Below are 40485 nucleotides of genomic sequence, written 5' to 3' on the forward strand. Positions count from 1 at the left end.
GGGCTGGCGGTCGCCGCCGGCTGCGATGCTGGCGCGGGTTTCGGCGCGGCCGCCGCCCCCTCCGCCTCCAGCACAAGGATCATCGAGCCTTCACTTACCTTGTCGCCGGTCTTGACCTTCACTTGCTTGACGACGCCGGCGTGAGAGGACGGGATCTCCATCGACGCCTTGTCGGACTCGACCATGATCAGGCTGGTGTCGACCGCGACGGTCTCGCCTGGTTTCACCATCACCTCGATGACAGCGACGTCCTTGAAGTCACCGATATCAGGAACCTTCACTTCGATCTGAGCCATGCTGCGCCCCCCAATCTCAGAACAGCACGCGCCGCAGATCGGCGAGCACGTTGGCGAAATAGACGTTGAAGCGGGCCGCCGCCGCGCCATCGATGACGCGGTGGTCCCATGACAGCGAAAGCGGCAGCGTCAGCCGCCAGTTCGATGTCTTGCCGTCGGCGGAGTGCTGCTTCCAGTAACCCTTGCAGACGCCCATGATCGCGACTTCGGGCGCGTTGATGATCGGCGTGAAATAGATGCCGCCGATGCCGCCGAGCGATGAGATCGAGAACGTACCACCCTGCATCTGGTCGGGCTTGATCTTGCCTTCGCGCGCGAGCTTGGCGAGCGCATTCATCTCCTTGGCGATCTCAGGCACCGATTTCTTGTCGGCATCGCGGATGACAGGCACCATCAAGCCGTTCGGTGTGTCGGCGGCAAAGCCGATGTGCCAGTAGTTCTTGTAGACCAGCGCGTCGCCATCGAGGCTGGCATTGAACTCCGGGAATTTCTGCAGCGTCGCGACCGCGGCTTTGACCATGAACGGCAGCAGCGAGAGTTTTACGCCGCTCTTCTCCAGCTCCTTGTTCATCTGGACGCGGAACTGTTCGAGGTCGGTGATGTCAGCTTCGTCGTGGGTCGTGACGTGCGGGATGACGACCCAGTTGCGGTGAAGATTGGCAGCGGAAATCTTCTTGATACGGCCGAGTTCCTTGCGCTCGACCGGTCCGAATTTTGCGAAGTCGACCTTCGGCCAGGGCAGAAGGTCGATGCCGCCTACGCCGCCTCCACTTGCAGACGCGACTTGCGGCTTGGCAGGCACCGCCCCGCCCTTGATGAAGGCCTCGACGTCTTCGCGAAGGATGCGGCCGTGATTGCCCGATCCCTTGATCTTGCCGAGATCGGCGCCCAGTTCGCGCGCCAGCTTGCGCACCGCCGGGCCGGCATAGGCGAGCTCGAAGCTTTTCTCGTCAAAGGCGCCGACCACCGCCGTTCCAGCGGCGGTGGCCGACGAGGACGCAGGCGGCGACACGGGAGGGATGTCGGCCTGCACAGGTGATGCTCCGGTGGCGAGCGAAAGGATGATCGAGCCCTCGCTGACCTTATCGCCGGTCTTGACCTTGATCTCGCGCACTGTGCCCGCAAGAGGAGCCGGTACCTCCATCGTCGCCTTGTCCGACTCCAAAGCAATGAGCGGATCCTCTGCTTTCACGCTGTCGCCGGGCTTCACGAATATCTCGATGACGGGAACGTCCTTGAAGTCGCCGATATCGGGAACCCGGACTTCCGCGACACCCGCCGGTGCGCTGACAGGCGACGGCGGAGCGCTCACGACCGGGCGCGCTTCGCCCTGCTCGGCGCCAGCGCCCACGAACTGCACGATCACAGCGCCTTCGCTCACCTTGTCGCCGACCTTGACGACCACCGATTTCACGACGCCTTCGCGGGGCGCGGGCACCTCCATGGTCGCCTTGTCGGACTCCAGCGCGACCAAGGGGTCCTCGGCCTTCACCTTGTCGCCCGGCTTGACGAAAACCTCGATGACCGGGACGTCCTTGAAGTCGCCGATGTCGGGAACCTTGATGTCGATCAGACCACTCATCGCTCTGTCCTCGGCTCCGCTGCCTCACACGGTCCAGGGCGCAGCGCGCCCGGCGTCGATTTTGTATTTGGCGATGGCTTCGGCCACGATCGCCGGCTTGATCGCGCCGTCATCGGCGAGTGCCTTGAGCGCCGCAACGGCGACGTAATGCCGGTCGACCTCGAAGAACTTCCGCAGCTTCACGCGATAGTCGCTGCGGCCAAAGCCGTCCGTGCCGAGCACGACGTAGCGACGGCCAGCCGCCTGCACATACTCGCGGATCTGGTCGGGGTAGTTGCGCATGTAGTCGGTCGACGCCACGACCGGCCCCGGGTGACCGTCGAGCTGCGTCTCCACCCAGCTCTTGCGACGCGGCTCGGTCGGGTGCAGCAGGTTCCAACGCTCCGCCGCCATGCCGTCGCGGCGCAGCTCGTTGAAGCTGGTCGCGCTCCACACGTCGGCGGTCACGCCGAAGTCCGCCTTGAGCAGGTCGGCGGCTGCGATCACTTCACGCAGGATCGTGCCCGAGCCGACGAGTTGGACGCGCAATCCCTTCTTCGTCGTCTCGCTGCCACGCTTCAGGAGATAGAGCCCCTTGAGGATCCCCTCCTCCGCCCCCTTACCCGCCTCGGCGAGAGAGGGATGCGGATAGTTCTCATTCATCAGTGTGATGTAGTAGTAGACGTCTTCCTGCGCCTCATACATGCGGCGCATGCCTTCGCGAACGATGGTCACGACCTCATAGGCAAAGGTCGGATCGTAGGACACGCAGTTCGGGATAGTGCCGGCCAGCACGTGGCTGTGGCCGTCCTCATGCTGCAATCCTTCGCCGTTGAGCGTGGTGCGCCCGGCGGTGCCGCCGAGCAGGAAGCCGCGCGCGCGCATGTCGCCCGCGAGCCAGGCGAGGTCGCCGACGCGCTGAAGGCCGAACATCGAGTAGTAGATGTAGAACGGGATCATCGGCACGTTGTTCGTAGAGTAGGACGTCGCCGCGACGATCCAGCTCGACATCGCGCCGCCTTCGTTGATGCCTTCCTGCAGCACCTGCCCGCTCTTGTCCTCGCGGTAGTACATCAGCTGATCGGCGTCCTGCGGCCGGTAGAGCTGGCCGACCGATGAATAGATCCCGAGCTGCCGGAACATGCCCTCCATGCCGAAGGTGCGGGATTCGTCCGGCACGATCGGCACGATGTGCTTGCCGATCGCCTTGTCGCGCACGAGGGTGCCGAGCATCTGCACGAACGCCATCGTGGTCGAGATTTCGCGATCGCCCGTAGCGTCGAGCAGCCGCTGGAACGTCGACAGCGGCGGAATCTGCAGGGACGCCGACTTGCGCCGGCGCTGCGGCAGGCTGCCGCCGAGCTTTTCGCGCTGCGCCCGGAAATACTTCATCTCCGGGCTGTCGTCCGGCAAGCGAATGAACGGGACTTTCGCTAGGTCTTCGTCAGCGACCGGGACCTGAAAACGGTCGCGGAAACCGCGCAGTGCATCCTGCGTCATCTTCTTGGCCTGGTGCGCGATCATCTGGCCTTCGCCGGACTCGCCCATGCCGTAGCCCTTGACGGTCTTCGGCAGGATGACCGTCGGCTGCCCCTTGTGGTTCACGGCCGCTGTATAGGCCGCAAAGACCTTCTCGGGATCGTGGCCGCCGCGCGCCAGCTGCCAGATTTCATCGTCGCTCATGTCGGCGACGAGCTGCTTCAGCTCGTCATACCTGCCGAAGAAGTGCTCGCGGATATAGGCGCCGCTCTTGCTCTTGAAATCCTGGTACTCGCCATCGACGCATTCCTCCATGCGCTTCAGCAACAGCCCGCTCTGGTCTTTCTCGAGCAACCGGTCCCAGCCGGAGCCCCACAGCACCTTGATGACGTTCCAGCCGGCGCCGCGGAAAACGCTTTCGAGCTCCTGAACGATCTTGCCGTTGCCGCGGACCGGCCCGTCGAGCCGCTGGAGGTTGCAGTTGATGACGAAGATCAGGTTGTCGAGATTTTCGCGGCCGGCGAGCGAGATTGCGCCGAGCGATTCCGGCTCGTCGGTTTCGCCGTCGCCCATGAAGGCCCAAACCTTGCGATTGGATGTTTCGGCCAGCTTGTGGTTCTGCAGATACTTCAGGAATCGCGCCTGATAGATCGCCATCAGGGGTCCCAGCCCCATCGACACCGTCGGGAACTGCCAGAAGTCCGGCATCAGCCAGGGATGCGGATAGCTCGATAGCCCTGCGCCGCCGGTCTCCTGCCTAAAGCCGAGGAGCTGCTCCTCGCTCAGCCGTCCCTCGAGGAAGGCGCGCGCATAGATGCCGGGCGAGCAGTGCCCCTGGACAAAGATCAGATCGCCACCATGCGCTTCCGTCGGCGCGTGCCAGAAGTGACCGAACCCGATGTCGTAGAGCGTGGCGGCGGATTGAAAGCTCGCGATGTGACCGCCAAGCTCAGAACTCTCCTTGTTGGCACGCAAGACGATCGCGAGAGCGTTCCACCGGATGATGGAGCGCAGCTTGTGCTCGATGGCGCGGTCGCCCGGCAGCGCCGGCTGCTGGTCCAGCGGAATCGTGTTGCAGTAGGGCGTCGTCAACGTCTGCTGAATGCTGAGGCCGCCGCTGCGCGCAGCGTCAATCATTGTGTTGACGACGAATTCGGCCCGCTCATTGCCGCGGTGGCCTCGGATCGCCGACAGGGCATCCAGCCACTCCCGGGTTTCCTGCGGATCCAGATCGTGCGCGTCCACGACTGTCATTACTCTCTCCCTTGCATGCCAAGCAGGCGTCATCGTTCATTGCGCCTCGCCTTCAAGCGGAAGCGCGCAATGCCACGCAGGCGGTATCGCCTGTCGTGTCAGGTCAAAGACTGAATGCTGGCTGGCATCTGAACGTCCCCTCACGCTGTTTACTTGGAGCCGCCCTTTTTTCGAGCTGCTTCTTCTTTTGCAGACATCTAAGCAGCATTCGTGCCAGATCGCGGAAATGCCTGCCAATCGCTCGCATGCCATTCATTTTGCTGAGGATTGCTCGAAACCTCGTCGGCGGCGCCGGGATGTCCGGCCGGAATCTGTCTGACGCGCCGGAAACAGGCCGCAGGTTCCGCCCGAAAGATCGGATCGTCCGGCGGGCGCGCCCCGCACCGCTACAAACGTTGCCGTCGTTCGGCCTCGAAAGCCGAGCGCAATGGTCGACAAATGTGGAGGTGACAATCGAGTTGACGAATTTCGTTCGGATAGCGAATGTCTGCGACCGAATACGTTCCTGCACTTTCGTCGCGTGCGGCAGCGCGAGCGAATTCTCGGCGCCGCTACCTTCTCGCAGACCATGAGGTCGACCAAATGACCGTTGTACTTGATCTCCTCAACAACGATCCGCGCGCGAAGATCCGGGCCACGCCGCGTCACCCCGAGAAAGTCAACCGCCCCGACACGCCCATCCTAAGCAAGCCTGCATGGATCCGTGTGAAGGCGCCCGGCTCTGCTGCATGGGCGGAGACGAAGCGCATCGTGCGCGAGAACAAGCTCGTGACCGTTTGCGAGGAAGCAAGCTGCCCCAACATCGGTGAGTGCTGGAGCAAGAAGCACGCGACCTTCATGATCATGGGCGATACCTGCACACGCGCCTGCGCTTTCTGCAACGTGCGCACCGGCCTCCCCGGCCCGCTCGACGCCGACGAGCCGGCCAAGGTCGCCGACGCGGTCGCCAAGCTGGGGCTCGAACACGTGGTCGTCACCTCGGTCGATCGCGATGACCTTGCCGACGGAGGCGCCGCGCATTTCGCCGCGACCATCGCCGCGATCCGGCTCGCGAGCCCGGGTACGACGATCGAAATCCTGACGCCGGATTTCCTGCGCAAACCGGGCGCGCTTGAAAAAGTCGTTGCGGCGAAACCCGACGTGTTCAACCACAATCTGGAGACAGTGCCGTCGAAGTACCTGACGGTGCGGCCCGGCGCGCGCTATTTCCATTCGGTCCGGCTGCTGCAGCGCGTGAAGGAGCTTGACGGGGAGATATTCACCAAGTCCGGGATCATGGTTGGCCTCGGCGAACAGCGGCACGAGGTGCTGCAGTTGATGGATGATCTGCGTTCCGCCGACGTCGATTTCCTGACCATGGGCCAGTATCTGCAACCGACGCGCAAGCACCACGCTGTCGTAAGCTTCGTGCCGCCTGACGAGTTCGATGCCTATGAGAAGGTCGCTTATACCAAGGGCTTCCTGATGGTGTCGGCCACGCCGCTGACGCGCTCATCACATCACGCGGGCGATGACTTCCGCAGGCTGCGCGAGCGCCGGCGTGGTTAGGGAGCCATTCCGTCGGTCAGCGCTTTTGGGTTGAACCCACGATCTTGGCAGCTTGGCGAAGGCGGGCTTCCGGCCTGCGAGCTACGGCCAGGCCAGCCAGCCCCAACCAAAATATCGAAAACAACCCCATGCAAAGTAGCCGACCGTCGCCGCCAAAGTAGCTTCTGGCTCTACGGCAGGTGGTGGCCAGCGGCCTGTCCTCCGTCGACGTGAAGTATCTCTCCCGTGACAAATCCAGCGCCATCGAGGTAGAGCACCGCGTCCACGATGTCGGAAACATCTCCCATGCGCCCCATTGGATGAAGTGCCGCCAAAGCCTGATGCGCTTCGGGCGGATGCATTGGGGTCCTGATTATTCCCGGCGACACGGCGTTTATGCGGATTCCGGTCTTCGCATACTCGATGGCGAGCGCCCTGGTCGTCGCGCTCAACGCCCCTTTGGTGAGAGAGGTCAGCGCGGCGGGAACGCTAGTCATCGGCTGGTCAACGAGACTTGTCGTTATCGTGACTATGTGACCATGCCCTTGTTTGCTCATCAACTCCAGCGCACGCTGGGTCATATGAAAGAAGCCCGTTACGTTGGTCGACAAATAGATGTCGTAGTCGTCCTGCGAGTAAGCCGCAAAGGGCTTTGCCATGAACATGCCAGCGTTGTTGACTAGTGTATCGACACGACCGAAGCGCTCCAACGCCGTCTTGAAGACCTTCTCAGCCGTGTCGCGAGCGCCAACATCACCTTGCACCGTCACGACGCCCGAATCAGCGACGGGCGTTATCGACCGCGACGTTGCAACAACCCGGCAGTTCCGGTCCCTGAAAGCTTGAACGATACCGGCACCGATGCCCTGCGAAGCTCCCGTCACAACGACCACTCTTTGCTCAGCACTCATGATCCCGACCTCTCAATCGAAAACTCCAATCTTGGTGTGTCCCGATGCTGAACCTCGGTTACGCCGTTCCGCTGGCAGCAAACGGATCATAGTCGCTTCGCTTCAATATCGTGTGCAGCTGTCGCCGACGGATACCCATATTGCCGCCGTCGAAGATCGGCAGCGCGAGCGCATCCTGCAGCAGACGAGCGAAAGGAGCTTCATGATCGTAGCTTTCGATGCCGACCACGCGCATGAGATCGGTGATCACGCGCACCGCGGCCTCGGAACCGAAAATCTTCGCCTCTGCTGCAAGCTCCTCGGCCGCCGGCGACTGGGTATCAAGCGCGTGACAGGCGCGCCAACTCAGATAACGCGCTGCTTCAATCGTGGTTTTTGCATCGGCCAAAGCGTATCCGACCGCCTGATGCTCAATGATCGCGTGAACGCCGCCACGCTTCTCGGTACGGGCGAAATGCAGCGCAAAATCGAACGCCGCACGCATCAACGCGACGCCGAAGATGCCGACGAGTGCCGCGGTGCCCGTGAAGGCCGCAGCCGTCAACGCGAGGCCTGAGCCCTCCTGTCCGAGCAAATTGTGGCCAGGCGTCACGACGTTCTGAAACGCGAATTGCGGAACGAGATGCGCCCGATGACCGATCGTGTCGATTGCACGTTCGAATACAAGGCCCGCCATCGGTCCTTCTACCGCAATGATGGAGATCGCTGCGTCAGGCGCCGCCGCCGCGTCGGACCGGCACACCACGCACAGAACATTGGCGCCTTCGCGGTTCCAACCCGTGGCGGAGGACACCCATTTCTTGTGACCGTTGATGACCCAGTTGTCACCCTCTCGCCGTGCTGTCGTGCGGACGCCCTCGCCGGGCGGAGGCGAGGCGGCGTTGGCGCTACCGCCCGGTTCGCTGGAGCAGAATCCGGCAAGCGGCGCACCGCTTGCCTTCAGAAAGGGTGCGAGCAGGCGCTTGCATTGGTCGGGTGTGCCGCCGAGCAGAATCGGCAGCAGACCAAGCACGGTGCCAAGCATCGTGAGCGTCACGCTGGGATTCACGCTGTAAAATTCTTCAGCCAGGATCGCCATATCCACCAACCCGGCATTGTCGCCGCCCGCAGGCACCGGGATGCACTTTCGCAAATAGCCGGCAGCCACCATCGCCTCGTAGGTCGGCTTGGTCGCAAGGAAGCGCTCTTCCGGCGTTGCCAGCAACTCAGCCTTCCTGGCCTCGCCAAGCACCTCCTTCGCGAACTTGCGGGAAGCGCGCCGCAGCTCGCGCTGTTGCGCAGTGAGCGTAAAGTCGATCGCCATCGCAATGCCCTCTGGTCCGGGTGTTGGCCGTCAGGCAATGGCTATCCCAACCACGAGATAAAATCTTGGACGGTGGCGCCCGATTTCCTGGCGTGGAGTGAACCAGATTGATTAGCGTGCGGCGGCGCGGCGGAACTCCCGCGGGGCCAATCCATTGCAACGCTTGAACAGGCGGTTGAAATGCGAGATGTCGCGGAAGCCCGCGGCAAAGGCGATCTCGGCAATGGTCTCCTGAGCGGAATTTCGATCAAGGAGCTTGCGCGTGCAGGCGGCAATCCGCTTCTCGTTGAGGTGCTCTCCCACTGAGCGACCGGTTGCCGCAAACAAACGGTGTACGTAGCGCTCAGAGCAACGGAATCGTGCGGCGAGTGCTGCAGCGCCCAGCTTGGGGTCGTTGCTATAGCGATCGATATGGTCAAGCATCATCGACAGCAGCACGGGAGTATGGACGCGCTCGACGGAGATATCCGACAAAATTTCCGGCGCGCACGAAATGAGATCGGTTACGTGCATGCCGATCAGTGTCAGGGTTCTCGGGAGTTGAGAACCACTCAAGCTGAGTTCGGCGTAGCTGGCGAGCGTCCGGGAGAGAGCGCGGCCAGTTTCCGTCGCGGACAGGTTCAGTCGCGGGCGATCCAGCAGCGCTATCGGCAATAGTCGTCGTGGTACAGCAAAGCAGAACAGTTTGAAATCGCGGTAGTTGGCGATCTCGAACGGCTCTGTCGTATCCACAAGCGCCAGGTCACCGGGCGTGCTGATCTGCTCGTGGCCCCGCTGCGTGGTACGCCCCAACCCTCCGAGCTGCAGGTTGACAAAGCAAAGATCGTCCGTGCTCGAGGCAATGTGCGAAGCGAGGCGAAGCACCGTATGCCCGGTGGCTGTGACCAGCGATACCTGAATCGGAGCAGCATCAACCCTCGAAATTGCGCCTCCGAAGGGCAGGTCAGCAATCCTGCGTGGCTCAAGTCGAACGAAAGCAGCCGCAAGGTCGTCAGCCCAGCTTCCAAAGGGCTGATCCGGGCGACTCGGCGTGGTCGACCATTCCATGAGCACCTCGAAACAAAGTGAAATCGTAAAGGGCCCGGCAAGTAAACGATATCGCCAATAGGAAAGGCGATCAAACTTCCGCGAATTACGATCAATTTCTGGCTGGCACCGCGGATGGCTCTTTGCGTCCAGCTCGCGAACGCGAGCCGGCGACGCCTGCTCGAACCTTTGCCTCGCGAGAAACAGCTCAGCCGCCCTCTTCCCAATATTCTCGATTGGGAAAATCACGAAGCATCAATTTAACCAGAAAAGCATCTTCGGGGCGTTTGGCTCCTGCGTCCGCACATCGCATCGCGTCTCGTGACGGCCATGTCAGCCCGCGCAGTACTCGCGTAAGGATTGCTGTCGCTTCACGCTTTGATAGTATTATCTCTCCATACAATTTTAGAATGATCATCATGGACGGACCGGGAGGCTTCAATGAGCGCTGGCGGAGAAATGGACCGGCGGAAGTTTCTCGCCGGGAGCGCAGGCGCCGGTGGTACGCTGGTGGGCGCGGCACCCGCGGCGCTGGCGCAAGGTCGTGAGCCTCCGTCACTGGAAGAAGGAAGGTGGCGACGAGTTCGACAAGATGGTGCTTCAATACAAGAAGCATCCCTTTCCGGAGCAGGGTCCGCCCCGAACCGAGCCGCTGCAACGCTTGCTTACCAACGAGGAATGCCTCGACGAGGCTCGCAAATTCTTCGAGTACGCCGACATCGAGCGCTATCGGGGGTCGCCGCACAAGCTTTGACGGCCAGCCTTTCGTCCGATCCGAGCCTCTCGAAGCTATGTTTGCTGGACAAGCGAGTGCAACGCCTTGACCGCAGCCTCCCGGTTCTCCACGGGGACAAACAGGCTGACCGAATTCGGCGACATCACATATTTGTCGGGGACGATTCCGTGATGTGCGAGAACCTGCAATGCCGTGAGCGGCAATTCCGGCGAAACGGCGCCGAAGCAGGTGAGACTGACCGAACTTGAAGCCTCGCGCGGCTTGCGCAGATCCTGGCTCTGCTCCAGCGTGCGCGACAGGGCATCCAGCCACTCCGAATCGCAAGCCACCGTCATGCTGGTTTTTCCCGCGGCGAAGCCGGAGTCGAGGAGCTGCGGCCAGGACAGGCTGTTCTGCTTGAGATGCTGCGCGAATTTCTCGAAGCCGTGACTGAGATCCCTGGAATCGATTTCCACATGCTCGATGCGCGCGATCGAATTGACGGCCAGAGCCTTTCCGTTTTCCATGCCTGCACCCTCTTTCACCACTTGCGTGCTGTGTTCGACGCCGCCCCACTGCTTGATCACCAGCGGCACGTCCTGGCTTTGCGCCAGCTCTATGCTGCGAAAATGCAGGACCTTTGCTCCCCAGAAGCACATCTCCGACAACGATGCGAAGTCCACTTGCCGCAGGGATTTCGCGTCCGGCACGATGCGCGGATCGGCCGAACAAATTCCGTCGACCTCCTTGATGATTTCACAGCGCTCGGCCTTCAATGCCGCGGCCATCGCGACGGCCGTGGTGTCGCTGCCGCCCCGGCCGAGCGTGGTGATTTCCCGGGTCGCCGGGTTCACCCCCTGAAATCCCGCCAGCACCACGACGCGCCCACGATCAAGTTCCTCACGCACGCGAATCGGCCGTACATCCAGAATCCGCGCCGAGGAATGAGAGTCGTCGGTCATCACGCCGGCCTGGCTGCCAGTGAAGCTGATCGCGGGCACGCCGAGATCGGCGAGCGCCATGCTCATCAGCGACATGCTGATGCGCTCGCCGGTCGTCAGCAGCATGTCGAGTTCGCGGCGATTGGGCGCAGGGCTGACCTGATAGGCCATCTGGATCAATTGGTCGGTGGTCTTGCCCATGGCGGAGACGATCGCCACGACACGATGACCACGGCCATGCAGGTCGGCGAGACTGCGCGCGACGCTGCGAATTTTCGCCGGTGTCTCAAGACAGACACCGCCATATTTCTGCACGATGATGGAATGGTTGCGCATCTAACCTCGCTGAGAAGCCTCGCTCGCGTCGTCCATCGCACCGGCACCGCCTATCCACGTGCCGACGACTTCAAAGTTCGGATTGAAGGCGACAAGGTCGGCGCGATATCCGGGCGCGATCCGTCCAAGCTCGGACTCAAGGCCGAGAAATGCCGCCGGCGTCCTGGAGGCCATGATGAGCGCATCGACAAGGGCGATTCCGAGCAGCGCAACAGCGTTGCGCACCGCCTCGATCATGGTGAGGTGGGCGCCCGCGAGCGTGCCATCGGGACCGGTCAGGCGATTTTCGCGCAACGTGATCGGCCTTCCCTGCAGCATGAATTGCCGATCGTTCGTGCCCACCAACGGCATGGCATCGGTGACCAGCATCAATCGGTCGCGTCCCTTGCAGCGGAAGGCGACACGCAACGCGGCGCGGTCAACGTGGATGCCGTCGCAGATGATCCCGGCAAACAGCCGGTCATCATCAAGCGCGGCGCCCACCAGGCCTGGTGCCCTTGCGCTCAACTGCGACATGGCGTTGAACAGATGGGTCACCCCCGAAACACCGCGATCGACCGCCTGCCCGATTTCGGCGGCGGTGGCGTCGCTGTGGCCGGCCGCGATACGCAATCCGGCGCCGATCAGTTCATCGATCATGGATGCGGGCACGCATTCCGGGGCCAGGGTCACCATGGAGCGGCCGCGGCCCCCAAAGCTTTTGATCGCGGCGAGATCGCGCCGAGCGGGCACGCGTATCTCGGCTTCCGGATGAATGCCCTTGCGCGACCGGTTGAGGGCCGGCCCTTCCAGATGAAAGCCGAGAACGCCGGGAATCTTCAGGCTAGCCTCGGCGGCCGCGGCCAAGCGTTCGATGACCTCGCCGCGATCGGTGATGAGGGTCGGCAAGCAGCCCGTGGTTCCCGCCTTGCGGTGTGCCTCGACGATACGCCGAACGCCGGCCTCCGTCGGCTGGTCATTGAGAAGAACGCCCCCGCCTCCGTTCACCTGGATGTCGATGAATCCCGGTGCAAGGATCGCGTCGGCGGGAAGCTGGATTGAGGCCCGCGCCGTGGCCTCGCCGAAAGTGATGCTCTCAATCCGCCCCTGCGAGATCCTGACCGACCCCGGCCCGCGCATGTCGGCACCATCAAAGATGTGCCGCGCGGCAATCGTGAGGGAGGAAGAACCGGCGTGGCCCATCAGCATTGATCCGAGAATTGGCAGTCACGGACTCGTGAGGTGAGTCCCGTACAGGACTTCATATGTACACTGAAGCGCCTCGAAGAGGACCCGGAGCGAAACCTTCGCGTTAGCGTTCCATGGTAACAAAAGCTACCACGTATCTCGGCATCGATGGCGGTGGAACCCGCTGCCGCGCCCGGATCGAAGACGAAAACGGCAGGGTACTCGGAACAGCGAGCTCCGGACCTGCGACGACGCGGATTGGCTTCGAGAAGGCCTGGCGCTCCATCATGGAGGCCACTGAAGCGGCGGCCGCGCAGGCCGGACTGACGCGCGAGGATTTCGCGCAGATGCACGCCGGAATTGGCCTTGCCGGTCTCGGTCGCCGGGGCGCGGAAGCGGCACTCAACCAGATCGCGCATCCCTTTGCTTCCGTCGTCTTCATCAGCGACGGCCTGGCGGCCTGTCTCGGCGCGCATGGCGGCGCGGACGGGGCCATCGTGGTCGCCGGCACAGGCTCGGTGGGCGTCGGCCTGATCGACGGCCGCGAAATCCGCATCGCCGGTTACGGTTTTCCCGTATCGGACGAAGGCAGCGGCGCCGATATCGGCCTCCAGGTCGTTCGACTGGCGCTCCGTGCCGCGGATCGCCGCGGCGAGCTGACCCCATTGCTTTCAGAGGTGCTGGGCGCCTTCGATTCAGATCCCTATCAGGCGGTGGCCTGGTCTGAAGAAGCCAGGGCCACAGACTATGCGGCATTTGCGCCGATCGTGATGCGACACGCCAATCAGGGCGATCCGGTCGGCCGTCGCATCGTCGAACGCGCGGCTGATGCCATTGGCGATCTGCTCGATCTGTTCCTGGCGAAAGGAATTGATCGGCTCTCGCTGGTGGGCGGGCTAGCCGAAGCCATGACGCCCTGGCTCACGCCTGACCTGCGCGCCCGCCTGAAGCGTCCTGACGCCGACGCGGCGGCCGGCGCGCTGCTGGTGGCGCGAGGGCGGCTTGACCTACCCAAGAGAGAATTGGACGGAGAAATGGACAGAGACACTGACCATGAACAGGCTTCGAAGTTCCGCGTTTGATGGCGCTTGGATCAACAACATGGCCACCGAAGAAGTCGATCCCCGCTTTGCCGATCTTGATGCATGGTCGCTGACCTCAGCGATGGAAGCGATGTGGGAGGGCCAGCTTGCGGCCGTCGCGGCGATTGGTCACGCCCTTCCCGCGATTACGGCTGCGACCGAAGCGGCGAAGGCGGCGCTGGGCGATCGCGGGCGCATCGTATATGTCGGCGCCGGCACCTCCGGCCGGGTCGCGGTCCAGGACGGCGCCGAACTGACGCCGACCTTCGCCTGGCCGAGGGAGCGCGTCCGCTTCATCGTCGCCGGCGGCGACAGCGCGTTCGTCACCAGCATCGAGGGTGCGGAGGACGACGTCGATGATGCGGTCATGCAAATCAATGCCGCGCGCCTCACACCGCACGACGTGGTGATCGCCGTTGCCGCCAGCGGCACAACGCCCTTCACGGTCGCGGCGCTGCAGCAGGGAGGCGCCGGCGGTGCCGTGACGATCGGCGTCGCCAACAATCCCGGCACCGCATTGCTGGAATCGGCAAAGTTTCCGATCCTGATCGAGACCGGCCGCGAGCTGATCGCCGGCTCCACGCGGATGAAGGCGGGCACCGCGCAGAAGGTCGTGCTCAACCTGATTTCCTCGGGGATCATGCTGCGCCTTGGCCGGGTGTATCGCGGCATGATGGTGAACATGCCGCCGACCAATGCCAAGCTGAAGCGGCGCGCCGAGGCCATGGTGGCGCAGATCGCGCACTGCGATCCGTCGCAGGCGGCGCGCTCGCTCGAAGAGGCCGAGGGTGACATCAAGACGGCAAGCCTTCTGGCGTTGGGTGTCGACAGGGCTGATGCCGAGATCATTCTGAAAAACTGTGACGGCAACCTTCGGCGCGTGTTCGCCGAGTTGACCAAGGATCAAGACCGACATCCCAAGCCAGCGCCGGCCCGCAAGCAAGGCGGAGCGGTTGAGCCGTGACGTCATCCGCAATGGCGAGCGAAATCGGCGAAAGCCCGGATGTTGTCGCCAAAATCGTTCGCAACCGTCCCGCAATGCGCGACATCGCGCAGCGGATCGGGATTGGCTCAGCCCCCCTGTGCGTCGTGTGCGGCCGCGGAAGCTCCGGGCATGCCGGGGTTTTCCTGAGATACCTCATCGAGACGCGGCTTCGCCTTCCCGTCTCAGCCAGCGCGCCTTCGGTGATCACGGCATTCCGCACGCCCTTGATGCTGCGCGACGCACTGTTCATCGTAATCTCGCAGTCCGGGCGCAGCCCGGATCTTGTCGCGGCAACCAGGTCGGCGCGCGCCGCGGGCGCCCGCACCATCGCCATCGTCAATGCGACATCATCGCCGGTGGCCGACCAAGCAGAGTTCGTCGTTCCGATCGAAGCAGGCACCGAGCACTCCGTCGCGGCGACCAAGACCGTGATCGGCTCGATGGCGGCCAGCGCCGAACTTGTTGCCGAGCTGGCGGAAGATCGTGCGCTGCGGTCGGCCCTCGACAGGCTGCCCGAGCGCCTGCACCGCGCGCTGGCGCTCGACTGGTCCGCGGTTGCCGATGATCTCGCCAAGGCATCAGCGGTGTTTGTGGCGGCGCGGGGCCTGGGCCTCGGCTCGGCGCGGGAGATCGCGCTCAAGCTTTCGGAAATCCTGCGCCTGCCTTCCATTGGTCTGAGCGCCGCCGAACTGCAGCATGGGCCGCGCGCCGCGTTATCGTCGCGCACGCCGGTCGTCATGATGCGCCTCATGGATGAAACGGCCATCACGGTGGACGCGCTGGCAGACGAATTGCGCGAGCAGAAGATCGCGCTGCATCTATGCGGCGGACCGCATGGCTCGCTGCCCTGGCTGGCCGAGGATGACCCCGCCACCGACCCGATCACCATGCTCGTTCCGGCCTATCGGATGATCGAGCAGACCGCGCGCGCCTGCGGATTCGACCCGGATCGTCCCCCTCGCCTGAGCAAGATCACCGAGACGTTTTGACGGCTGGCTGATCGAAAGCCGGGGCGCCAGACATGGCGCCATGCACGCACGCGCACTTCGACCGTCAAGCGGCGGCGACCGGTTTTCGTCCACGTTCAAAGACGAAGTCGCGGTAGCCGTTTTGTATGGCGGCCGCGCAATACTCCCGGTACCTGGGAAATCCGCCCGTGAACAGCGTCAGTCCCTGAGCCTTGTCCTTGACGTTGGTGCCGACATACCAGGTTTTCGCCTTGGACAGGAGCGAGCGCTGCGCGAGCTTCAACACGAGCGCCATCCAGTCGTCTTCCGCCTTCCTGGTCGGCTCGATCGTATCGAGGCCATGGTCGGCCATATGCGTGATGGCATTGGCGATCCAGTCGACATCGTTCTCGCTGATCCTGACGATGTTGGCCAGCGCCGCCGGGCCGTTAGGTCCGGTCGTCATGAAGAGATTCGGAAATCCCTCCATCATGAGGCCCAGATATGACCGGGCTCCCTCCTTCCATTTCTCGTTCACGGTGCAGCCGTTGCGACCGACGACATCGAAGGCTGTCAGTGCGCCCGTCAGCCCGTCATAGCCGGTCGCAAAGATGAGCATGTCGAGTTCGGTCTCGCCAGACTGCGTGCGCACGCCATGCTCCGTGATCTCCACGATCGGGTCGGTGACGCAGTCGATCAGGCGCACATTCGGCTGGTTGAACGTTTCATAGTAGCCGGTGTCGAGGCACGGACGACGCGCGAAGATCGGGTAGCCGCGGGGCTTCAGCTTTTCCGCGGTGACGGAATCCGTGACGACGCCGTCGATCTTGCCCCGCACGAATTCGGCGACGTGCTCATTGGCCTCCTCGTTGCTCAGGAGGTCCGTGAAGGTGCCGAGCATGGTCAGTCCGCCGGACTTCCAGGCATCCTCCAGAAGTTCGCGACGACGCGACGGCGTCACGCTGAAGAAAGCGCGGGTCGTCCACGGGCGCACACCGCCGTTCGGACTGTTGCGCGCCGCCTCGCGAATACCGGCGTAGTTGCGTTTGACATCCGCCACGTAATCGGGATCGAGCTTCTGGTTGCGCATGGGCATGGTGAAGCTCGGCGTGCGCTGGAACACGAACAGCTCATCGGCCTGCCGGCCGACCTCCTGCACGATCTGGATGCCGGTCGATCCCGTGCCGATCACGCCAACGCGCTTGCCGGTGAAGTCAACGGGATGGTGCGGCCATTTACCCGCGCGCAACAATTGGCCCTTGTAGGAATCGATACCGGGAATTTCGGGATCCCTCGGAATCGACAAAGGGCCGGTCGCCATCACGCAGTAGGTCGCCTCGATCGTCTCGCCGCGATCGGTCGTCACTTTCCAGAGCTTGCGCACTTCATCCCAGACGGCACGCGTGACCCGCGTATTGAACTGGTAGTGCTTACGCAAGTCGAGCCGGTCGGCGACGAAGTTGAAGTAGGCCAGCAGCTCCGGCTGCGACGCGAACTCTTCTGACCAGGTCCATTCCTGCTCGACCTCGGGCGAAAAAGAATAGCTGTAGTCGATGCTCGGAAGATCGACGCGCGCACCGGGGTAGCGATTCCAGTACCAAACACCGCCGACATCGCCACCGGCCTCGAAGGCCGCGATCCTGAGGCCCATTTCGCGAAATTTGTAGACGGCGTACAGGCCGCCGAATCCGGCGCCGACGACGACCAAATCAACACGCTGCCCTGCATTCCCATTCTTCATGTCGGCGCTTCCTCGATTTGGTGCTTGGCTCTTTGAAAACTGCATCCGCTAGCGCGGACGCAGAAGACGGTAGATGGGATCGTCGGGAAACTGCGCGCCCAATGGCAGCCGCGGTCCAAAGCGGATCGCTTCGGGCTCGGTTGCGGCCACCTGCTCGTCCACCCAGTCGTAGACGACGACGCGTCGGAAGACCCGCCACTCACCGTCCCGCTGCTGAAAGACGTCGCAGTAGCGGCCGGCAATCAGAAACTGGCGAACGACGTCATCCCGGCCCGGCCCGCGCTGCAGCGCGAGGAAGTAGGTTTCGACAACGGCCTCATTGGGTGCAGTGAACTCGATCAGGATGTTGCCGACCATATGAACGTTGCGTGCACCGCTTGCGAAGATTCCATTCGCCCATTGAAAGAACCCTTCGACCGGACCTGAATATGGGCCGTGCTCGTCCGTTGCGTCCGGCCAGTACGCGCTGCGAAGCACCGCTTCATCGGCGCGATCAACCCCGCGGCAGTAGCGGTAGATGCAGTCGCGGATCGCCTCCCGGTCGAGCAGTTCGGCAATCCTCGCTTGAGCTATGGTCATATCGTGCCCCGTCCAAGCTCCGGCTCGATGCGCACGCGCGCATCGGCCCCTCCTTGACGGCGGCAACCATCTCATGTGCAGTGGAAGCAACCAACAAAACTTCATATGTGAAGCTCAATTTCACATTCTTGAATTTTCTCCGGCTAAGGGAGGGGCGTTGTGGCACCGCAGCAGACGACATCCGCCTCCATTTCCGCAGCCGGATCCACGGTCAAATCCGCACTCCGCGCCATTGAGATCCTCGAATTCTTCATGCGGGAGCGGCAGCCGCGGGCCATGTCGGAAATCGGCGTTGCGCTTGGCTATCCGCCGTCCAGCGCCACGGTTTTGCTCAAGACGCTGGTCGGCCTCGGCTACCTGAATTTCGATCGCAAGACGCGGGTGTATTTCCCGACGCCGAAAGTGACCTCACTGGGTGACTGGATCCCGAGCGCCCTGTTCGGCAGCAGCCGCCTGCTCGAGGCGATGCGCGACGTTCATGCGGCAACGGGTGAAGCCGTTGCGATCGGCACCACGAACGACGTGTATCTGCAGTACGTCAAGATCCTCCAATCTATTCACCCGCTTCGCTTTCATGTCGACGAGGGCACGCTCAGACCGCTGACACAGTCCGCGCTCGGATGGCTGCTGATGTCGACGATGCCGGACGAGAAAGTGGACAACATCGTTCGCCGCGCGAACATCGCCACGCCGAACGCGGCCCATAGGGTCAAGCTGCCGGAGATGATGAAGCGCATCCGCCAGATCCGCGGCAAAGGCTATTGCTCCGCGGAGAACGTTCCAATTCTGGGCGGCGCCACCATCTGCGTGCTGCTGCCAACCACCATTCAGAATCAACCCGTGGCGCTGGGACTTGGCGGTGCTGCCGAGCGGATCAGGCAAAACGCCAGCCGCTATTTGAGCGTCCTGCAGCAGGCCGCCCGATCGGTCAAAGCAAACGACGCGTCAGCCGATACCGGCTTGTGATATCGCACCGGTCTGGCAGACGCTGAACCGCCGTCACTCCTGCAGCGCCTCCTCGCGCCGCGCGCGGATCGCGGGCAGCGTGATCAAAATGATGGCGACGGCGGCTGCGGCCAGAAGACTGGCCGACAATGGCGAGGTCAGAAACACGGTCGCGTCGCCGCGCGAGAGCACCATCGCACGGCGGAAATTCTCCTCGATCGCCGGCCCCAGCACCAGTCCCAGCAACAGCGGCGCGGCCGGCAGTTGCAGCTTGATCAGGACGTAGCCGAACACGCAAAACGCGGCCGCTTCATGGATCTCGAAGGTCCCGCCGTTGATCGAATAGACGCCGATCGAGCAGAACACCATGATCGCCGGAAACAGGTAGCGATAGGGAATGGTGAGAAGCTTGACCCACAATCCGACCAGCGGAAGGTTGAGGACCAGCAGCATCAGGTTGCCGACCCACATCGAGGCAATCAGCCCCCAGAACAGGGCCGGATTCTTGGTCATGACTTCCGGGCCGGGCTGGATGTTGTGAATGTTCATGGCGCCCGCCATCAGCGCCATCACGACGTTGGCCGGCACGCCGAGCGTCAGAAGCGGAATGAAGGAGGTCTGGGCTCCCGCATTGTTGGCGGATTCCGGACCCGCGATGCCTTCGATCGCGCCCTTGCCGAACTCTTCCGGATGTTTCGACAGCTTCTTTTCCAGCGTGTAGGAGGCGAACGACGAGAGCACCGCGCCGCCGCCCGGCAGCACACCGAGCAGCGTGCCGAGCGTGGTGCCACGCAGCACCGCCGGGATCATGCGCCGGAAATCCTCACGCGTCGGAAACAGGTTGGCGATCTTCTGCGTCACCAGCGAGAGCTTGTCGTCCTGCTCGAGGTTCTTCACGATCTCGGCAAAGCCGAAGATGCCCATCGCCAGCGGCACGAAATCAAGGCCATCGAAGAGTTGCGGGACGCCGAAGGCGAAGCGCTGCGTTCCGCTATTGAGGTCGGTGCCGACGAGGCTGAGCAGCATGCCGAGCACGACCATGCCGATGCCTTCGATGAAGGGGCCGCTCGACAGCACCGAAGCGAGGATCAGGCCCAGGATCATCAGGGCGAAGAATTCCTTGGGGCCGAACAGCAAGGCTGTCGCCGTCAGCGGCCCGGCCAGCGCCGCCAGCGCCAGCGTGGCGACGCAGCCCGCGAAGAACGAACCGATCGCCGCCGTCGAGAGCGCAACACCGGCCCGGCCCTGCTTCGCCATCTGGTAGCCGTCGATCGTGGTGACGACGGAGGACGACTCACCGGGCAGGTTGACCACGATGGCCGTGGTCGAGCCGCCATACTGCGCGCCGTAATAGATGCCCGCCAGCATGATCAGCGCCGCATCCGGCGGCAGCGCGTAGGTGATGGGAAGCAGCATTGCGATGGTGGCGAGCGGGCCGAGACCCGGGAGCACGCCGATCAAGGTGCCGAGCAGGCATCCCGAAAAGGCGTAGAGCAGATTGGCCGGTTGGGCCGCGGTGGAGAAGCCGATTGCCAGATTGTGAAAGAGATCCATCGCAGTTCGCCTTCAGTTGAAGAGCGCCGGCCATACCGGGAGCCGCAGCCCGAGGCCGTAGACGAACACGAGCAGGCACAGCACGATCAGCACCGCCGCATTTGTCAGCGCTCCCTTCCAGGTGAATTCGGGACTGGCCTTGCTCGACATCACGATCAGAACGAAAAGCGAGCCGATCAGACCGGCCGGAAAGAGCAGAAGCGCAAACAGGATCACTGAACCCGTGACCCATGCGAGGCCCTTCCAGTCCCACTGCCGCAACGGCTGCCGTTCTGCCGTCGATCGCATCGCCCGCACCATCACCGCAAGCCCGATAGCGGCAAGCACGATCGCGAGCATGCGGGGGAAATAGCCCGGCCCCATCCGCGCCGCGGTGCCAGCGGGATAGTTCAGCGCCGTCACAAAGAAGAAGATCGCAAAGGCAAGGAACAACGCGCCCGCAGCAAAGGCGCGCTGATCGCGGATGGCCGGCCCTGTCATCCCTGACCTCCTGCTGTTACGTCTGCGCGTGTCGTCTGATCGATCGCGTCCATCAGGATCGGCACGCCAATAGCGCAGGCATGCACGCCCAGATGGGCCGTCATCTGCAGCACCTGAAGGATCTCACGCCTGTCGATCCCGAGTCGCAAGGCTCGCCTGATCTGCAAGCGCAGGCCATGCGGATTGAGCGCGGTGAAGCAGGCGTTCAACGCCAGCGAGATCATGCAGCGCGACGGCTCGTCGAGTCCGCCCGCCTGGCGCCCCAACGTCAACAAGTCCAGCATCGCGGCGAAATAACCGGGATCGGCCCGCAGCCACAGTTCGCAGAAATCCGGCCAGTCGCCGAATTGCGCGACATAGGCGTCGCGAAGCGCCGTCTGCTCGTTCGAAAGCGCCGCTTGGCGTGAATCGAGTCCGGCAAGAGCAAGCTCCTCGGCGAGAATGCCGACTCCAAGATTGCTGCCATCGAGTCCTTGCGCCGTGGCCAGCCGCAACACATCGACGATCTCCTGAGCGGTGGCGCCTTGTTCAAGTGCCAGCTGCACGTGCAACGCGAGCCCGGAGCGGAACAGATGCGTCGCCGATCCATCCAGCGCCACATAGATCAATTCGCACATCTTGCGCGACAGCGGACCGGTTTCGGCAGGATAGCCGCCATAGCGGGCATAGGTTGCGAGAAAAGCCGGATCGAGCCGCAGCAGGCCCTCCGTCCATGGCCGCCAGTAACCGCGGGCGCGAATGAAAGCTTCCTTTAGGGCCTGTTCGTCAGAGGTGAGACTCATGCGGCGTGTCCTGCAACGGTACGATCGGGACCCGCATGGACGCCAAGCCCACCATCGACAGCGATGACGCTGCCGGTGACATAGCCGGCCTCGGGGCTGAGCAGAAACGCTGCGGTTTCGGCAATTTCCTCGGCCGATGCCGCACGCCCCAGCGGTATCCGGCCAATGATACTCGACGGCGCCCCCTCGAGCGGCCCTGCGGCGACCGCGTTGATGCGAATGCCGTGCCCGCTCCATTCGCACGCCAGCGTACGCGTGAACATCGCGACCGCCGCGGCGCTGGCGGCAGCCGCGACATCGCCGCCAAGCGCGATCTCGCCGCCGATCGATGTCAGGTTGAGCAGCGCGCCGAAGCCTTGTTGCTGCAGGATTGGCCCGCACGCTTTCGCCACGCGCAGCGCCCCCGTCAGATGGCCCGCCACGATGTCGCCACCGGCCTCACCGGAATTGCCAGCTATTACGGCATCCGCGCCAACGGCATTCACGATTCCGTCGATGCGACCGAAGCGGCGCGCGATATCGGCGATCGCCTTCGCCATGGCATGCTCGTCCGAAAGCTCAACGAGAATTGCGCATTCGACCGCTGCAAGCCCGGCCAATTTCCTGGCATCGGCACCGATCGCCACCACCGTCGCATCTTCATCAGCTAGCCTGCCGACCAGCGCCTGCCCAAGCAAACCGCAGGCGCCGACGACGGCATAGGTTGGCCGCCCGGGTGGCGTCGCACGATTGCCGGCTTCGGGCGCGGGCGCCTGCCCGCCGCCAAGTTGCGATCCCCCATCGACAAGAAAGGTAGAGCCCGTGACAAACGAGGCGCGAGGCGAGGCCAGAAAGGCGATGGCCGCGGCTATTTCCTCAGGCATTGCCATGCGGCCGAGTGGAATTCGACGCGCTACGGCGACCGGATCGATACGGCCGCGCGCAATCAGCGCTTCGACCAGCTCGGTACGTGTATAGCCCGGCGCGACCGCGTTGACCCTGATTCCATCGCGCGCCCATGCACAGGCGTGATGTCGCGTCATCGCCAGCACGCCCGCCTTGGAAGCGCTGTAACCGTTTCGAAACGGCAGCGGCCGCAACGCCGCGCCGGACGCGACGTTGACGATGGCGCCTCCGCCGGAACGCCGCATCACCGCGGCAGCTTGCTCCGCGGCGACCAGGCTGCCGCGCAAATTGACCGCCACGAGATTTTCGAAGACGGAAACCGGCTGATCAACCACACCGAGCCCGTCCGTATCGGTACGCCCTGCATTGTTGACCAGGATATCGAGGCCACCGAGCCGGCTGACGCAGTAGCGCACCATCTCGGCCACCTGCTCCGGCTGCGCCATGTCGACACCGAAAAAGCCATGCGCTGCACCAAGCTCGCCGACGCGATTAGCGGCTCTGTCTGCGTCGATATCGGCGATCAGCACCCGAGCGCCCTCGGCTGCAAAGCGCTGCGCGGCCGCCCAACCGATTCCGGCAGCCGCCCCCGTGATCAGGACGACGCGTCCGCTCAGTTCGGCTTTCCGTTCCGCTCGCCTCACAGCCGGTCCTCGCAATGCATTGTGCCGTGTGCGCTAGGCGATATTCGTGACCGTGATCCCGCCGTCGACCGTCAGCACCTGCGCCGACATGAAGCTGCTGTCGTCCCCGGCCAGGAAGGCGATGGTGTTGGCGATATCGTCGACCGTGCCGAGCCGTCCCAGCGGCGTTCGCGCGATCCGCCGCGCGTCGAGCTCCGCATTGCGGTTTCGCATCGTCCCTTCGGTCGGAATGGCCGATGGCGCTACCGCATTCACCCTGATCCTGCGCGCGCCGAGCTCCGCCGCCGCGGCGCGCGTGATGCCCATCACGCCGGCCTTGATACCGCTATAGACGATGCTGTTTTTCGCGGAGATCAATCCGGCAACCGAGGCCACATTGATGATCGCGCCGCCGCGCTCGCCGTCCATCGCCTCGGCCGCCGCCTGAATTCCCCAGATGATCGCCTTGAAGCCGATATTGAGCATGCGATCCACGGTCTCCGGCGCGATGTCGGGCACCGACTGGTAGCGGACCCAGGCCGCATTGTTGACGAGGATGTCGAGACGCCCCTGCTTCTCGGCGAGGCCAAGGACAGCGGCGCGCATTCCGTCGCGGGTCGAGACGTCCTGCGTGACGGCAACCGCACTGCCGCCGGCCGCCTTGATCGCGTCCAACGTCGAATTGACGAACTCCGGCTTCAGGTCGTTGACGCCGACGATGGCGCCGCGTGACGCCAGAAGTAACGCCGTCGCGCGGCCGATCCCGTTCCCGGCGCCGGTCACGAGCGCGACACGATTTGCAAGGGGCTTGTCTTTGACTTCCGTCATTGCGGTTTTCCTTCCCTATCGTGACGCGGTGACATCGGAAGCCGGCGCGATCGCACCGACATAGCGGCGACCGAGCGCGGCCAGGACCCCGCTGGCATCGCCCTGTGCCTGCAAGGCACGGACACGGCGCAAGTGCCGGTGCACCGGGACGTCCCAGGTGAATCCCATGCCGCCATGAATCTGGAGCGCGCCCTCGCTGATCGCGCTGCCATAGACGCCCGCGGCGAGAAACGCAGCATCACGCTGCAGCGCGCCGGCTTCGTCGCCTACGCTGCGTGTGATGGCGTGTCGTATGCCCTCAAGCCCGAGTTTCTGGCGGGCCAAGGCGTGTCGTATGGCCTGGTTATAGGATAGCGCACGGCCGAACTGGCGACGCGTCGATGCGTGTTCCTGCGCCAACGTCAGGCACGTCTCGGCAGAACCCAGGATGGCGGCGGCGCGCAGGACGTTGGCGTCAGAGCACAAAACGCTCCAGGTATTTTCAGGCAGAATGTTTGCCGCCGGTATGGTAACGCCCTCCATGCGGACGGCGTGTTCGGGCACCGCCAGATCCAGGCCCGCCGCGTCCTCGACGACGATCCCGTTGCTGTTGGTCGAAACCAGCGCCGCCCCGCTCGTGCCGATGCGGACCAGGAGGCAGTCAGCCTCGCGCGTGCAAGCCGCCCGGGCAACCCAGCCGTTGAGTACAACCGAATCACCTTCACGCGCGGCGCTGACACTTCCTTGCCAGGCGATCGTCGCCAGCATTTCGCCGGACACCACGGCCTCGGCCGTCCGTGGCAACGATTCTTGCAGCGCGCGGCCGAGGAGCAGCGCCTCCATCAAGGGAAAGCCGAGCAGGCCCGCCCCTGCGGCAGCGACCACCGGGACCGCAAGGGCCAGCGGCAAATCCAGCCCGCCGACGTCGTGGGCCGCAATCACCCCGAGCAGGCCGTCATTGGCCAAATGCCTTGCCTGCTCCCGCAAACTCAAATCCGCACAATCCGCAACCGCGCGCGCCGCGGTGACGGCGAACTCGCTCGGCTGCAACCCTTCGCCGGTCAATGTCATCACTTGCCTTTCGAAAGCTGCAAAATCCGATCGGCGATGATGCCGAGCTGAATTTCGGTGGTGCCGGCATAGATGGTCTCGGCCCGCGCCTGCAGATAGATCGCCTCGAAGCGGCGGCGGGCGACCTGCACGGCAGGCTGCAGCGGCAACGACGCCTGCGCCAGCAGTTCGAGCGTGAGCGCTGCAAAGCGCTGGTGCGCCTCGCTCCAATGCAGCTTCGCAAGACTCCCGCGCGCGCCGATCCTGTCGCCGTTCACCAGCGCGTCCACCGCCGTCTCGACATGCGCCTTCAGCACCTCGATATCGACGACAACCTCGCCAAGCCTGACTTCGTAGTGCCGCTCCGCGACCAGTTGCGCCAGCACGGGATCGCTCTTGCAGGCGGCAATCAAGTGGCGAAGCTCGTTCTCGAAGCGCCAGGCGCGATACATGCGGTTGGTCGCCCGCTCGATCTCGAGCACCCGGATTGCGGCAGCCCAGCCTTCATCCGGCGCGCCGAGCGCATCGGACTGCAAGACCTCGACGTCGTCGAAAAAGACCTCGCAGAAACTCTCGCGTCCGTCGATCGATTTGATCGGCCGCACGCGCACACCCTTGGCGTCGAGCCGCACGGCAAACATCGCTAGCCCACGATGCCGGTCCTCCAGCGGGCCCGTTCGCGCCAGCACCAGACAGCGCTGGGCGCGATACGCGCCGCTGGTCCAGATCTTCTGGCCGTTGATCCGCCAAATGTCGCCGCTGCGGGTGGCGCGCGTCCGCAGGCCCGCAAGATCCGATCCGGCTTCGGGCTCGGAAAAACCCTGGCACCAGATATCCCGCATCTCCAGGATCGCCGGCAGGAAGCGGCGCTTCTGCTCCTCGGTGCCGACAGCGAGAATGATCGGGCCCGCGAGTTCCTTGCCGATCGAATTGACGCTTTCGGGCATCGCGAGCGCGCCGATCTCCTGGTTCGCGATCAGGTGTTCGCGCAAGGTCCGGCCGTGCCCGCCATAGGCCTGCGGCCAGATGATGCCGGCGAGCCCGGCGCGATACATCGCCGCCTCCCACGCAATCGATTGCGGCAAGGTCGGCGGCGAGAAGGCCGCGCTGTCGCTGCGAAAGCTCGCAGGCAGATTGGCCCGAAGCCAACGACGCATCGCGACCCGATAGGCCTCACCGGAAAGATCGCCGGTTGCGGCTACAGGCGGCTCTGTTTCAATCACTGTCATCGTCGACTTCCCGCTTCAACTGAACCGGGAGCGATGCCGGCCGCAATCGACCGGATCGCTCCTCGGATTTTTCCGATCATGGCGATTTGAGCAGATCGCACGCGCTTTCCGAGACCGGGCGCCACGCCTCCTCGGCGGGAATGGTCCCGGTGATCTCGTAATAGTCGTAGGCGTATTTCGACTCGGCCGGCGTCTTGATGCGGGCCACGTAGAGCGGACGCATCACCTGCCCGTCGGCGCGGATGCTGATATTCTTCATCGCGAAATCGTTGACCGGCGTACTCTTCATCTGCCGCGTCACCGCATCGCCCTCGTCGGTACCGGCAGCGGCAACCGCCTTGAGGTAGTGCGTGATGGCACTGTAGGTGGCGGACTTTGCCTCGTTCAGGATCTGGCCGTTAGACGCTTCGGCAAAGCGCTTGGCGAAGGCGCGGGTTTCGGCGGTGAGGTCCCAGTAGAACGGCGTGGTCAAGCGGACGTTCTGCAGGTCGCGCAGACCGATCCCGTGCGCCTGATTGATCATCAAGCCCAGCGGCACGAGCAACTGCTTCTGCGGCAATCCGAACTCCTGCGCCTGCTTGATGGCGTTGCCGAAATCCGCTCCCGAATTGGCCAGCGCAATCGCCTTGGCGCCGCTTGCCTGCGCGGTGAGCAGGAACGAGGAGAAATCCGATGAGTTCAGCGGATGCAGCACCGAGCCCACGACCTTGCCGCCGCCCGCCTTGATGAAGTTGGTGGTGTCGGCCTGCCACCCCTTGCCGAAGGCGTAGTCGACGGTCAAGAAGAACCATGTGTCCACGCCCTGCCCCAGCAGGGCCTTCACCGTGGCCTTCGGCTGCGCATAGGTGTCCACCATCCATTGCGTGGTCATGGGCGAGCACTTGTCGTTGGTGAAGAACGATCCTGCCGTTCCCGCCAGAAGATACGGCTTCTTCCGCGCCTTCATGATGTCCTGCACGGCGAGCGCGATCGAGGAAGCCGAGCAGCCCACGATGGCATCGACGCCTTCATTGTCGAGCCAGCGCAGCGCGACGGCGACCCCGATGTCGGGCTTGTTCTGGTCGTCGGCGACGACGAGCTCGATCTTCTTGCCGTTGACGGCGCCACCGACATCAGAGATCGCGAGCTTCGCCGAGGCGACCGAACCCGGTCCGCAATTGTCGGCATACGGGCCGTTCTGGTCGTTCATGATCCCGATCTTGATCACGTCGCCGGAGATGCCTTGCGCGCGCAGCGGGACCGTCGCGAACAGGACGACGGCCAACGCAACGACGGCGTTGAGAAAACGAGTATTCCCCTTCATCATCAGTACCTCCCTGCAGTGATTGAGCCGACTTCGCGGTTCTTGTTGATTGATGCCTTCAGTGTTGCGGACCGCTTGTGCGCGGGACCAGGAGCGCGTCGAGCGCGACCGCGCCCTCGCCTTCCGCCTTCAACAGCAACGGATTGATGTCGATTTCGGACACCGATTCCGCATGCGCGACTGCAAAGCGCGACAACGCGGCGATGGCCCGGGCCGCCGCCGCGAGATCGGCGCGCCGCCGGCCCCGCGCGCCGTTAAGGACCGCGAACGCCCTAAGCGATGTCAGCATCGCCATGGCCTGCGTCTCGCTCACCGGCGCCATCTGCACGGCGGTATCCTGGACGATTTCGGCAAAGATGCCGCCGAGGCCAACCATGACGACCGGGCCGAACACCGGATCGATCCGGCTGCCGAGGATGAGTTCGGACAGGCCTTGTGCCATCGGGGCAACGATCACGCCATCGATCGCCGCATGCGGTGCTTTCGCAGCGACCCGCGAAAGCATCTCGGCGTGAGCCGCTCGCACCTCGGCTTCAGACCGAAGCCCGACGGCAACACCTCCGACTTCCGTCTTGTGCGGCAGATCGGGCGAGGCGATTTTCAAGACGACCGGAAAGCCCATCTCGCTGGCGGCGCATGCTGCGGCATCGGCATTCGAGACCAGCTGCTCGGCAAGCACCGGAATGCCGGCGTCCGCAAGCGCGCGCTTGGCGCCGAGTTCATGGCGAAACGCCTCGGTGGAAAGCGGCGAGGCTTTCGCAATGGCTGACGGGCTTGCATCCTTTGGAACTTTCGCGGCCGTCTGCAGCCGCGCCAGCGCCGCGACCACCGCGCAGCAGCCGTCAAAGCTCGCGATGGTCGGATAGCCCATGGCATGCAACTCAGCGAGCGCATCGGGCGGGCCATCGACGCAGAGAATGACAGGACGATCGGGAAAGTGCGCACGGATGTGGCGTAGGGCCTCCATGTAGACGGAGCGCAGGCGCGGCATGTGCAGCGAGAACGGAAGCGGCAGCACGATCACGTCGCTGCGATCGTCGGCCACGACTGCCGATAGAATCTTCTGCAGCAGATCGGGCCGGCTGGACATCTGCGCGGTCGCGTCCACCGGATTGCGCGCGGACGCAAACGGGACGAGTTCGAGGATCGTGCGCTGCGTCGCTTCGCTCAGCTCCGGCAACGACAAGCCGACAGCCTGCGCGGCATCCGCCAGCAGGACGCCGAACCCGCCCGACGCGGTCACAACCGCCAGGCGCGGCCCCTTCGGCAACCGGTCCGGCAACAGGATGGATGCGGCGTGGCCAAGCTCGATCAGCTCCTCGATGCTGCGCACCCGCACCGCGCCATAGCGTACAAGCAAGGCATCAAACACCGCATCCGATCCCGCCAGGGCGCCGGTGTGGGAAGCAGCCGCCGCCTGCCCCGCCGCCGAGGTGCCGATCTTCAGCACAAGGACCGGCTTTCCTGCCTCGCGCGCCTCGGTCAGCGCCGCAATCAGTCGACCTGCATCCCGGCAGGCTTCCACACAGCACAGGATGACCTTGGTGGCGGGATCGCGGGCAAGCCAGGCAATTCCGTCGGCAATATCGATGTCGCATTCATTGCCGGTGGTCATGAAGCGGCTGACGCCGACACCGCGGTCGCTCGCCATCCGCATGGTAAAGCTGCCGAGATTGCCGCTTTGCGACACGATGCCGAGCGAGCCGGCGGCCGGCAGGCTGTGCTCGAGCACGATCGAGAAGGTGGCGATCGCCCGATCGGCGACGCTGACCGCGCCGAGACAATTCGGCCCCAGCAGCCGCATGCCGGTCCGGCGCGCGGCCACGCGCAGCCGATCCTGCATGGCGCGCCCCTTCTCGCCCAGCTCGGCAAAGCCCGAGGAGAACACGACCACGCTGCGGACGCCGCGTCCGGCGCATTGCTCCACCGCTTCAGGTGCCTTCTCGGCATCAACCGCGATGATGGCAAGGTCCGGCGCTTCCGGCAGCTCGTCGAGCGACGCATAGGCCTGAAGCCCCTGCACTACCGACGCCTTCGGATTGACCGGATAGATCTGCCCCGCATAGCTGTAGCGGCGCAACAGATCCACCGGCCGACCGCCGATCTTGGTGGCGTCCTGCGATGCACCGATGATGGCGATCGAGCGCGGCGCCATCAACGCGTCGAGACCCTCTCCCGGCCGCATCGTCAGCGTCCCTTGAACACCGGCGCGCGCTTTTCCAGGAACGCCATGCGCGCTTCCTTGGCGTCCTCGGTCTTCGACAGCGCCATGGTGATGTTCTGCTCGAAGCGATAGGCATCGCGCGGCGGCATCAGTTCGACCATGTTGGTGGCCTGCTTGGCATACTCGATCGCGACCGGGCTCTTCTCGGCGATCTCGCGCGCGATCTTCATCGCTTCCGGAATCAGGTTTTCGCGGGTGGTACAGGCTTCGATGATGCCGAGCCGATAAAGCTCGGCTGCAGGAACCCGGTAGCCCGTGAAGAACATGCGGCGCATCAGCGAGCGGCCGAACAGTGTGTTCAGCATCGCCGCGCCGCCGGCGAGGCCGACATTGATCTCGGGCATGCCGAACACGGCCTCTTCGGAAGCGTAGAAGATGTCGCAGGACGCCATCAGGCCGAGGCCGGCGCCGAGCGCGACACCGTTGATCGCGGCAATCACCGGCTTGGAGCACTCGCGGATGCAGTTACCGGTTTCGCGGGTGATGCGGTTGTGGTCGTGAAACGCACCGACCTTCGTCGGATCCGGACGATCCTTCAGATCGGCGCCGCTGCAAAATACCTTCCCGGCACCGGTCAGAATCGCAACGCGGACATCGCTGCGCTCGGATATCTCGTCGAACACGCTGACGATACGATCCCGCATCGCACGATTGAGCGCATTCACCGGCGGGCGGTTCAGCGTCACCAATGCGATGTGATCGGATACTTCGAGCGTGATGATGTCGCCGGACATGGCTTCCTCCTGATTTGCTTGATCTTGACGACGCGATCCTCGACGCCGGCGTCGGCTTCAGACGCCTGACCGATCGGTCAGTTTTTTCGCAAATAGCACCAAGATTGTTTGCTTGCAAGAGCCGTTCGCACAGATCAGTTGACTGACCGATCGGTCAGGTATTAGGTTGCTGCCCAACCGACAACAAAATCCGGGAGAATTCGCCATGGCAAAAATCAGCCGACGTCAGTTCACGACGCTCGTGGCCGGCGCCATCATCGCGCCGTTTGCCGCGCCCGCGATCGTCAGAGCGCGCTCGTCGCAAACCATCTTCATCATCGTGCCCTATGCGAGCGGCGGCTCGATCGACAGCCTGATGCGCACGGTCGCCAAGGGAATGTCGGAAGCGCTCGATCAGCCCGTTCTGGTCGACAACAAGCCCGGCGCCAACGGCATCGTCGGATCGCAATATGTGGCACGCGCCGCCAAGGACGGCACCGTCCTGCTCGCCGGCGGCACCGGCCCGATCTCGTTGAATGTCCTCTTGCGCAAGAACCTGCCCTACAAGCTTTCGCATTTCGCTTCGGTCGCCATGCTCTGCAACGGCCCGCTGTCGCTGACCGTGAACGCCAAGATGCCGGTTACCGATGTGAAGAGTTTCGTTAGCTATGCCAAGGGCCGCGACAAGCCGCTGTTCTACGCCACCCTCGGCCCCGGCAGCGTGACGCATCTGTTCGGGATCATGATGGGGAAATCGATGGGGTTCGCCGTCACCGACGTCGCCTATCGCAACAATCCGCTTTCCGTCATGGAGCTGCTGTCGGGCGCGTGCGACCTCAATTTCGCAACGCCGGCCGCCGTGGCCGAGCACGCCAAGACCGGGCAACTGCGCATTCTCGCGGTTTCGTCGGCCAAGCGCATGGCGAACATTCCCGATGTCCCGACGCTCGCCGAGTCAGGCTATCCGGAGCTCTCCGCATCGTTCTGGACCGCGCTGCACGCACCCGCCGGCACCCCGCGCGACGTGATTGAACGGCTGAACGCGGCGGCCAACGCCGCGATGCAGAAGCCGGAGATCGCAAAGCAACTGGAAACCGACGGATTGCAAGCCGACATCGGCGCACCGCAATTGCTCGATTCCCAACTGGGCAAGGACGCGGCCCTTTGGGGACCGGTGATCACGGCGCAGAATATATCGCTCGAATGAGCCGGGTCTTCGCCCGGCCGTTCGATCGTCAGGATCTCGACGTCTGACGCGCCTTCCGCCGGGAGGATTTGGGCGGCTCCGCCGGCGGCGGTGCCGCAGCATCACCGCTGCGAAGGCCGTTGAACACCATGTCGAAGAAGATGTCGGCGATCTGCTCCGGCGTTGCGCTCTTGTTGGGATTGTACCACCGATGCATCCAGTTGAGCGACGACAGGATCAGCCGCCCGGTCATGGGAACATCGACCTTTCGAATTTCGCCCGCGTCGATCGCTTCCTGGATCAGGCCGCGCAGGAAGTTTTCGAACCGGTCGCGGCGCGTGAGTCTTTCCTTCTGCCGGTGACGATCCGGATCGTTCCAGAAGGCGGTCGTCGATGCGATCCAGGCCCAGCGATATCGCCGGAAATACTCGGCGGTCGCGACCATGAAGGCGCGGATCTTCTGCGACGGCGGCCCGTCCGGAACCCGGTCGCGCACGAACAGGTACAGTTCGAGCGTGGAGCCGACGGCCACGCGGGCGTAGATCTCGTCCTTGTTGGAGAAATGATGATACAGCAGCGACTTCGAGATGCCGCAGGCTACGGCAATGTCGCGCATCGACGTTCCGTCATATCCCTTGGTCGCGAACAGCCGCCCGGCTTCCGAAAGGATCTGCAGGACACGGTCGGACGCCTCCGCCTGATTCGGGATTCCGTCCTTTGTCGTCGATAATTCAACCATCGAACCCGCAATCTGCCTTGGCGCGTCCGAACCTGAACCGCAGTGACCGCCATTCGAAAACGACCGTAGATTTTCACCGACCGACCGGTCAAGCCCGCTCAGCCCTTGCTGCCCAACAAGGTATAACGCGATGAATAAAGCCCCGCGCATCACCCGTATCGGAGGAACCAAGGACCAGCTCGGCGAGAGCCCAGTGTGGGACGAGCGCACGCAGGCGCTGGTCTGGATCGATTCCCTTGCGGGAGCGATCCGCAAACTGTCTCCCGCAACCGGCGCGATCGAGGAATTCGAGGTGCCGGCTCCGATCGGGTCACTCGCCCTGACGCAAGGTGGCGGCGCGGTGCTGGCGCTGCGCCATGGCTTTGCGCAGTACGATTTCAGCACGCACGGATTGACCATGGGTCCCTCGATCGACGTCGAACACCCCATGGTGCGGCTGAACGACGGCAAGGTCGATCCTTTCGGGCGCTTCGTGGCCGGGACCCTGCATGGCGGCCGGGCGGAGAGTGAAAGGCCGCTTGGCGGCCTCTATCGCACCGACGCCTCGGGCGCGATCGAACTGATCGAGGACGATCTCGCCGTGACCAATGGCCCGTGTTTCAGTCCGGACGGCAGGACGTTCTATCTCGCGGATTCGGCGCGGCACGTCACCTGGGCCTATGACTATCGCCGCGAGGGTCCGCTTGTGAACAAGCGCGTCTTCGTCAACACGGACGCACTGGGCTCGGGCGCCGATGGGGCGACGGTCGATGCGGAAGGTTATCTGTGGACCGTGCTGGTGCGCATCGGCTCGATTGCACGATTCGCGCCGAATGGAACGATGGACCGGCTTGTCGAGATGCCGGTCCGTCATCCGACCAGCGTGGCGTTCGGCGGCCCCGGCCTCGATGTCCTCTATGTGACGTCAATCTCGCGCAGCACGAACCTTGCGGACGACGGTCCGGATGCCGGAGGATTGTTCGCCGTCGAGGATCTCGGCGTGAACGGATTGCCGGCCGAGAGGTTCGGCTGACGCTAGGCAGATCGCCTGATCTGCCGCGGTACGCTCTCGGCCATGTAATCGACAAACACCCTGATCTTTTCCGGTAGATAGCTGCTCTGCTGGAACGTGGCGTAGATGCCCTCGTCGAAGGTCGAGTTGGTCACGCGAAAACCCGGCAGCAGGCGCATCAGCCTTCCGCTCTTCAACTCGTCCGCAACCGTGTAGTCGTCGAGCAACGCAATGCCGTGTCCCTGCGCGGCGAGATCGCACAGGATGATGCCGTTATTGCTGCTGAACGAGGACGGCACGACGATCTCGCGAAGCCTGTTCTTGCGCATGAACTTCCAGACCACGTCCTCGGGTCCCATCCAGTAGGTCAGGCAGTTGTGCCCCGTCAGGTCTTCCGGGCCGCGCAGCTTTGGCATTCGCCCGGCATAGTCCGGCGATGCCACCAGAATGCGTTCGCTTCTCACCAGCCGGCGCTGCATCAGGCCCGGATCCTTCGGCGCGGCGATCTGGAAATCGATGTCGAACTCCTCCTCGCGAAGCTGGACGCGCCGCTCCGACAGACGGAGCTCGACCTTCAACTCCGGGTAAAGCTTCTGGAATTGCGGAATCAATGGCGACAGCACCTTGATTCCAAACAGCGTTCGCGAATGAACCCGGAGCGTTCCGCGCGGCGTGCTCTGCAAGGCAAGGGCCGCGGCCTCGGCATCCTCGATGCCGTGCAGCACCTGCTCGGTGCGCTGAAAGAAGATCTTGCCCGCTTCGGTCAGTCCCAGATGGCGGGTGCTGCGATTGATCAACTGCACCCCGAGCAGGGCCTCGAGCTCTCCGACATAGCGCGACACCGACGCCGGAGAGAGCCCCGCTTTTCGTCCCGCCGCGGAAAAGCTGCCCTCGCGGACGGTGCTGACGAACAATTCCATGGCCTGGAGGCGATTCATCGATCTTTTCAGATTCTGCAAAAGACATGCTCAGATTACGCCAATTGTTCGAAAAACCACAAGGCCATAACTTTGCCTGAAGCGGCCGCACGGGCCGGAACGCAAATGGCGAGGAACGCATCCGATGGAATTCGGCGTATTCATTCTGGCGCAGCAGCGCGGCTATCACCAAACCTCGCAGCAGGTCATCAACAATGCCGTCGAACAGACCGTCGCCGCCGAGGCGGCCGGCTTCGATACGGCGTGGTACGCCGAACATCATTTCAACAATTACAGCCTGTGCCCCTCGCCGCTGATGATGGTGTCGCATTGCGCCGGCCTGACCAAGCGGATCCGGCTCGGCTCCGCGGTCTGCGTGCTGCCGCTTTACAATCCGGCGCGGCTGTTGGGCGAGATCGGCTTTGCCGACACGGTCTCGAACGGCCGGCTCGATCTCGGCATCGGTTCGGGATACCAGCAGTTCGAGTTCGACCGCTTCGGCGTCGACCTGAAGGACTCGCATTCGCTGTTCGCGGAGTTCTACGATGTCCTTCAGGCGGGCATGAAGGAACGCATATTCTCGTACTCCGGCAAGCACCTTCAGATGCCGCCGACGGCGATCGCCGTTCGCACGATACAGAAGCCGATGCCGCCGATCTGGGTGACATCAGGGCATGCGGAAACGCTGGGCCGCGCCATCAGCGACCATCACAACCTGTTCGTGACCGCCCTTCTCAATGGTCTCGACGCCATCAAGGCGCTGCGCGAACGACTCGAGGGCATTGCATCCAAGGAAGGACGCTCGATCGACGATACGCATTTCGGCTTCCTGCGCTGCGCCTATGCCAGCGACAATGAGAACGAAATTCACGCCTATCTCGACAATGCCCGCTTCCAGCGTCGGCTGTCGGAAAGCCTGAAATTCCGACGCGCCCAAAGCGACGACGGTTACCTGATCAAGGAGGAAGCCGGACCGAACGACATGAGCCTGGAGACAATGCGCAAGAACCTTCCGGTCGGCAGCGTCAACCAGGTGATCGATCGGATGCTGGAAGAGATCAGCGTCCTCAAGCCTTCCCACATCGCGCTCCAGACCCAACTCGGCGATTTCGACCAGCGCACGATGCTCCGTCAGATCGATCTGTGGGGCAGCAAGATCATTCCGGCAATCCGGCGCGAACTCCGCTCAAGCCGGTCTGACGAGAGCAAGATCGCCGGCGAAGCAGCCCCGGCGTAGAGCAGTCGTCAGGATGGTGGCGACCCTGGAGGACCATATGGGCTGTCAATTTCTCCCGATGAGCGACGTCCGCTCCGTCGAGGCGGCGGAGTTTCGCGAGGCCATGCGGAATCTGGCGAGCGGCGTTGCCGTCGTCGCGACGGGAACCGAGACCGAGCGACGCGGTCTGACCGTCAGTTCGGTCACATCGCTGTGCATGGATCCGCCCTGCCTCCTTGTGGGCGTCAACCTGACATCGGAAACGCATGATGCGATCCTCGCCACCGGTCGTTTCGGTGTGAGCCTGCTTGGCGACGGGCAGCAGGACCTGGCCCTGCGTTTCGCCGGCCGGGACGGCGTCAAAGGTGTCCAACGCTTCGAGACGGCGGCCTGGGAGCAAGGCATCCTCGACGTGCCGCTGTTGCGATCCGCCATCGGCGCGCTGGAGTGCGTGCTGCACCACCACCACGTGGTCGGCACCCACGGCCTCTTCATCGGAAGGATCGTGGCCACGCGCGGGGGCAAGGGCGATCCTTTGGTTAACTTTAAAGGCGCGCTACGGACATTGCCGCAGCTCTAAAGCGTGATAACTTTTCTTCGAATCGTCATCCCGCTTTATCTTTTTGTTTGAGCATGATCTTTTCGGAAAACCGCTACACACTTTTCTGGATCATGCTCTAGTGCAAATTTTCTTTCGACGCGCGCGGGCATCAGCAAGCTTGCCACGGAACGGACCGACGCATGATCATCGAATGCTCATTGGAAGGCGGAATCCGACTGATCGAGCCGCTTGATTTCCGCAGGTTCAAGCTCGTGCTGAAAGGCGAAGCAAGCGTCGATCAGCCATGGCAGGGGATCACTTTTGTGGATGACCGCAATGCCCTCGTTCCTATCCAGCTGGTGCCCACGTTGAACGGCCGCCCCGATGACAGCACGTGGGAGCAGAGCTTCGCCGAGATGGTCACGAAAGCGCGCGAGCACGGGTGGATCGAGGCAGAAACAGATGCAATCCGTGCCCACGTCGAACGACAGCCTTAGTCGCACCACCCCGCGACGCACTGCGACCAGGCCGTGTACTCATAAATCCGGCGCGCTGTCCGCTTCGATCCAAAAGCGACCGAATAGCCTTGTCATAGCGAAATGACGCGATGTGCCACAAGGAGACATGAGTCCGACGTTAGTTCACGGGGCCGGCGCCGCCTATTTCTCCATTGCGATTGTGACACTCTGGATTTTTCCGTTGAATGAGAACGGCGACTTGTAGTCGGGGCTCACCGCCGAGATATTATCGGCGCCGACATCGAACCCTTCACCGCTGTAGCCGACAGGAACCGTCCTCTCGACACGAACGGTTGCCGTCTGCTTCCCGTCAATGAGGAGTCTTGCGACTGCGGGCTTTCCGTAGCCCTTCTCCTCGGGAGTGAACTCCACGCGCACCGTGCTCTTGCCCTCCGGCAAGGGTCCAGGAGATTCCGCACGGTATCCGGCAATACTGAAGAAGTTGTAGTAGAAAATCGGCCGCCCGTTCCGAAGGTAAAGCGACCATCCGGACGTCTTTCCGCCCATGGACGCGATCACGCCCTCGGCAGAGCCCGAACTGCGTTCAACTTCCGCGGTGATCGAAAACCCTTGGTGCGTATTGATCGCGGCGCTCTCCTGGATGTAGCCGACGCCAGGGCCATAGGTGAAGCTCGTGAGCCCGGTGAGCGGGTTCGGCCGATTCGACAGGTCGAAGCGGCCGGCCATGCGGTCATCCAGAGGAAAGACGTTGTACTTGCGCGCCTCCTCGTCGAACACAGCCTGAAGCTCCTTCAGCTTCTCGGGGTATAGCGCTGCAACGCTGTCGGCTTGGGTGAAGTCCTTGGTGAGATCGTAAAGCTGCCACACGTCGCTCTCGAAGCCGGTGGCTTGGCCAGCGGTCATCCAGGGGATGCCGTGCCGCGTCGCGGCGAACCAACCTTCTTTGTAGATCGCCCGGTTTCCCATCATCTCGAAATACTGGGTCGTGCGGACCTCGGGCGCGCCTGAAGAATCGAAGGTAGACAGGAAGGTGACACCTTCAATCGGTTTCTGCTGCACCCCATTGACGACCTGTGGCTGCGGCAGGCCAACTGCCTGCAAGATGGTAGGGACGACGTCGATGCAGTGAAGGAATTGAGAACGCAGTCCACCCTTGTCGCGGATGCGTTTCGGCCAACTGATCACCATCGGGTTGCGCGTTCCGCCGAAGTGCGACGCCACCTGCTTGGTCCACTGGAACGGAGTGTCCGCGGCAATCGCCCAACCAACCGGGATATTCGGCTCGGTCTCCGGGCCGCCAATATCGTCGTACTTGGCCAACAGGCCAGGCAAGCCGAGCTGGATGCCGTTCAGACCCGCAATGCCGTTGACCGTGCCCTCCAGACCGCCTTCGGCAGAGGCGCCATTGTCGCCGACGATGTAGATGATCAGCGTATTGTCGAGTTGGCCTTTCGCAGCAATGGCCCCGATCACGCGTCCGATCTGGGCGTCGGTATATTCAAGGTAGGCCGAGTAGTTCTCCATCATCCGCGCATAGACTTTCTTCGCATCTTGCGAGAGGCCTTCCCATGCGGGAACTTCCTTCGGAAGCGGCGGGAGCTTGGCCTCAGCCGGAACGACACCAAGCCGTTTCTGCCGTGCGAATGTTTCTTCGCGATATTTGTCCCAGCCGGCGTCGAACCTGCCTTTGTATTTGTCGCGATACCCCTTTGGCGCCTGGTGCGGTTCATGCACGCCGGGGGTTGCCAGATAGACGAACCACGGTTTCTTCGGATCGGTCGCACTGACATTGTTGATCCAGGCAATCGTTTCGTCAGCCATGTCCTCGCTGAAACTGTAGCCTTGCTCGGGCGTGCGCGGCGGGTTGAGAGGAGTCGTATTGCGGTAGAGCACCGGATAGTACTGATCGGTCTCACCGGCCATGAAGCCGTAGAAAGTATTACAGCCCCACGTGCTGCCGGTGGGCCACCGCTCGAACGGTCCGGCAGCGCTGACTTCCGTCGCAGGCGTGTTGTGCCACTTACCGAAGCAGCCGGTTGCATAGCCATTGAGGCGCAGGATTTCGGGAACGCCTACGGTGCTGTCGGGCACGATGCCGGTATAGCCCGGATAACCCGTGGCCATTTCCATGATCACGCCGGTCCCTACCGAGTGATGATTGCGGCCGGTCAGGAGGGCGGCGCGGGTGGGCGAGCAGAGCGCGGTCGTGTGGAAGCGGTTGTACCGCAAGCCATCGCGAGCCAACTGCTCCAGCACCGGAGTAGCGGCGCCTCCGCCGAATGTTGACGCGTGTCCGAAGCCCGTATCGTCGGTGAGGATGAGGAGTACGTTGGGCGCTCCCTCCGGGGCCGCGAGAGGCTTGGGAAAATCCGGCCTCGATTGCTGCCACGTCTGTCCAATCTGTCCTGCAAACGGCGTTGCCGAACGGGGCAAGACGGTTCTGGAATCATCACCAGTCGCACCGGACTTGGATTGCCCATGCGCCGATGCCGAGAGCGTCATCATCAGAGCGGTGGCCGCAAGAAGATTAGGACGGATCATCCGAACCTCCATGAGTCGTCCTTCGAGCCACTATGCCGGGGGTCCGCCTTCGTGCTCACTCCCAGCGCTATGGCTGCGCGTTAATGAGTCCGCGTCCTAGTTCGAGGACGTATCGACCTTCTTCCAGGTCTGGTCGGGGTTGAACCGCGTGATACGCAGGGCGAGCGGGGTGGTGCGGGCGCCGAGGTCTTTCTGGTAGACCACGCCATTGTGGTTGACCAGGAAGGTCATCACGCCCGAATTGCCGTATTCGGCAGGCCAGGCGAGCAGCGCGAAGCCGCCGATCATCTTTCCCTTCACGATGTAGTTGAGTTCACCGCCCGGCGCATTCGCCCCCTGCTGCGTCAGGATCTTGAAATAATAGCCGTGATAGGGAGTGGCCTCCTCTCCGGCCTTGTATCCCTCGGCGGACGCCTTCGCGGCGAGTTCGCCGAGTGGACTGTCGTCACCCGGCCAGTAGAGCCCATCCTTTTTGCCCGATGCGCTGACGATGCGCTGCGCATAGACGCCAACACCCGCGCCCCGATCCTTTTCCGCATATTCGTTCTCCGCGTCGACAACAGCGAGAGCGGTCTGGATCGCAGCGAGCTCGTTGCGGCCGATGCGGCGGTACAGGATTTCGAGGCGTCCCGCCGCGGTGTCGAATTCCCATCCGGCCTTGTTCTTCACCAGCGGAATCGGAAACGGGAAATCGTCATTGCCGAGGATTATCGTCGCCTTGTTGTCGCCCTCGCTCTTGATCGAGTGCTTCGCAGTCCAGGCGGTGGTGAAGCGCTCGAGCGTTTCCTTGTCGGCGACATCGTCGCCGGAGGAGACGATGTCCGCTCCACCAGGGCCAAGCACCTGCAGGATGCTTTTCTCGGCCCCCGACTTGACGGCATCTGCCAACGTAGTCGCCGCCTCATCGGGCGTCTTGAAGGTTTGTTGCGCGCCGGCCGGAAACGACAGCAGACACAGCATGACCGCGGCAGCCGGAACGAAACACCGGGTGCGAACGGGGCCGACCGAATGGCGGATCGTCATGGTCACATCCTCGATTGCGTCGGAATCTGTGCGCCTGACGCTACCCAGTCGCGGTAGGTGCGGAATTTCAGTCCGAGCCTGTCGTAGTGGACGCGCAGATAGCCATCGCCGCCGCGGGTCACTGCGTCCGGCTTCACCATCTGCACTTCCTGCGCCATCACGCCGACATAGGACTTGGTGCTGCCGAGATAGCTGAAGCGGTAATAGCCGAGGCCATTCGCGAGATAGCCGAGCTGAACGATGTCGTGCTTCAGCCCGATGTCGGACCGTCGTCCGCCGCCGCCCCGGAAGCCTCCGCCGCCACCGCCGCGGAAGCCGCCGCCACCTCCCATCGCCGCTCGACCGCCGAAACCTCCGCCCCGTCCGGCCATGGCCATGCCGCCGCGCGGGCCCATGCTCGCCATGCT

The 40485-nt window shown here is 63.3% G+C and carries 36 protein-coding genes; 11 read left to right on the forward strand and 25 right to left on the reverse strand.

The features are described 5' to 3' along the window. The 3 genes from CQ12_RS00245 to aceE form a co-directional block, all read right to left on the reverse strand. A partial coding sequence (locus CQ12_RS00245) for a biotin/lipoyl-containing protein (RefSeq protein WP_283807340.1) occupies positions 1-296 on the reverse strand: 296 nt, incomplete at its 3' end. 16 nt (positions 297-312) lie between these two features. After that, positions 313-1878, reverse strand: a complete 1566-nt coding sequence (locus CQ12_RS00250; protein ID WP_057833363.1) for a dihydrolipoyllysine-residue acetyltransferase — start codon at positions 1876-1878, stop codon at positions 313-315. Positions 1879-1902: 24 nt separating this feature from the next. Continuing rightward, positions 1903-4590, reverse strand: coding sequence for a pyruvate dehydrogenase (acetyl-transferring), homodimeric type (gene aceE, locus CQ12_RS00255; protein WP_157087917.1), 2688 nt, complete (start codon positions 4588-4590; stop codon positions 1903-1905). 582 nt (positions 4591-5172) lie between these two features. Between aceE and lipA the strand changes: the two genes are divergently transcribed. Then, positions 5173-6138: a lipoyl synthase gene (gene lipA, locus CQ12_RS00260; RefSeq protein ID WP_057833390.1), complete on the forward strand. Its 966-nt coding sequence runs from the start codon at positions 5173-5175 to the stop codon at positions 6136-6138. Between the two features lie 170 nt (positions 6139-6308). Here lipA and CQ12_RS00265 read toward each other — a convergent pair whose 3' ends face one another. The 3 genes from CQ12_RS00265 to CQ12_RS00275 all read right to left on the reverse strand — a co-directional run bounded on the left by CQ12_RS00265 (position 6309) and on the right by CQ12_RS00275 (position 9378). Continuing rightward, a complete protein-coding gene (locus CQ12_RS00265; protein ID WP_057833365.1) occupies positions 6309-7028 on the reverse strand; it encodes an SDR family NAD(P)-dependent oxidoreductase in 720 nt (239 codons plus the stop codon). A 58-nt stretch (positions 7029-7086) separates the two neighbouring features. Next, positions 7087-8331, reverse strand: a complete 1245-nt coding sequence (locus CQ12_RS00270) for an acyl-CoA dehydrogenase family protein (protein WP_057833366.1) — start codon at positions 8329-8331, stop codon at positions 7087-7089. A 111-nt stretch (positions 8332-8442) separates the two neighbouring features. Next, a complete protein-coding gene (locus tag CQ12_RS00275) occupies positions 8443-9378 on the reverse strand; it encodes a helix-turn-helix domain-containing protein (protein ID WP_157087918.1) in 936 nt (311 codons plus the stop codon). Positions 9379-9856: 478 nt separating this feature from the next. Here CQ12_RS00275 and CQ12_RS00280 point away from each other — a divergent pair, with 478 nt between their 5' ends. Further along, positions 9857-10111, forward strand: coding sequence for a hypothetical protein (locus tag CQ12_RS00280; protein ID WP_057833368.1), 255 nt, complete (start codon positions 9857-9859; stop codon positions 10109-10111). A gap of 35 nt (positions 10112-10146) precedes the next feature. On the opposite strand, the gene CQ12_RS00285 is transcribed toward CQ12_RS00280, so the two are convergent. Both CQ12_RS00285 and nagA read right to left on the reverse strand, forming a co-directional pair. Next, entirely contained in the window at positions 10147-11349 is a 1203-nt protein-coding gene (locus CQ12_RS00285) for an aspartate kinase (protein WP_057833369.1), read from the reverse strand. Beyond that, the gene (gene nagA / locus CQ12_RS00290) at positions 11350-12531 is read right to left on the reverse strand and encodes an N-acetylglucosamine-6-phosphate deacetylase (RefSeq protein ID WP_057833391.1); all 1182 of its coding nucleotides are present in this window, start codon (positions 12529-12531) and stop codon (positions 11350-11352) included. A gap of 119 nt (positions 12532-12650) precedes the next feature. On the opposite strand from nagA, the gene CQ12_RS00295 reads away from it, so the two are divergent. From CQ12_RS00295 to CQ12_RS00305, 3 genes are read left to right on the forward strand one after another with little or no spacing between them, the layout of a single operon-like run. Continuing rightward, complete coding sequence (locus CQ12_RS00295; protein ID WP_057833370.1) at positions 12651-13598, forward strand: glucosamine kinase nucleotide-binding domain-containing protein; 948 nt, start codon at positions 12651-12653, stop codon at positions 13596-13598. Between the two features lie 19 nt (positions 13599-13617). Continuing rightward, positions 13618-14562, forward strand: coding sequence for an N-acetylmuramic acid 6-phosphate etherase (locus CQ12_RS00300; RefSeq protein ID WP_057833392.1), 945 nt, complete (start codon positions 13618-13620; stop codon positions 14560-14562). Then, entirely contained in the window at positions 14559-15572 is a 1014-nt protein-coding gene (locus CQ12_RS00305) for an SIS domain-containing protein (protein ID WP_347337399.1), read from the forward strand. Before CQ12_RS00300 ends, CQ12_RS00305 begins: the two co-directional genes overlap by 4 nt. A 64-nt stretch (positions 15573-15636) precedes the next feature. Here CQ12_RS00305 and CQ12_RS00310 read toward each other — a convergent pair whose 3' ends face one another. Continuing rightward, complete coding sequence (locus tag CQ12_RS00310; RefSeq protein WP_057833372.1) at positions 15637-17271, reverse strand: flavin-containing monooxygenase; 1635 nt, start codon at positions 17269-17271, stop codon at positions 15637-15639. A gap of 48 nt (positions 17272-17319) precedes the next feature. Further along, complete coding sequence (locus CQ12_RS00315) at positions 17320-17844, reverse strand: nuclear transport factor 2 family protein (RefSeq protein ID WP_057833393.1); 525 nt, start codon at positions 17842-17844, stop codon at positions 17320-17322. A 165-nt stretch (positions 17845-18009) separates the two neighbouring features. On the opposite strand from CQ12_RS00315, the gene CQ12_RS00320 reads away from it, so the two are divergent. Then, a complete protein-coding gene (locus CQ12_RS00320) occupies positions 18010-18816 on the forward strand; it encodes an IclR family transcriptional regulator (RefSeq protein WP_198164025.1) in 807 nt (268 codons plus the stop codon). Positions 18817-18849: 33 nt separating this feature from the next. On the opposite strand, the gene CQ12_RS00325 is transcribed toward CQ12_RS00320, so the two are convergent. The 10 genes from CQ12_RS00325 to CQ12_RS00370 form a co-directional block, all read right to left on the reverse strand. Continuing rightward, on the reverse strand, positions 18850-20349 hold the full coding sequence (locus tag CQ12_RS00325; protein ID WP_057833373.1) for a tripartite tricarboxylate transporter permease: 1500 nt from the start codon (positions 20347-20349) through the stop codon (positions 18850-18852). 12 nt (positions 20350-20361) lie between these two features. Beyond that, on the reverse strand, positions 20362-20829 hold the full coding sequence (locus CQ12_RS00330; protein ID WP_057833374.1) for a tripartite tricarboxylate transporter TctB family protein: 468 nt from the start codon (positions 20827-20829) through the stop codon (positions 20362-20364). Then, positions 20826-21611: a carboxymuconolactone decarboxylase family protein gene (locus tag CQ12_RS00335; protein WP_057833375.1), complete on the reverse strand. Its 786-nt coding sequence runs from the start codon at positions 21609-21611 to the stop codon at positions 20826-20828. Before CQ12_RS00335 ends, CQ12_RS00330 begins: the two co-directional genes overlap by 4 nt. Further along, complete coding sequence (locus CQ12_RS00340; RefSeq protein ID WP_057833376.1) at positions 21608-23140, reverse strand: SDR family oxidoreductase; 1533 nt, start codon at positions 23138-23140, stop codon at positions 21608-21610. Before CQ12_RS00340 ends, CQ12_RS00335 begins: the two co-directional genes overlap by 4 nt. Positions 23141-23173: 33 nt before the next feature. Beyond that, positions 23174-23947: an SDR family NAD(P)-dependent oxidoreductase gene (locus CQ12_RS00345; protein WP_057833377.1), complete on the reverse strand. Its 774-nt coding sequence runs from the start codon at positions 23945-23947 to the stop codon at positions 23174-23176. Positions 23948-23962: 15 nt separating this feature from the next. Then, entirely contained in the window at positions 23963-24997 is a 1035-nt protein-coding gene (locus tag CQ12_RS00350; RefSeq protein ID WP_057833378.1) for an acyl-CoA dehydrogenase family protein, read from the reverse strand. Further along, on the reverse strand, positions 24997-26205 hold the full coding sequence (locus CQ12_RS00355) for an acyl-CoA dehydrogenase (RefSeq protein WP_057833379.1): 1209 nt from the start codon (positions 26203-26205) through the stop codon (positions 24997-24999). The genes CQ12_RS00350 and CQ12_RS00355 overlap by 1 nt, the downstream gene beginning before the upstream one ends. A gap of 76 nt (positions 26206-26281) precedes the next feature. Further along, positions 26282-27508, reverse strand: coding sequence for an ABC transporter substrate-binding protein (locus CQ12_RS00360; protein ID WP_057833395.1), 1227 nt, complete (start codon positions 27506-27508; stop codon positions 26282-26284). Positions 27509-27566: 58 nt separating this feature from the next. Further along, complete coding sequence (locus CQ12_RS00365; RefSeq protein ID WP_057833380.1) at positions 27567-29693, reverse strand: acetate--CoA ligase family protein; 2127 nt, start codon at positions 29691-29693, stop codon at positions 27567-27569. A gap of 2 nt (positions 29694-29695) precedes the next feature. Continuing rightward, a complete protein-coding gene (locus CQ12_RS00370) occupies positions 29696-30466 on the reverse strand; it encodes an enoyl-CoA hydratase/isomerase family protein (RefSeq protein ID WP_057833381.1) in 771 nt (256 codons plus the stop codon). Between the two features lie 205 nt (positions 30467-30671). Between CQ12_RS00370 and CQ12_RS00375 the strand changes: the two genes are divergently transcribed. After that, positions 30672-31652 (forward strand): tripartite tricarboxylate transporter substrate binding protein, encoded by a 981-nt coding sequence (locus CQ12_RS00375; protein ID WP_057833382.1) that lies wholly within the window; start codon positions 30672-30674, stop codon positions 31650-31652. Positions 31653-31680: 28 nt separating this feature from the next. Here CQ12_RS00375 and CQ12_RS00380 read toward each other — a convergent pair whose 3' ends face one another. Further along, complete coding sequence (locus CQ12_RS00380) at positions 31681-32370, reverse strand: TetR/AcrR family transcriptional regulator (RefSeq protein ID WP_057833383.1); 690 nt, start codon at positions 32368-32370, stop codon at positions 31681-31683. 130 nt (positions 32371-32500) lie between these two features. On the opposite strand from CQ12_RS00380, the gene CQ12_RS00385 reads away from it, so the two are divergent. Next, the gene (locus CQ12_RS00385; protein WP_057833384.1) at positions 32501-33382 is read left to right on the forward strand and encodes an SMP-30/gluconolactonase/LRE family protein; all 882 of its coding nucleotides are present in this window, start codon (positions 32501-32503) and stop codon (positions 33380-33382) included. A 2-nt stretch (positions 33383-33384) separates the two neighbouring features. On the opposite strand, the gene CQ12_RS00390 is transcribed toward CQ12_RS00385, so the two are convergent. Further along, a complete protein-coding gene (locus tag CQ12_RS00390; protein WP_057833396.1) occupies positions 33385-34299 on the reverse strand; it encodes a LysR family transcriptional regulator in 915 nt (304 codons plus the stop codon). Positions 34300-34423: 124 nt separating this feature from the next. On the opposite strand from CQ12_RS00390, the gene CQ12_RS00395 reads away from it, so the two are divergent. The 3 genes from CQ12_RS00395 (at position 34424) to CQ12_RS00405 (ending at position 36532) form a co-directional block, all read left to right on the forward strand. Beyond that, a complete protein-coding gene (locus CQ12_RS00395; protein ID WP_057833385.1) occupies positions 34424-35515 on the forward strand; it encodes an LLM class flavin-dependent oxidoreductase in 1092 nt (363 codons plus the stop codon). A 13-nt stretch (positions 35516-35528) separates the two neighbouring features. Further along, positions 35529-36074 carry a flavin reductase family protein gene (locus CQ12_RS00400; RefSeq protein ID WP_157087919.1) on the forward strand — a complete coding sequence of 182 codons (546 nt, stop codon included), beginning with the start codon at positions 35529-35531 and terminating at the stop codon, positions 36072-36074. Positions 36075-36235: 161 nt separating this feature from the next. After that, a complete protein-coding gene (locus tag CQ12_RS00405) occupies positions 36236-36532 on the forward strand; it encodes a hypothetical protein (protein WP_057833387.1) in 297 nt (98 codons plus the stop codon). A gap of 162 nt (positions 36533-36694) precedes the next feature. Here CQ12_RS00405 and CQ12_RS00410 read toward each other — a convergent pair whose 3' ends face one another. From CQ12_RS00410 to CQ12_RS00420, 3 genes are all read right to left on the reverse strand, one after another. Next, positions 36695-39055 (reverse strand): sulfatase-like hydrolase/transferase, encoded by a 2361-nt coding sequence (locus tag CQ12_RS00410; RefSeq protein WP_083519047.1) that lies wholly within the window; start codon positions 39053-39055, stop codon positions 36695-36697. A 96-nt stretch (positions 39056-39151) separates the two neighbouring features. Continuing rightward, positions 39152-40078, reverse strand: a complete 927-nt coding sequence (locus CQ12_RS00415) for a DUF2950 domain-containing protein (RefSeq protein WP_057833388.1) — start codon at positions 40076-40078, stop codon at positions 39152-39154. A 2-nt stretch (positions 40079-40080) separates the two neighbouring features. Beyond that, positions 40081-40485: tail fiber domain-containing protein (locus CQ12_RS00420; RefSeq protein WP_198164026.1), on the reverse strand; the 405-nt coding region annotated here is incomplete at its 5' end.

The organism is Bradyrhizobium jicamae (assembly GCF_001440395.1).
Lineage (GTDB): Bacteria > Pseudomonadota > Alphaproteobacteria > Rhizobiales > Xanthobacteraceae > Bradyrhizobium > Bradyrhizobium jicamae.

Coding starts and splice junctions, on each gene's coding strand:
- CQ12_RS00250 (WP_057833363.1), bottom strand. CDS start 1,878: ATGAGTGGTCTGATCGACATCAAGGTTCCCGACATCGGCGACTTCAAG.
- aceE (WP_157087917.1), bottom strand. CDS start 4,590: ATGACAGTCGTGGACGCGCACGATCTGGATCCGCAGGAAACCCGGGAG.
- lipA (WP_057833390.1), top strand. CDS start 5,173: ATGACCGTTGTACTTGATCTCCTCAACAACGATCCGCGCGCGAAGATC.
- CQ12_RS00265 (WP_057833365.1), bottom strand. CDS start 7,028: ATGAGTGCTGAGCAAAGAGTGGTCGTTGTGACGGGAGCTTCGCAGGGC.
- CQ12_RS00270 (WP_057833366.1), bottom strand. CDS start 8,331: ATGGCGATCGACTTTACGCTCACTGCGCAACAGCGCGAGCTGCGGCGC.
- CQ12_RS00275 (WP_157087918.1), bottom strand. CDS start 9,378: ATGGAATGGTCGACCACGCCGAGTCGCCCGGATCAGCCCTTTGGAAGC.
- CQ12_RS00285 (WP_057833369.1), bottom strand. CDS start 11,349: ATGCGCAACCATTCCATCATCGTGCAGAAATATGGCGGTGTCTGTCTT.
- nagA (WP_057833391.1), bottom strand. CDS start 12,531: ATGGGCCACGCCGGTTCTTCCTCCCTCACGATTGCCGCGCGGCACATC.
- CQ12_RS00295 (WP_057833370.1), top strand. CDS start 12,651: ATGGTAACAAAAGCTACCACGTATCTCGGCATCGATGGCGGTGGAACC.
- CQ12_RS00300 (WP_057833392.1), top strand. CDS start 13,618: ATGGCCACCGAAGAAGTCGATCCCCGCTTTGCCGATCTTGATGCATGG.
- CQ12_RS00310 (WP_057833372.1), bottom strand. CDS start 17,271: ATGAAGAATGGGAATGCAGGGCAGCGTGTTGATTTGGTCGTCGTCGGC.
- CQ12_RS00325 (WP_057833373.1), bottom strand. CDS start 20,349: ATGGATCTCTTTCACAATCTGGCAATCGGCTTCTCCACCGCGGCCCAA.
- CQ12_RS00330 (WP_057833374.1), bottom strand. CDS start 20,829: ATGACAGGGCCGGCCATCCGCGATCAGCGCGCCTTTGCTGCGGGCGCG.
- CQ12_RS00335 (WP_057833375.1), bottom strand. CDS start 21,611: ATGAGTCTCACCTCTGACGAACAGGCCCTAAAGGAAGCTTTCATTCGC.
- CQ12_RS00345 (WP_057833377.1), bottom strand. CDS start 23,947: ATGACGGAAGTCAAAGACAAGCCCCTTGCAAATCGTGTCGCGCTCGTG.
- CQ12_RS00350 (WP_057833378.1), bottom strand. CDS start 24,997: ATGACATTGACCGGCGAAGGGTTGCAGCCGAGCGAGTTCGCCGTCACC.
- CQ12_RS00355 (WP_057833379.1), bottom strand. CDS start 26,205: ATGACAGTGATTGAAACAGAGCCGCCTGTAGCCGCAACCGGCGATCTT.
- CQ12_RS00360 (WP_057833395.1), bottom strand. CDS start 27,508: ATGAAGGGGAATACTCGTTTTCTCAACGCCGTCGTTGCGTTGGCCGTC.
- CQ12_RS00365 (WP_057833380.1), bottom strand. CDS start 29,693: ATGCGGCCGGGAGAGGGTCTCGACGCGTTGATGGCGCCGCGCTCGATC.
- CQ12_RS00370 (WP_057833381.1), bottom strand. CDS start 30,466: ATGTCCGGCGACATCATCACGCTCGAAGTATCCGATCACATCGCATTG.
- CQ12_RS00375 (WP_057833382.1), top strand. CDS start 30,672: ATGGCAAAAATCAGCCGACGTCAGTTCACGACGCTCGTGGCCGGCGCC.
- CQ12_RS00380 (WP_057833383.1), bottom strand. CDS start 32,370: ATGGTTGAATTATCGACGACAAAGGACGGAATCCCGAATCAGGCGGAG.
- CQ12_RS00385 (WP_057833384.1), top strand. CDS start 32,501: ATGAATAAAGCCCCGCGCATCACCCGTATCGGAGGAACCAAGGACCAG.
- CQ12_RS00390 (WP_057833396.1), bottom strand. CDS start 34,299: ATGAATCGCCTCCAGGCCATGGAATTGTTCGTCAGCACCGTCCGCGAG.
- CQ12_RS00395 (WP_057833385.1), top strand. CDS start 34,424: ATGGAATTCGGCGTATTCATTCTGGCGCAGCAGCGCGGCTATCACCAA.
- CQ12_RS00400 (WP_157087919.1), top strand. CDS start 35,529: ATGGTGGCGACCCTGGAGGACCATATGGGCTGTCAATTTCTCCCGATG.
- CQ12_RS00405 (WP_057833387.1), top strand. CDS start 36,236: ATGATCATCGAATGCTCATTGGAAGGCGGAATCCGACTGATCGAGCCG.
- CQ12_RS00410 (WP_083519047.1), bottom strand. CDS start 39,055: ATGATCCGTCCTAATCTTCTTGCGGCCACCGCTCTGATGATGACGCTC.
- CQ12_RS00415 (WP_057833388.1), bottom strand. CDS start 40,078: ATGACGATCCGCCATTCGGTCGGCCCCGTTCGCACCCGGTGTTTCGTT.